Origin of the sequence: uncultured Faecalibaculum sp. (assembly GCF_910588395.1) — a bacterium.
In the GTDB taxonomy this organism is placed as follows: Bacteria; Bacillota_I; Bacilli_A; order Erysipelotrichales; family Erysipelotrichaceae; genus Faecalibaculum.
On the sequence record NZ_CAJUPA010000001.1, the window covers coordinates 1 to 57,671 of the forward strand.

General features: G+C 54.5%; 53 protein-coding genes, 2 tRNA genes and 1 other annotated feature (1 of these 56 running past the window's edge). Of the genes, 13 read left to right on the plus strand and 42 right to left on the minus strand.

The features are described 5' to 3' along the window. Nucleotides 1–128 precede the first annotated feature (128 nt). Nucleotides 129–1,037, minus strand: a complete 909-nt coding sequence (locus QZ305_RS00005) for a YitT family protein (RefSeq protein WP_294729402.1) — start codon at nt 1,035–1,037, stop codon at nt 129–131. An 80-nt stretch (nt 1,038–1,117) separates the two neighbouring features. Between QZ305_RS00005 and QZ305_RS00010 the strand changes: the two genes are divergently transcribed. From QZ305_RS00010 to QZ305_RS00030, 5 genes are all read left to right on the plus strand, one after another. Further along, nucleotides 1,118–2,332, plus strand: a complete 1,215-nt coding sequence (locus QZ305_RS00010; RefSeq protein ID WP_294729404.1) for a CapA family protein — start codon at nt 1,118–1,120, stop codon at nt 2,330–2,332. A gap of 223 nt (nt 2,333–2,555) precedes the next feature. Beyond that, entirely contained in the window at nt 2,556–3,311 is a 756-nt protein-coding gene (locus QZ305_RS00015; protein WP_294729405.1) for an alpha/beta hydrolase-fold protein, read from the plus strand. Between the two features lie 138 nt (nt 3,312–3,449). Continuing rightward, nucleotides 3,450–3,524: transfer RNA gene (locus QZ305_RS00020), tRNA-Cys, on the plus strand. 3 nt (nt 3,525–3,527) lie between these two features. After that, nucleotides 3,528–3,614: transfer RNA gene (locus tag QZ305_RS00025), tRNA-Leu, on the plus strand. A 65-nt stretch (nt 3,615–3,679) separates the two neighbouring features. Then, complete coding sequence (locus QZ305_RS00030; protein WP_294729406.1) at nt 3,680–4,315, plus strand: HAD-IA family hydrolase; 636 nt, start codon at nt 3,680–3,682, stop codon at nt 4,313–4,315. 263 nt (nt 4,316–4,578) lie between these two features. Here the strand turns inward: QZ305_RS00030 and QZ305_RS00035 are convergent, their stop codons facing one another. The 9 genes from QZ305_RS00035 to QZ305_RS00075 all read right to left on the minus strand — a co-directional run bounded on the left by QZ305_RS00035 (nt 4,579) and on the right by QZ305_RS00075 (nt 14,751). Further along, on the minus strand, nt 4,579–5,271 hold the full coding sequence (locus tag QZ305_RS00035; RefSeq protein WP_294729407.1) for a Bax inhibitor-1/YccA family protein: 693 nt from the start codon (nt 5,269–5,271) through the stop codon (nt 4,579–4,581). A 31-nt stretch (nt 5,272–5,302) separates the two neighbouring features. Further along, complete coding sequence (locus tag QZ305_RS00040) at nt 5,303–7,000, minus strand: hypothetical protein (protein WP_294729409.1); 1,698 nt, start codon at nt 6,998–7,000, stop codon at nt 5,303–5,305. A gap of 116 nt (nt 7,001–7,116) precedes the next feature. Then, nucleotides 7,117–8,808, minus strand: a complete 1,692-nt coding sequence (locus QZ305_RS00045; RefSeq protein ID WP_294729410.1) for a proline--tRNA ligase — start codon at nt 8,806–8,808, stop codon at nt 7,117–7,119. A gap of 99 nt (nt 8,809–8,907) precedes the next feature. Beyond that, nucleotides 8,908–10,128, minus strand: a complete 1,221-nt coding sequence (locus QZ305_RS00050) for a U32 family peptidase (protein ID WP_294729412.1) — start codon at nt 10,126–10,128, stop codon at nt 8,908–8,910. Next, entirely contained in the window at nt 10,125–10,997 is an 873-nt protein-coding gene (locus tag QZ305_RS00055) for a U32 family peptidase (RefSeq protein ID WP_294729414.1), read from the minus strand. Before QZ305_RS00055 ends, QZ305_RS00050 begins: the two co-directional genes overlap by 4 nt. After that, on the minus strand, nt 10,994–12,967 hold the full coding sequence (locus QZ305_RS00060; RefSeq protein ID WP_294729416.1) for a TIM-barrel domain-containing protein: 1,974 nt from the start codon (nt 12,965–12,967) through the stop codon (nt 10,994–10,996). Before QZ305_RS00060 ends, QZ305_RS00055 begins: the two co-directional genes overlap by 4 nt. After that, nucleotides 12,967–13,800, minus strand: a complete 834-nt coding sequence (locus tag QZ305_RS00065; RefSeq protein WP_294729418.1) for a DegV family protein — start codon at nt 13,798–13,800, stop codon at nt 12,967–12,969. The genes QZ305_RS00060 and QZ305_RS00065 overlap by 1 nt, the downstream gene beginning before the upstream one ends. Beyond that, nucleotides 13,793–14,473, minus strand: a complete 681-nt coding sequence (locus QZ305_RS00070; RefSeq protein ID WP_294729419.1) for an HAD family hydrolase — start codon at nt 14,471–14,473, stop codon at nt 13,793–13,795. Before QZ305_RS00070 ends, QZ305_RS00065 begins: the two co-directional genes overlap by 8 nt. Then, nucleotides 14,470–14,751 carry a hypothetical protein gene (locus QZ305_RS00075; RefSeq protein WP_294729420.1) on the minus strand — a complete coding sequence of 94 codons (282 nt, stop codon included), beginning with the start codon at nt 14,749–14,751 and terminating at the stop codon, nt 14,470–14,472. Before QZ305_RS00075 ends, QZ305_RS00070 begins: the two co-directional genes overlap by 4 nt. 70 nt (nt 14,752–14,821) lie before the next feature. On the opposite strand from QZ305_RS00075, the gene QZ305_RS00080 reads away from it, so the two are divergent. Next, on the plus strand, nt 14,822–16,099 hold the full coding sequence (locus tag QZ305_RS00080; protein WP_294729422.1) for a hypothetical protein: 1,278 nt from the start codon (nt 14,822–14,824) through the stop codon (nt 16,097–16,099). A 105-nt stretch (nt 16,100–16,204) separates the two neighbouring features. Here QZ305_RS00080 and QZ305_RS00085 read toward each other — a convergent pair whose 3' ends face one another. From QZ305_RS00085 to QZ305_RS00120, 8 genes are all read right to left on the minus strand, one after another. After that, on the minus strand, nt 16,205–16,939 hold the full coding sequence (locus QZ305_RS00085) for a carboxymuconolactone decarboxylase family protein (protein ID WP_294729423.1): 735 nt from the start codon (nt 16,937–16,939) through the stop codon (nt 16,205–16,207). Between the two features lie 160 nt (nt 16,940–17,099). Then, a complete protein-coding gene (gene bsh, locus QZ305_RS00090) occupies nt 17,100–18,086 on the minus strand; it encodes a choloylglycine hydrolase (protein WP_294729425.1) in 987 nt (328 codons plus the stop codon). 174 nt (nt 18,087–18,260) lie between these two features. Continuing rightward, complete coding sequence (gene nifJ / locus QZ305_RS00095) at nt 18,261–21,785, minus strand: pyruvate:ferredoxin (flavodoxin) oxidoreductase (protein ID WP_294729427.1); 3,525 nt, start codon at nt 21,783–21,785, stop codon at nt 18,261–18,263. A gap of 139 nt (nt 21,786–21,924) precedes the next feature. Continuing rightward, nucleotides 21,925–22,716, minus strand: coding sequence for a radical SAM protein (locus QZ305_RS00100; RefSeq protein ID WP_294729429.1), 792 nt, complete (start codon nt 22,714–22,716; stop codon nt 21,925–21,927). After that, nucleotides 22,713–25,109: a formate C-acetyltransferase/glycerol dehydratase family glycyl radical enzyme gene (locus tag QZ305_RS00105; RefSeq protein ID WP_294729430.1), complete on the minus strand. Its 2,397-nt coding sequence runs from the start codon at nt 25,107–25,109 to the stop codon at nt 22,713–22,715. Before QZ305_RS00105 ends, QZ305_RS00100 begins: the two co-directional genes overlap by 4 nt. Nucleotides 25,110–25,250: 141 nt before the next feature. Further along, nucleotides 25,251–25,964, minus strand: coding sequence for a deoxyribose-phosphate aldolase (gene deoC, locus QZ305_RS00110; protein ID WP_294729431.1), 714 nt, complete (start codon nt 25,962–25,964; stop codon nt 25,251–25,253). A 323-nt stretch (nt 25,965–26,287) separates the two neighbouring features. Continuing rightward, on the minus strand, nt 26,288–27,484 hold the full coding sequence (locus QZ305_RS00115; protein ID WP_294729433.1) for a mechanosensitive ion channel: 1,197 nt from the start codon (nt 27,482–27,484) through the stop codon (nt 26,288–26,290). Nucleotides 27,485–27,788: 304 nt separating this feature from the next. Next, nucleotides 27,789–29,060: a glucose-6-phosphate isomerase gene (locus QZ305_RS00120; RefSeq protein WP_294729434.1), complete on the minus strand. Its 1,272-nt coding sequence runs from the start codon at nt 29,058–29,060 to the stop codon at nt 27,789–27,791. Nucleotides 29,061–29,207: 147 nt separating this feature from the next. Between QZ305_RS00120 and QZ305_RS00125 the strand changes: the two genes are divergently transcribed. Next, nucleotides 29,208–29,672, plus strand: a complete 465-nt coding sequence (locus QZ305_RS00125; RefSeq protein WP_294729437.1) for a divergent PAP2 family protein — start codon at nt 29,208–29,210, stop codon at nt 29,670–29,672. Nucleotides 29,673–29,746: 74 nt separating this feature from the next. Continuing rightward, nucleotides 29,747–30,127, plus strand: a complete 381-nt coding sequence (locus QZ305_RS00130) for a NifU family protein (protein ID WP_294729438.1) — start codon at nt 29,747–29,749, stop codon at nt 30,125–30,127. A gap of 461 nt (nt 30,128–30,588) precedes the next feature. On the opposite strand, the gene QZ305_RS00135 is transcribed toward QZ305_RS00130, so the two are convergent. After that, nucleotides 30,589–31,332 carry an esterase family protein gene (locus QZ305_RS00135; protein WP_294729439.1) on the minus strand — a complete coding sequence of 248 codons (744 nt, stop codon included), beginning with the start codon at nt 31,330–31,332 and terminating at the stop codon, nt 30,589–30,591. Nucleotides 31,333–31,435: 103 nt separating this feature from the next. Here QZ305_RS00135 and typA point away from each other — a divergent pair, with 103 nt between their 5' ends. Beyond that, nucleotides 31,436–33,274: a translational GTPase TypA gene (gene typA / locus QZ305_RS00140; RefSeq protein WP_294729441.1), complete on the plus strand. Its 1,839-nt coding sequence runs from the start codon at nt 31,436–31,438 to the stop codon at nt 33,272–33,274. 234 nt (nt 33,275–33,508) lie between these two features. Here typA and QZ305_RS00145 read toward each other — a convergent pair whose 3' ends face one another. The 5 genes from QZ305_RS00145 to QZ305_RS00165 all read right to left on the minus strand — a co-directional run bounded on the left by QZ305_RS00145 (nt 33,509) and on the right by QZ305_RS00165 (nt 38,373). Further along, complete coding sequence (locus QZ305_RS00145) at nt 33,509–33,748, minus strand: hypothetical protein (protein ID WP_294729442.1); 240 nt, start codon at nt 33,746–33,748, stop codon at nt 33,509–33,511. After that, entirely contained in the window at nt 33,729–34,184 is a 456-nt protein-coding gene (locus QZ305_RS00150; RefSeq protein ID WP_367268813.1) for a MarR family winged helix-turn-helix transcriptional regulator, read from the minus strand. Before QZ305_RS00150 ends, QZ305_RS00145 begins: the two co-directional genes overlap by 20 nt. Nucleotides 34,185–34,295: 111 nt before the next feature. Beyond that, a complete protein-coding gene (locus QZ305_RS00155) occupies nt 34,296–36,908 on the minus strand; it encodes a valine--tRNA ligase (RefSeq protein WP_294729443.1) in 2,613 nt (870 codons plus the stop codon). A 60-nt stretch (nt 36,909–36,968) separates the two neighbouring features. After that, nucleotides 36,969–37,185 (minus strand) — a binding site (T-box leader). A gap of 397 nt (nt 37,186–37,582) precedes the next feature. Further along, entirely contained in the window at nt 37,583–38,182 is a 600-nt protein-coding gene (locus tag QZ305_RS00160) for an HAD-IA family hydrolase (RefSeq protein WP_294729445.1), read from the minus strand. Next, the gene (locus QZ305_RS00165) at nt 38,179–38,373 is read right to left on the minus strand and encodes a hypothetical protein (protein WP_294729447.1); all 195 of its coding nucleotides are present in this window, start codon (nt 38,371–38,373) and stop codon (nt 38,179–38,181) included. Before QZ305_RS00165 ends, QZ305_RS00160 begins: the two co-directional genes overlap by 4 nt. A gap of 128 nt (nt 38,374–38,501) precedes the next feature. On the opposite strand from QZ305_RS00165, the gene QZ305_RS00170 reads away from it, so the two are divergent. From QZ305_RS00170 to QZ305_RS00180, 3 genes are all read left to right on the plus strand, one after another. Beyond that, complete coding sequence (locus QZ305_RS00170; RefSeq protein ID WP_294729448.1) at nt 38,502–38,816, plus strand: cupin domain-containing protein; 315 nt, start codon at nt 38,502–38,504, stop codon at nt 38,814–38,816. Between the two features lie 221 nt (nt 38,817–39,037). Further along, the gene (locus tag QZ305_RS00175) at nt 39,038–39,364 is read left to right on the plus strand and encodes a PadR family transcriptional regulator (RefSeq protein ID WP_294729450.1); all 327 of its coding nucleotides are present in this window, start codon (nt 39,038–39,040) and stop codon (nt 39,362–39,364) included. Further along, nucleotides 39,351–40,031 carry a DUF2812 domain-containing protein gene (locus QZ305_RS00180; protein WP_294729451.1) on the plus strand — a complete coding sequence of 227 codons (681 nt, stop codon included), beginning with the start codon at nt 39,351–39,353 and terminating at the stop codon, nt 40,029–40,031. The genes QZ305_RS00175 and QZ305_RS00180 overlap by 14 nt, the downstream gene beginning before the upstream one ends. A gap of 340 nt (nt 40,032–40,371) precedes the next feature. Here QZ305_RS00180 and ptsP read toward each other — a convergent pair whose 3' ends face one another. The 7 genes from ptsP to QZ305_RS00215 all read right to left on the minus strand — a co-directional run bounded on the left by ptsP (nt 40,372) and on the right by QZ305_RS00215 (nt 48,758). Beyond that, nucleotides 40,372–42,075 carry a phosphoenolpyruvate--protein phosphotransferase gene (gene ptsP, locus QZ305_RS00185; RefSeq protein ID WP_294729452.1) on the minus strand — a complete coding sequence of 568 codons (1,704 nt, stop codon included), beginning with the start codon at nt 42,073–42,075 and terminating at the stop codon, nt 40,372–40,374. Nucleotides 42,076–42,320: 245 nt separating this feature from the next. After that, nucleotides 42,321–42,947 carry an ECF transporter S component gene (locus tag QZ305_RS00190; protein ID WP_294729454.1) on the minus strand — a complete coding sequence of 209 codons (627 nt, stop codon included), beginning with the start codon at nt 42,945–42,947 and terminating at the stop codon, nt 42,321–42,323. Nucleotides 42,948–43,111: 164 nt separating this feature from the next. Further along, nucleotides 43,112–43,789 (minus strand): GNAT family N-acetyltransferase, encoded by a 678-nt coding sequence (locus QZ305_RS00195; protein ID WP_294729455.1) that lies wholly within the window; start codon nt 43,787–43,789, stop codon nt 43,112–43,114. 40 nt (nt 43,790–43,829) lie between these two features. Then, the gene (locus QZ305_RS00200; RefSeq protein ID WP_294729456.1) at nt 43,830–44,681 is read right to left on the minus strand and encodes a DUF6977 family protein; all 852 of its coding nucleotides are present in this window, start codon (nt 44,679–44,681) and stop codon (nt 43,830–43,832) included. Nucleotides 44,682–44,860: 179 nt separating this feature from the next. Beyond that, nucleotides 44,861–46,924: an elongation factor G gene (fusA, locus tag QZ305_RS00205; protein ID WP_294729457.1), complete on the minus strand. Its 2,064-nt coding sequence runs from the start codon at nt 46,922–46,924 to the stop codon at nt 44,861–44,863. A 22-nt stretch (nt 46,925–46,946) separates the two neighbouring features. Continuing rightward, a complete protein-coding gene (locus QZ305_RS00210) occupies nt 46,947–47,618 on the minus strand; it encodes an ankyrin repeat domain-containing protein (RefSeq protein ID WP_294729458.1) in 672 nt (223 codons plus the stop codon). 414 nt (nt 47,619–48,032) lie between these two features. Then, the gene (locus QZ305_RS00215; protein ID WP_294729459.1) at nt 48,033–48,758 is read right to left on the minus strand and encodes an SDR family NAD(P)-dependent oxidoreductase; all 726 of its coding nucleotides are present in this window, start codon (nt 48,756–48,758) and stop codon (nt 48,033–48,035) included. 206 nt (nt 48,759–48,964) lie between these two features. Between QZ305_RS00215 and QZ305_RS00220 the strand changes: the two genes are divergently transcribed. Then, the gene (locus QZ305_RS00220; RefSeq protein ID WP_294729461.1) at nt 48,965–49,759 is read left to right on the plus strand and encodes an HAD family hydrolase; all 795 of its coding nucleotides are present in this window, start codon (nt 48,965–48,967) and stop codon (nt 49,757–49,759) included. 140 nt (nt 49,760–49,899) lie between these two features. On the opposite strand, the gene gpmA is transcribed toward QZ305_RS00220, so the two are convergent. From gpmA to cysS, 11 genes are all read right to left on the minus strand, one after another. Then, nucleotides 49,900–50,646 (minus strand): 2,3-diphosphoglycerate-dependent phosphoglycerate mutase, encoded by a 747-nt coding sequence (gene gpmA / locus QZ305_RS00225; protein ID WP_294729463.1) that lies wholly within the window; start codon nt 50,644–50,646, stop codon nt 49,900–49,902. A 240-nt stretch (nt 50,647–50,886) separates the two neighbouring features. Next, nucleotides 50,887–52,941, minus strand: a complete 2,055-nt coding sequence (gene rnr, locus QZ305_RS00230; RefSeq protein ID WP_294729464.1) for a ribonuclease R — start codon at nt 52,939–52,941, stop codon at nt 50,887–50,889. Nucleotides 52,942–52,975: 34 nt separating this feature from the next. Further along, on the minus strand, nt 52,976–53,206 hold the full coding sequence (gene secG / locus QZ305_RS00235; protein WP_294729465.1) for a preprotein translocase subunit SecG: 231 nt from the start codon (nt 53,204–53,206) through the stop codon (nt 52,976–52,978). A 33-nt stretch (nt 53,207–53,239) separates the two neighbouring features. After that, on the minus strand, nt 53,240–54,028 hold the full coding sequence (locus QZ305_RS00240; RefSeq protein WP_294729467.1) for an HAD-IIA family hydrolase: 789 nt from the start codon (nt 54,026–54,028) through the stop codon (nt 53,240–53,242). Next, nucleotides 54,025–54,576, minus strand: a complete 552-nt coding sequence (gene nusG / locus QZ305_RS00245) for a transcription termination/antitermination protein NusG (protein WP_294729468.1) — start codon at nt 54,574–54,576, stop codon at nt 54,025–54,027. Before nusG ends, QZ305_RS00240 begins: the two co-directional genes overlap by 4 nt. Nucleotides 54,577–54,730: 154 nt before the next feature. Further along, entirely contained in the window at nt 54,731–54,934 is a 204-nt protein-coding gene (gene secE / locus QZ305_RS00250; protein ID WP_294729470.1) for a preprotein translocase subunit SecE, read from the minus strand. Nucleotides 54,935–54,942: 8 nt separating this feature from the next. Next, nucleotides 54,943–55,092 carry a 50S ribosomal protein L33 gene (gene rpmG, locus QZ305_RS00255; protein ID WP_067557026.1) on the minus strand — a complete coding sequence of 50 codons (150 nt, stop codon included), beginning with the start codon at nt 55,090–55,092 and terminating at the stop codon, nt 54,943–54,945. A 60-nt stretch (nt 55,093–55,152) separates the two neighbouring features. Next, a complete protein-coding gene (locus QZ305_RS00260) occupies nt 55,153–55,731 on the minus strand; it encodes a sigma-70 family RNA polymerase sigma factor (protein ID WP_294729473.1) in 579 nt (192 codons plus the stop codon). A 37-nt stretch (nt 55,732–55,768) separates the two neighbouring features. Beyond that, complete coding sequence (gene rlmB, locus QZ305_RS00265; protein WP_294729475.1) at nt 55,769–56,485, minus strand: 23S rRNA (guanosine(2251)-2'-O)-methyltransferase RlmB; 717 nt, start codon at nt 56,483–56,485, stop codon at nt 55,769–55,771. Further along, the gene (locus QZ305_RS00270) at nt 56,482–56,871 is read right to left on the minus strand and encodes a Mini-ribonuclease 3 (RefSeq protein ID WP_294729476.1); all 390 of its coding nucleotides are present in this window, start codon (nt 56,869–56,871) and stop codon (nt 56,482–56,484) included. Before QZ305_RS00270 ends, rlmB begins: the two co-directional genes overlap by 4 nt. Further along, nucleotides 56,871–57,671, minus strand: the 3' portion of a protein-coding gene (gene cysS, locus QZ305_RS00275) for a cysteine--tRNA ligase (protein ID WP_294729478.1). The gene runs 534 nt beyond the window's last position; 801 of the gene's 1,335 nt are visible here — the last part of the coding sequence; the start codon falls outside the window, past its right edge; its stop codon occupies nt 56,871–56,873. Before cysS ends, QZ305_RS00270 begins: the two co-directional genes overlap by 1 nt.

A 57,671-nucleotide genomic window follows, 5' to 3' on the forward strand; every position in this document is an offset into this window, starting at 1 on the left:
CAGTGCCGAACGGCACGCTGGGTGGTGTGAGAGGGACCTAGTCTCTACTCGATTCGTGACATGTATCTGTTATCGTCGTTCGGACTGACTGCCCTGTCTTCATGGCGCAGCCATGCATCGGCGCGGGCTCATTCAATGGGCTGCTGGTAGAAAGACCCGTAGAAGCTGCTGGTGTTGAAGGTATTCACCAGGACTTTGGGATCGACTTTCCGCACGTTGGCGATCACGTCCGGGAGTTCGTAGGAAGAAATCACGGCCTGGCAGATGTAATACTTCCGTCCGGAGTAGGCACCGGTGGCGTCAATGATGGACATGCCGTGGCGGCAGACGGTGAAAAACGCATCGGCGACCTGGTCGGGGTCGGTGGTGGTGAACTGCACGGTGACCTGGGAGTAGCGCTGGTAGAGGGAGGATATCGCTTTGGTGGAGAGGAACTGGAAGAGGATGGAATATCCGGCGGCGAGCCAGCCGAAGGAGAATCCATAGAGCACGTACATGACACAGTTGGCGTAGAAGACATACTCGAATATGCTCTTGTGCAGTTTCGTGCTGACGTACTGGGCGATGAAGTCTGTTCCGCCGGTGCTTCCCCCGGCGCGCAATGCCAGGGCAATGGTGAAGCCCCAGCCGATGCCGCCGAAGAGGATGTTCAGCACTTTGTCTTCCACCAGGGGGGTGAATGTGAAGATTTCCAGGAAGACGGAGACCAGGGTGAACTGCATGGCGGTGAGCATGACGAAGCGCTTGGAGATGCGTTTGTAGGCCCAGAGGGCGGCGGGGACGTTCAGAAGCAGAATGCCCAGAGAGGTGGAGAACGGAATGCCGATTCTGGCCAGGACTTTCTGCATGAACAGCGCGATGCCGGTGAAACCGCCGGAGATCAGGTTGCAGGGTTCCATGAAGACCTGCATGACGAATGTCTGTCCCAGGGCGCTGAGGATGATCATGAGGATGGAGATGCACAGATGGATGTGTTTGTTCTGTTTATCGAGTTCCCGGATGCTGGGAAGCTGTTTCAGTGGATTTCTGGGTTTCATTTTTACACCTTCTGGAGCTATCATAGCGGATTTTACGGAATAACCAACAGCAATTGAATTCAAAATGATAAACTTTATTCATGATGAGAAAAAGAACAAGGAAGCCCGGGTACAGTCTGGTCTGCGCTGCGCTGTGTCTGGGTCTGGCAGGCTGCACCGGAAGCGGGACCGGTTCTGCGCCGGTTCCCGGCGAGGCTGCGGATCAGGGAGAACAGACTGCGCATACTGCGTCGTTCACGTTTACGGGCGTGGGGGACAATCTGCTGCATGATACGCTGTTTGTGTATCATGAACAGGATACCGGAAACCGGGATTATTCCGGGATGTATTCGGAAGTGACGCCGTATTTTCAGAAGTCCGATCTGTCGTACATCAACTTCGAGACACCCTGTGCCGGGGATGCATTCGGTCTGAGCGGCTATCCGTCTTTCAATGGACCGCTGGAGATGATTGATACGCTGGCGGGGATGGGACTGAACTGGTTCTCCACCAGTTCCAATCACTCCATGGATGCCGGAGCGGATGGTCTGCTGGCGGAGATGGCGTATGTGAATGAGAAGTATCCGGAGATTTTCTATACAGGCACCTATCCAGATGCCCAGAGTCAGAATATCCCGGCGGTGATGGAGATCAACGGAATCCGGGTGGGATTGGCGAGTTTCACGTACGGACTGAATGGCTATGTGCTGCCGGAGGACAAGCCCTGGCTGGTGAATGTCTTTGTGAAGAACGAGGAGACCGGAGAAGTGGACTACGATCTGATGGACCGGATTCTGGATCCGCTGATTGCCCAGAGCGATGTGCAGATCGTGTCGATGCACTGGGGTGTGGAGTACCAGAACCAGCCCAATGACATGCAGAAGGCAGTGGCACAGTATCTCCATGACAAAGGGGTGGAGGCGGTGATCGGTTCGCATCCCCATGTGATACAGCCGGCGGAGATCATCAAAAGCGCGGATCAGGAAACGCTGGTGTACTATTCCCTGGGAAATTTCATTTCCGGACAGGACCAGAATTACACGATGGTGGGCGGTATGGCGCAGTTTACGATGAATTACGACTTTGATGCGAAAATAGCCACGATCACCGACCCGAGTTTCACGCCGACAGTGACGTGGATATCGTCGGATCTGCGCCGCTACAATACGCAGCTGCTGCAGGACTATACCGATGATGAGGCAGCGAGTCAGTATGTGACGCTGGTGCAGGGTCAGAACTGCAGCCGGCGATATGTGAAGGAATACGTGGAACAGGTCATGGGTCAGCCGGAGGGGATCAGAATCGTGACGGAGTGAGTCTGGCGCAGTACTGGCCGGAGGGTCGCTGTTTGCGTTTCCCTGCCAATGGTAGCGTCAGTCAAAGACAGCTGTCAGCGAATGGTGATTGTCAAATTGGAATCCATGATAGCGAAGGCGTGTCTGCCTTCGCTTTTTTGGCTGCAGGCAATCGTTCACCCATTCGCTGTCTGGCTGATGCACCTCACAGGTGGCGGCAATGAAACCGGTCTATGATGCCTGTATGACGCATACATGTGAACAGCAGTTTAAGCTGCAGGATCTGAATGTCCATGTTTTCCCTTCTCTGTCGCCGCATGCACCGGTGGTGTATCTTCATGGTCTGGATGGATACAGCCGGAATGTGCTGCCTTTGCTGGAGAAGGAAGATCTCCCTGATTTTTCCCTGGTGACAGTCACGGTTCCTTATGACCGATGGAGTGTCATTCTGGCTCCCTGGTCAACGCCCGCGGGCTGGCCGCAGTATGTCGCCTGTCAGAAGGGAGCGCCAGACTATCTGCCTGTGTTTCTGCAGGAGATTGTGCCGGAGGCGGAGCGGCGTTTGAGGGAGCCTGGCCCGCGGATTCTTGCAGGGTATTCCCTGGCGGGTCTCTTTGCCTTGTGGGTCATGTGTCGTACACCGGATTTCAGCCGGGTTGCGGCAGCGTCCCCTTCCCTGTGGTTTCCCGGCTTTCAAAACTGGTTTCTGCAGCAGTCTGTTCCTGCATTGCCGGAAAGCATCTTCCTGTCCTGCTCCGAAGAGGAATACAACACGGATAACGAGTATCTTGCTCCGGAGAAGCCCGCACTGGAAGCTGTTGAGCGCTGGTGCAGAGAGCACGCTATTCAAGCCGTCTTCCAGCTGGATCCCGGCAACCATTATCAGGATGTGCTGCAGCGGACAGCCACAGCGATTGCCTGGGTACTGATGCATCCTGCAGCGAACAGATCAGCTGCCCGCAAGCTGCCTGAGATCTCCGGTAGCCGCCTCCCGGCATGATTTGATCATCCGTCTTTTACAATACCCCGCTTCTGTTTTGTTCCCCGGTTTCGCCTTCTTGGTTTTGCCGTAATGAAAATAAAAAAATGCTTGCGCCAATTCCGTATTCACGGTATTATAAACAGGCGCAAGCGACATGGTTCCGTAGCCAAGAGGCTAAGGCAATAGACTGCAACTCTGTGACCGCCAGTTCGAATCTGGCCGGAACCTCCATTTGGGGATATGGCGAAATCGGCAGACGCAACGGACTTAAAATCCGTTGAGAGCAATCTCGTGCGGGTTCAAGTCCCGCTGTCCCCACCAACGGACATAAAAACTGGGGCCACATGGTCCTTTTTTTATCATTATTATGGAAAGGAGTTCCCTGTATGGCAGATCTCATTCTCTTTGATCTGGACGGTACACTCACCGATCCGGAAGAAGGCATCACCAATTCAGTGGTATATGCTCTGAAAACCTACGGCATTGAAGAAACCAACGCCAACTGCAGGCGATTCATCGGACCTCCTCTGGGACCGGAGCTGCAGAAAGTCTATGGAGTGGATCCACGGGAATCCGTGCTCCGTTTCCGGGAATACTTCGAGGACAAAGGCATATACGAAAACAAGCTGTATCCGGACACCATCCAGGTTCTGGAAACCCTGAAAAAAGCCGGAAAAACCCTCGCTGTGGCGACTTCCAAACCGGAAGTGTCTGCAGAAATCGTTTTGAAACACTTCGGCATCCGCCAGTACTTCGATGGTGTCTTCGGGGCTTCTCTGGACGAATCCAAAGTCCACAAGGCCGACATCATCCAGGAGGCGCTGGATGCCTTTCCCGGGCAGTCTGCCATCATGATCGGCGACCGGGAGCATGACATTCTGGGAGCCAAAGCCCATGGACTTCCCTCCATCGGTCTGCTCTCCGGTTTCGGATCCCGCCAGGAACTGGAAGATGCCGGAGCGGATATCATTGTGAATTCGCTGGCAGACACCCTTCCCTGCCTGCTGGATGAGAAATCCTGATTCTTCCTGATATGCATAACAGAGCCGGAACAGCTTTTGTCAGCTGCCCCGGCTCTTTTTTGTTCCGGCGGTTTCGATCAGTTCCTGTTGCAGTTCGGCCATTGCGGATGAGTCCGCTGCAGCTTTTCAATCCGATAGTCAGTTATCTTGCTGCTGCCTTCAGCCATACACCGGTCTCTGTCGGTTCCGCCTCTGACTGCAGTATAGCAGGCAATCAGCGAGGAAAAAGAAAACTGGCAGAAGCTGCCAGTTTTCCGGAATGATCAGTTGTTGCTGGAGCGGCTGCCCAGAAGACGAAGGATGTACAGGAAAATGTTGATGAAATCCAGATACAGTTCCAGCGCCATGAAAATGGCCATTTTGCCTTCCATCATCGTGCCTTCGGTCTGCGCCAGCAGAGCCGGCAGCCGCTGAATGTCCCAGATCGTGAGGCCGGTGAAGACAATCAGTCCCAGGATGGCGATGAGTCTCATCATCATCGGTACCCGGAAGATCAGCATCACCAGCTGTGTGATCACCAGCGCCAGCAGCGCACAGAAGCAGATCGTGCCGATTTTGGTCATATCCCGCTTTGTGGTCAGTCCAACGGCCACCATGCAGAGGAAATAGACCGCACTGACCAGAAATGCCAGGGCAATCGTGCCCAGATCATAGACATAGGCAAGACTGGTCAGGGAGATGCCCATGGTGGCTGCGTACAGGATGTACAGCGCCTTCATGGTGGATTCCCTCATGCGGTACAGGCCGGCACTGATGGCTATGGTCAGAACGATCTGAACCAGAGCCAGGATCAGACTCAGCGCGGGCATGTTTATCAGGAGATTGAGAAACGTACCGCTGGAATACAGCAGCGCGGAAACAGCGAAGGTAATCACCAGCCCGCCGGCCATCCATCCATAGCTTTCCAGCATGGCTTTCCGGATGCGGTCAGGGGAATACACAGAATAGAGATTCATGCGTCAATTCACTTTCTAATCGGTCTGATTGTTATTCCTCGGTGATGAAGGACAGCAGCTGGTTGGCCGCATCATTGATTCCATCCCGGTTTTCCTTGTCGAATCCCAGGTGGGTGTAAATCTCACCGAGATAGGTGCCGTTCTTCTTCAGTGCGGTGAAAACCTCGTCAATGATGGGTTCGCAGACTTCCTGTTTCTGCATCGGTCCGAAGGGGTTCGCGAAATAGGTGGTGGAAATGCCCACTTCCTGAGTTGTGCCCAGTGCCATCCGCTTGCCCATCTTGCAGGTTTCCTTGGCTTCTTCCACAGACAGTTCGGTCATGCCCAGTTTGTCCGTATAGTTGTTGGCGTAGCAGAACAGATCGATGGGATGGTTGTGCACCACAACGCGGTAGGGAGCCGCCGGAGAAACCATCCGGGCGTTCTTGTTTTCGGGACCCATGAAAATGGACCGGTCCATATCCCGGTAAGCTGTGCCCGGATCCAGGTCATCCAGCCGGACAAAAGCGCCGATTTCCGTTCCCTGTCCGTAGGGAACACCGTTTTCCAGGTGAATGGTGCCCATATCATCAAAGACAACTTCGATGTCCTTGATCTTGTCCTTGCCCGCTGCCTTCAGAGCTTCAATGGACTCAGATTTCCCTGCGCCGGAATCGCCCATGAGCATGATGCCCTTCTTGCGGCCATCCTTCAGGGTGATGTTCACGAAGGCGCCGTGAATGGGCAGCCAGCCTTTTTCCATCATGGCCAGGTTGTGCAGCGTCAGGGACATTTTCTTCAGATATCCGAAGTATTCGATCCGGGGGTGATCGGAAATGCAGCCAACCCAGATGTCGTTGTCGGTATCGTGATAGAACTCAGTGGCGTTTTTGCCGTCTTCGTTGCCGAAAATCACCACCAGGTCCGGTTTGGCACTGGTTTCTTCCTTCGTGGCAATTTCAAACAGGTTTGCCAGAGACAGGGCACTGGCGGTGTATTTTGCATTGAAATACACATAGCACAGCAGACCGCCCACCTTCATGGGGAAGCAGAACCATTCCTCGGGGTTCAGGTTCAGGTAGTTCATCGGGTTGACATCCGTTTCCGTGAACATGCCGGTCCGCTTGCTGGATTTCGGATGCAGGATCATGGGTGTGCGCAGCATGACGGTGTCAATGACCGGAATCTCAGCCAGTTTCTCGTAACCTTCTGCGAAAGGCGCCTCCTGGTGGTGAACCGAGAAGCAGGCATTGGTGCCAGCCTGCACCTGACGGTAGACCAGGTTGGGGCGGCCTTTGAGTTTTTCCTCAAACAGACGGTAGGTCCGCAGGATCAGGTCATTGAGATGGGAATCTTTGTACACCAGGGTATTGATCCCGAAATCCGGTGCATTGTCGGAAGTCATGAAGCCAAAACGCTGGAGGCTTCGCCATTCGTGATAGGCGTCTTCGATGATCTCCAGGAGAAGATCCACGTCTTTCAGATACGGGCTCTCGATTTCATCCAGCTGGAAGACAGCGAGTTCTCTCAGAAAATGAACGACTTTGACCGCTGCTTCGGCGGTGGAATACTTTCCGTCCTGGCGCAGATAGTCATACATCTCGGGGTTTGCTTCTTTCTGCTGTCCGATGAAGTAAGTCACGAACTTCAGAAAAGCGGGAGAAGCCAGCAGGGTTTCCCGGTTCTTGGGGTAGGACTGGGAATAGTTCAGAAGTACCTGCCGGTTGCCGATGTGGATGTTTTTGTTCATGGGGTTGCTCCTTCCTTGGGAATTCCAGGCCAGTCTCCGGCTCAATAGGAGGCTGGAGTTGCTTGAAACAAACTATACTCTACCATATGAACACCTGTATTTCAATGAAATACAGTTCAGTGAAGCAGGCTTAAAATGCGTTCCCGGACCAGATCGGCGGGAATCTCTTCTTTGATACCGCTTTCCCGTTCTGTCCATTCCACCATGCTATTGTCAATGCCCCGGCCGATCGTCACCCGGTACGGAATGCCAATGAGTTCCATGTCCTTGAACTTCACGCCGGCCCGTTCCGGACGGTCATCCAGCAGCACCTTTACGCCGGCTTTCTTCAGTTCTTCATACAGCTCCTGTGCAGCCTTGGCCTGGGCTTCGTTCTTCATGGATACAGGCACAATGGCAACCTGGAAGGGTGCAATTTCCAGAGGCCAGATCAGACCCGCGTCGTCATGATGCTGGTCTGCCACAGCTGCCATGCACCGTTCCAGACCGATGCCGTAGCTGCCCATCCATACCGGTTTGAGCTGATTGTTTTCGTCCAGATACTTCAGATCCATGCTTTCGGCGTATTTGGTTCCCAGCTTGAACAGGTTGCCCACTTCGATGCCGTGTTCAAACAGCAGCGGTTTGCCGCAGTTCGGACAGATGTCCCCTTCCTGCACCTGCGCGATGTCCGCTGTCATGGCCGGTTCGAAATCCCGCAGATTCACATTCAGGAAGTGGTGATCTGTTTCATTGGCACCCACGATGAAGTTTTTCTTCTTCAGCACCTGGCGGTCCAGAATCACGGGAATGTCCAGACCCACCGGACCTGCAAAGCCGACAGCAGCCCCGGTGGCTTTCTGCACCTGTTCCGGAGTGGCCAGGTTCAGCTCCAGCGCTCCAAGCAGCTTGCCGGCTTTGGTTTCGTTCAGTTCCCTGTCTCCGGGCAGACAGAAGGCATACAGTTTGCCATCTGCGTCATAGATCAGCGTCTTGACAAAATCGGACGGTTCCCGCTCCAGGAATGCGGAAATCTCTTCAATGGTGCCCGCATTGGGCGTGTGCCGCTTTTCCATCTCCAGAAGCTCTGCCTCTTCGGTTTCCGCCACATCCGGCACTTCGGTGATCTCCAGATTGGAAGAGAAGCCGCATTCCGGACAGTGCACCACCGTATCCTCGCCAATGGAGGACAGTGCCTGGAACTCCTCTGAAAGCAGGCCGCCCATCACACCGGTATCCGCCTTGACAATGCGGTAGTCCAGACCCAGCCGGTCAAAGATCCGGCAGTAGGCGTCATACATTTTCCGATAGCCTTCGTCCAGTCCTTCTTCATTGATATCAAAGGTATAGGCATCTTTCATGATGAATTCCCGCACACGGATCAGACCGAATCTGGGCCGGGGTTCATCCCGGTATTTGTGCTGGATCTGATACAGGTTGTAGGGAAAATCCTTGTAGCTGCGACCGTCCATGGCAGCTGCCACGGTGAACAGTTCTTCATGGGTGGGACCCAGAGAGTAGGATTTGCCATAGCGGTCCTTCAGGGTGAACATGTTGGCGCCGAAGGCTTCCCGGCGGCCGGACTTGATGTATACCTCCTCCGGAATGATGGCTGGCATCAGCAGTTCCTGGGCACCCTTGGCGTCCATTTCCTCCCGGACTACTTCTTCAATGTTCTTCAGCACTTTCTTGCCCATGGGCATGATCATGTAGATGCCGTTGGAGACTTTTTTGATCATTCCCGCACGCACCAGCAGGTTGCTGGAGATGCTGTCTTCATCGCGGGCATTTTCCCGCAGCGTATAAAAAAAGCTTTCACTCAGTTTCATGGAAGTCATTCTCACTTTCGTACCCATAATTATAATCCCAATATATGGTTGGTGTCATCCGGTGACGCAGCCTCTGCGGGATGAAGAAAAGGGAACCGTTCAATTCCCGGTTCCCTTCAGGGTTTTGCGGATCATGGCGCCAGCCTGCACCAGTCCGTCCCAGCGGACTCTGACCTCCTGCATCGGCTTGTTCAGAATGGCAGGATGCTGTCCTTCATCATCCAGCACATCCTGAAAATGAATGATCTGCGGCAGAATATCCGGTCCGAAGATCTCCAGCTCCTGCCCGGGATCCAGCCGGTTCCGGACCTGAATCCGGATCCAGCCCTCCTCATCCCGCTCAGAGAGAACCAGAGCGGTGAACTCCTGGGTCACCAGTTCCGCATGTTCCCGGTACAGCTGCATATGGCTGTCCGGAATCCCTTCCAGAAATCCCGGTCCGGTGGGGCGGTTCTCCGCTTTGTCCAGCTGCTGTTCCAGTTCTTCAAGGAACTCCTCTGTGATGGACTCACCCGCATTGACTGCATCGATCAGACGGCGGTAGGTGCTGACCACCGTGGCCAGATAATAGGCGGATTTCATGCGGCCTTCGATTTTCAGGGAGGCGACCCCGGCTTCCATCAGCACAGGGATTTCCCGCAGCCCCCGCAGGTCTTTGCTGGACATGGAAAAGAGTTTGTTTTCCGCTGTCAGCTCTTCTTTCCCGGGACCGGATTCAAAAATCCGGTATTTCCAGCGGCAGGACTGGGCACAGCCACCCCGGTTGGCATCCCGGTTGGTCAGATGATTGCTCAGGACACACCGCCCGGAATAAGATACGCACATCCCGCCGTGAATGAAGGCTTCTATGGCGATGTCGGAATGTTCGCAGATCTGCCGGATCTGTTCCATCGTGCATTCCCGTCCCAGGACCACCCGGTCCATGCCCTGATTCTGCCAGAATTTCACAGTGGCGGAATTCACGGAGGAATGCTGAGTGGAAACATGGCGTTCAAACCGGCAGCCAAGCCGGCGGGCCCGGTCAAGAATCCAGGGGCTGGCGGCAATGATCGCATCCACATGAGCATCATCCAGGGCTTTCAGCCAGTCATCCAGCCCCTCCAGGTCTTCTTCATGGGGAATCATGTTCACGGTCACATGCACCGCCGCGTTCCGGGCGTGGGCATAGTCTGTCAGTTCCCGGATCTGTTCAATGCTGAAATTGGACGCCCGGGAGCGCAGGGAAAATGCCTGGCCGCCAATGTAGACTGCATCTGCCCCGTAGTCAATGGCTGTTTTGGCTTTTTCCAGATTGCCAGCCGGTGCCAGCAGTTCAATCACAGTGACTCCCCCTTTGTCTTGACGCTCTGACGGTGCCAGATGGCATCACTGCCGATACAGTCATCCTCTGCCGCTTTGCCCTGCAGAACTGCCTGACAGAGTGCAACTGTCCGGTCTCTCTGTTCCGGTGTCAGAAACCGGCTGTCAATGCGCATTCGGTCAATTCCGGCTGCCTGCAGCTGTGGCAGCTGTTTCAGACTGCTGACAGCTTCCGGAGAGAACAGAACCGTGCCGGCTTCCTGTTCCAGGACCGTGATCCGGCTGCTGCGGGTGCTTTCCTGCAGTTCGAATACGCCTGGCCCAATCCGTGGATTGCCCGTTTCCTGACCATAGGCGCTCAAAAGCCGGCGGCGGGAGGTCAGAACAGGATAATATCCCTGGATCTGAATCTCCAGCCCGCCGGTTTTCCCGGCGATCTGCAGCACTTCCTCCAGAGACAGTTCATGAGCCAGGGAAACCACATCCGCGCCCATGCGCTGCAGGGTCTTCACATCCGCACTGCTGCAGACCAGCGTATCCGGCTGAAAGATCAGCAGGCCTTCATACCCCGCTGCCTTTGCAGCCATGTACACTGCTTCATCTCCATAATAAATGCCATCCGCATCCAGCAGCTGCTGCAACAGTGAATCCAGTGCCGGCAGCTGTTCCTCCATGATGAATCCCGGCAGCATGGCATAGAGTTTCTGTCCGCTGTTTCGGGTTGTCTGGCGCAGTGCAGGCCACTCCTCTGCCTGGAAAGGCGCTGGATAGCCCTGGGCAAAGGGCGCGATGGGCACTGCCAGGCTCACGTCCCTGCGCAGGGGATCGGGCCGATTGAGCACCAGAATCAGTTCCGGTGATCCGTTCTGTTCCATGGATTTGCTGTTCATGTTGTTGCCTCCATCGTCCGGATGCTCACAGCCGCATTCTGATGAATGCCGTCATCCGTCCACAGTTCATAGCTTCCCTGCCCCGCCAGTTTGAGGTGATCCCGGTCCAGTGTGACCGTGCTGTTTGCCGGTGCTGCCAGAGGAATGGATTTTCCCTGCCGCAGGAAAAAGATACCTGCATCCATGGGCATATCCACCCAGTGCCAGCCGGCTTCCATGGGGGTCATATGGCAGTCTGTTTCCGTGAGTTCCACTTTTGTCATGGCCTCCGGCAGCCACACCATCCGGCCGGTGCTGTTCTGTTTCGTGACCGGCGCAATCATTACCTCCTGCCCGAAAAGCAGCTGATCTTCACACTGCCGGCTGATTTCATCATCCCAGACAAAAGCCAGCGGTGAAAACATCACAGAATCCTGTTCCCTGGCTTTGAGCAGTTCGCTGTAGATATAGGGAATCAGACGGTAGCGCACTTTCAGCAGAGTACGGAAAGCGTCCAGGTTTTTGAACTGCCAGGGTTCCTGCCGCCGGGTTCCCAGGGCAGAATGATTCCGGAACAGCGGTGTGAACAGACTGGCCTGCATGAACCGCAGGACCAGATCTTCCGTGGTGTTCTGACCGAAACCGCCCAGATCGCAGCCCACATACAGGAATCCCGCCATATTCAGCGCAGGCAGCTGTGCCAGCAGCAGACTGATGTGGCTCCACCAGCTGCAGTTGTCGCCGGTCCAGATTCCGCCATACCGGTGGGCACCGATATGACTGGCCCGGGAATACAGTAGCGTCCGTTCTTCTCTTGCCTGAGAGAAATACCGGGAAGCCGCTTCCGTCATTTTGCCGCCATAGAGGTTGTGCACATCTTCGTGGCAGATCCGCCCCTGTCCGGTATTGTGGAAAAACCGGGCATAATCCTCCGGATCGTTTTTGAGACCGGAGACTGCGGATTCAAAGGACAGGAAGCCGGATTTGTCCTTCTGGAACTGATCCCAGATCCGGTTGAGTTTGTCCAGTCCCGGACGGGAGAAGAACAGAGCCGGTTCATTCATGTCATTCCAGAATCCCTCAATGCCCAGATCCAGCAGACCCTGATACTGCCGGCCGAACCAGGCAGCGGCTTCCGGATTCAGAAAATCCGGAAAGACAGAAAAACCGGGCCAGACAGCACCCACGAAGGGCTCTCCGTTTTCCATGGTGCAGAAATATCCCTTCTCCAGCCCTTCCCGGTAGACACCGTAGTCCGGGTCTTCCTTGATGCCGGCGTCGATGATGGGGATCAGGCGGATGCCATCCTGCTTCAGATCCGCACTCAGCTGTTTCAGATTTCCGAATTCCGTCTGGTTCAGCGTAAAGTCACGGAATCCATCCATGTAATCGATGTCCATGCAGATCATGTCCAGCGGCAGATCCAGCTGGCGGTACCCGCTGGCGATTTCCCGGAATTCTGTTTCTGTCCGGTATCCCCACCGGCTCTGGGCTGCCCCCAGGGCGAAAAGCGGCGGCAGCCAGGATTTGGCTGCAAGCCGCCGGAATTCCTGCACAGCTTCCAGAGGTGTGGCAGCCTGCAGGTGATAGATGGTCAGATTCGGGCTGGCTGCATCCACAAAGAGTCTGTCAGGATCTGTGGCTGCCACATCAAAGGTGATCCGGCCGGGTGTGTCAAAAAACCAGATCTCCGGACTGGGCCGGTCAATCAGCAGCATATTGTGACTGCCGTAGAGCGAGCGTTTGTCTTCGGTATGACTGAAATCATCCGAGTTCCAGGACTCATAGATATGCCCCCGCTTGTTCTGTCCCCGGACAGCCTCTCCCAGTCCCAGCACCAGGGCACCGGGTTCCAGGGACAGCGTAAAATGGAAACCCGAATCGTCCAGGGAGACTTGCGCCCGGTCAAATCCTTCTGTATCCGGTACATCGCCGATCACGACAGCGCCGGTATCCAGGGGTGTGCCGATGGTGAGTTTTTCCGCAGTCATCAGCTGTTCTTCTTCTCAAACCAGGCAGCGGCAATGGCTCCTGGACCTGTATGGGTTCCAATGGCGCAGCCGACATTGACTGTTTCGGCTTCATGCCCCTGGAGCAGATCACCGTTTTCCGCCAGATACGCCTGCAGCGTGGCATCATCCGTACCGGTGTAGCCAAGGGCAACAGGTCTGGTGAAATCAATGCCGGAAGCGGAAATCGCATCCGTGAGGTAAGCCCGGCCTTTTTTCGCACCTCTGGCTTTTCCCTTGACGACAACCTCGCCGTTTTCCACTGCCACGACCGGTTTGATTTTCAGCAGGGTACCCGCCATGGCAGCCACACTGGATACCCGGCCGCCTTTCTGCAGATACTCCAGCGTATCCAGCAGCGCCAGCAGCCGGATCTGTTTCTTCTCTTCCTCCAGAATTCGGACGGCTTCCTCCAGGGACAGCCCCTGGTTCTGCAGCTCCGTCGCCCGTCTGACCAGAATCATTTCGCCGATCGTCACGGATTCACTGTCCAGAACCGATACATTGCCTTCGCAGAGGGAAGCACCCAGGCAGGCGCTCTGGTATGTGCCGGAGAGTCTGGAGGACAGGCAGATCACCAGAACATCCTTTCCGTTTTCCTGCGCTTTCCGGATGGCTTCTTCATAGACACCCGGTGCGATCTGACTGGTCTTGGGCAGGACATCGCTGTCCTCCAGCTTCCGGTAAAACTCCTGACGGGACAGGGTTTCTCCATCCAGCCAGGTTTGCCCGTCAATGGTGACATTCAGAGGCAGGACAGTTAGTCCAGGTGCACTCTGCAGATCGCATCCAGAATCTGTGATGATTTCAAACATGTTTTTCTCCTTCCAGCTGCCGCAGCAGAGCGGTCAGCTCACTTTCTGTATAAACAGCATAATCAGCTGCCGGCCCTGATTCCTGGTGCCGGCGGTTGAAATGAATGGTATGCCAGCCCAGAGCTTTGGCTCCTTCCATGTCATTGACGTAATTGTCGCCAATGTACCAGAAATCCTCCGGCTGGTCCGTGACGGCTTCGAAAGCCCGGCGATCGGGTTTGGCATATCCGATCTGCCCGCTGGTGAAAGTGTGATTCTCCGGGAAGAACCGTTTCGTATCCAGCGCGGCAAATTTCCGTCGCTGGTGCTCATCCGGTCCATTGGACAGAATCCACAACCCGGAACAGGTCCCGGACAGCCATGTTTCCAGCACCGGATCCATCCGGATGTCGTTCTGTGCCTGCCGGTATGCCTGCTGAAACGCCTGTGCCTGTTCTGGAGAGATGGGCTGGCCAAGACGCCGGCAGCCTTCCTGTATCCGCCAGGCACCGGACTCGTCCACGGTCATGGCACCTTCCTGAACCAGATGAAACACTTCATCGGACAGCTGTCTGGTCATGACGTAAAATTCTTCCGGGTCCGCCCTGAGATCCGGAAGAATTGCCAGGCAGGCTGCATCAAAGGGCTGCCGCATATCATACAGCGTATCGTCGCAGTCAAAGCAGAAGTTCATGAGTCCTCTCCTTCCCCGGTCTGTGCCGGCGTGTTCTGCAGCAGATGATCTCTGCCGGCGTCCGGATTCACAAAATCATCCCGGGTCCCGAACAGAACATACACCCGGTCGGATGTCATCTGCAGTTTCATCAGCCGGTCCATGAGCTCCGGATCAGCCTGCACCCCATCCTGCATCACCGCCAGCAGCAGCGGCTGCTCCGGTTCGCAGGATTCCAGCCGGGTCAGCAGTTCAGCTGCGGCGGCTTTGTTTTGCAAAGTCAGTGTTTTTGTTTTCACGGACTTGATTATAGCATGCAGCAACAGTCCTGCCACCATACCCGGTCAGGCTGTCTGTTACAATGGGAGCATGAAAAAAATACAAATCATTGAACTCGGAGCAGCTGTGCTCTTTCTGGCTGCGGGTGCGGGACTGCTTGTATGGCCGGGGCTCTCCGGCAGACTGCTGTACTGGATCATGACCGGTTTTCTGGCTGTCACCACGCTGGTGCTCTTCATCCGCCGCTTCACTACCGGCAGCCGGGTCAATTACATTCTGGCTGCTGCCGCCCTGGCGCTGCTGCTCCTGGTCGCTTTCATGCCCGGTGTGCTGGCCAGTGTGGCATTTGGAATCTACATGCTGTTCTGCGCCATCTGCTATTTTCTCCAGGCGTATGCAGATGGCATGTCCAACTGGAAGGATCCATCTTCCCTGCTGTTTGGCTGCGCCTACCTGGCGCTGGCGCTCTTTCTGTTTCTGGCCCGTCACCATGACAGCCGGATGCTGCAGGTCGTGGTGGGCTGGTATCTGGTGTTTCAGGGACTGGAACTGCTGCTGGTGCATTCTGTCTCCCGACGCAGAAGATCTTTGGGGTACCGGGTCCTGAACCACATGACATCTCTGCCGGTGGCATTCGTCACCTTTCTTCCCTTCATGGTGCTGGAAACCATGGAAAAACGCATCCGGACAGATGGGAGCATCAGCTATGACCGGAAGAAAACCGATGCCGAACCGGATCTGACGGTCTATATCCACACCGGCACAGAAGGGGTGCACGCTGTGGGGCATATGACATTCTGTTTTGAAGGTCTCATGTATTCCTACGGCAATTATGCAAAAAAGGAAGAGAAGCTGGCAGGCACACTGGGACCGGCAGTGTTCTTCACCGTTTTGCCGGAGGTGTACATCAACAATTCCTGCATTTATGAAGGAACGACGCTGTATGGATTCGGACTGATCCTGACAGACAGACAGAAAGACACGCTGCGAAACACCCTCAGAGATATGATGAATTCCATGGTCCGCTGGGCCTGTCCTCTGCAGCAGGATCCCCAGGGCTGGCAGCACCCGGAACAATGGTTCACCGACTACGCCAGCCGGCTGTTCTGGCGCACCGGCTGCAAATTCTGGCAGTTTACCAGAGGACAGTGGAAGACCTACTGGGTCATGGGCACCAACTGCTCTCTGTTTGCCGAGACCATCCTGACAGCCGCCGGCTGCCGGATTCCCCGGAAAAAAGGCATTGTGTCTCCCGGCGAATACTTTCAGTATTTCCAGGAACTCTTTGCTGATCCGGACAGTCAGGTCATCAGCCGGCAGTGGCATACAGCCAGTGTTCCTGCCACACTGTACAGAACCTGGGCCTGATCCAAAGGCAGTCAGGAGAGAAAAACCCGGAACCTGCTGGCAAACAGCCTGCAGATTCCGGGTTGTTTTGTTCTGTCAGACAGCTGTTTCAGAACGCTGTCGTTTCTATTTCAGGGAGTTGTAGAAGTCAGGATCCACCGGTTCTTCCCAGATGGTGGAAGTCTCTTTTCCGGGAATGCCCATAGCCAGGTGGGCAAACCAGGAATCCGGAGCCGCCCCATGCCAGTGTTTTACATTGGCGGGAATCTCAATGGAATCTCCCGGATTCATCTCCACCGGGTCCTTTCCCCATTCCTGATAATACCCGCGGCCGCCAACACAGATAATGAGCTGTCCGCCGCCTTCTTCGGCTCTGTGAATGTGCCAGTGATTGCGGCATCCTGGTTCAAAGGTCACATTGGAGATGCCGCCGCCAATGGGTGCCAGATAGCTCTGCCCGTCAAAATACTGCGCATAGGCATCATTGGGTTCACCAATCGGGAACAGAATGGTTTCCTGGAAATCCGCTTTGGGGTCATCTTCGGTCCAGATATCTTTCGCCAGCCGGAACGCAGCCCAGGCTTTGGGCCAGCCGGCATAGAAAGCCGCATGGGTGATCAGCTCTGCAATCTCCGTTTTTGTCACACCGTTGTTCTTCGCCGTCTGCAGGTGATGCACAAAGGAAGAGTCCGTGAGTCCCTGTGCCAGCAGCGCGGTCACGGTGATGATGGACCGCTGCTTCAAAGAGAGCCTGTCTGTCCGGTTCCAGACTTCTCCGAACAGAATGTCGTCGTTCAGATGAGCAAATTCCGGGGCAAAATCCCCAAGCTGTTTCCGTCCTGCTGTCTGTTTTACTGTCATGGGTATCCTCCTGTTGTTGAACGTGGTTTCTGTCTGTATTGTAAAATGCCGATGCAGATTGCCAAAATACCGGTTTAGCAACTCGCTTTATGCCTGTCAGGCATAATAAAAACCCGCATATGCGGGTTTTTATTACAGATTGTGTTCGGCCGGGTCAGCCTCAGTTCAGGAAATTGACGCCCTGTTTTTCGGAGACCGGATAGATGATCAGCTTGTCGCCATCCAGGTTCAGATCCTGTACATGCAGTCCGTTGATCTGCTGGTTGCCATAGGTCGTCCAGTAGAAGTCCTGCGTGGCCAGGTTGCAGCCGGATGTGTAATGCGTGACTTCCCACAGATTGCCGGGTTCTTCGTTTGTACCCCGGGCCATGGCCACACTCTGCATGATGTGGAAGAACTGCGTCAGTGTATCTTCGTCGGTTTCCTTTGCCACAGAATTGTTCAGCGTGAAGCCCACGCGGACAAACCGGGACATGGAGTCTACGCCACCGGGCAGACCGCTGGATCCCAGACCGGAGCAGTAGATATCCAGATCCACATCCGGGGTGATCCGGTTGACCGGATACTTGCCCGTCAGATTCTGATACTTGCAGAAGTTATAGTACTGAGCCGGATACTCCGGAACATTTGTCAGACAGTTCAGCGTATCATCGTGAACCACAAGACCTTCTTCCAGGGGTTCCACCACAATGGAAGAATCCTTGTCCGCCATCAGCCAGTGCAGCGGAGAAGCCTGATACTGTGCGGAAAAGCTGGTATCCAGAACCGTGATTTTCGCCAGTTCCTTCTTCAGGTCAGCCACAGATTTGCAGGTGCACAGAAGATAGGGGATGAGTTCGAAAGATGCCAGTCCGATGGACTTTCCTTCCTCGATTTCCTTTTTATAGACTGCCAGTTTCGGGAAGTTCAGCCCGGCAATGCCGACGCCATATTCGTTCATTGCCTCAAAATACAGAGGATATTCACCATCCGGGGCCAGCGCCATGCCCACCATCGCAGGGTGTTCCTTGAATTCCATGCCATTGCGAAATTTCAGCGGAAGATTCCGGGGGGTGACCATGACCTGGTTGCCCATGGCATACTGAAGATCCAGGTTCCGTCCAAAATATGAGTAGGAACCGTTTTTATACAATACTGAAGTACACATTAGTCCAATGCCTCCTAACCAATTTGATTATAGGATCTTCAATACAATTACTCTTTCCAGACGCCCAGAACAGCTTATGTCCCGCAAGCCCAGAACCGCTTTTATCCCATAAATAGAAGAAACCCAAAAAAGGAGGGAACACGTCCCTCCTTCTGATCATCCTGAACCGGATGATTACATGTTGTTGTCGCGGATTGCTTCCAGACGGGCGTGACGGCGTTTTGCGTCAGCTTCTGCCTTGGCGAACATCTTCTCTGCGAATTCAGGGCCTTTCAGCTTCACGAGCTGCGCATAGCGTGCTTCCTTCAGCATGAAGTCCTTCATCTTGGAGTAGTCAGCCGGCTTCTTCGTATCGATGGTCAGCGGCTGTTCCTTCCGCGGATCGTAGCGGTACAGATCAACGTAACCGCATTCCACCGCATCACGCTGAACCTGCTGGTGGTTGCCCAGACCGCCCTTGATGCCGTGTTCGGCACAGGGAGCATAGGCAATGATCAGGGACGGTCCGTCATAGGATTCGGCTTCCTGGAATGCCTTCAGAGTCTGCATCTTGTCGGCGCCCATGCATACGGATGCAACATATACGTGTCCGTAAGCCATGGCGATCTGACCCAGATCCTTCTTGGCTGTGCTCTTGCCGCCTGCGGCGAACTTGGCAACAGAAGCCCGGGGTGTGGACTTGGAAGACTGACCGCCGGTGTTGGAGTACACTTCGGTATCCAGAACCAGAACGTTGATGTTCACGTCGTTGGCCAGTACGTGGTCCAGACCACCGTAACCGATGTCATAAGCCCAGCCGTCGCCGCCTACGATCCAGTTGCTCTTGGCTACCAGGTCGCCCTGCAGCAGTGTCTTGACATCTTCATCCACATCAGCTTCGGCAACCAGTTCCTTGATTTTCGGAGCCAGCTCGCGCTGTTTGTCCTTGTCGTTGCCTGCATCCAGGTACTGCTGGAACAGATCCTTCAGTTCCGGCTGAACCTTGTCCAGACTTTCTTCCATGGCCTTGTAGATCTTGGACTGGCTGTAGTTGTTGGCCAGAGCCATGCCGTATCCGAATTCAGCGTTGTCTTCGAACAGGGAGTTGGCCCATGCAACACCATTGCCGTTCTTGTCTTTGACAAAGGGGCTGGAGGGGTTGGCACCGCAGTAGATCGAGGAGCAGCCGGTTGCGTTGGCAATCTGCATATCCTGACCGAACAGCTGGGAAGCCAGACGGTAGTACGGAGTTTCACCGCATCCAGGGCAGGATCCGGGCACTTCGAAGTACGGCATCAGCATCTGGGAACCCTTGATGGTGCCCTTCGGGAACAGATCGTTCTTGTATTCGGTTTCCTTGAACAGGTAGTCAGCCAGAGGATCGAGGTACAGCTGAGAGTTGACATCGACCATCTTCAGGGCCTTTTCACCCTTCTTGCCCGGACACTCGTTGGCACACAGACCGCAGCCTACACAGTTGGAGGGGGAAACCTGTACACGCCAGCGCAGGTCGGTATCCTTCTTGCCCATCAGCGGCAGAGTGGCAAAGCCTTCGAATTCCTTCGGAGCGTTTGCGATTTCTTCCGGTGTCAGTGCGAAGGTACGGATCGTGGCGTGGGGGCATACGAAGGAGCAGAAACCGCACTGAATGCAGTTGTCCGGGTTCCATTCCGGTACCATTGTGGCAATGGTCCGCTTTTCCTTGAATGCGATGTTGTTCTGCATCGTACCATCCAGAACACCGTTTTTGGTGAAGGAGGATACGGGCATGTCATAGCCTTCCAGGCCATTGATGCGTGCAGCATATTCATCCCAGTAGGGGTCACCGGTTTCTTCACGCAGGGAGGAAACAGGCAGGTTCTTCCATTCCGGATCAACCGCAACTTCAACCAGACCGTCCTTGCCGGCGTCAATGGCTTTGTAGTTCAGTTCAACAACGGCATCGCCTTTTTTGCCATAGGACTTCTTGGCAGCAGCCTTCATCAGTTCCACAGCCTTGTCCAGCGGCATGATCTGCGGGTTCAGCGCGAAGAAGGCAGACTGCAGGATCGTGTTGGTCCGGCGGCCCATGCCGATGTTCTGCGCAATTTCCGTAGCATCGATGATGTAGAACTTGGCATCCTTGTCAGCCAGTTCCTTCTTCAGACGGTTGGGCATGTGCTTCACGATCTCATCCTTGTCGAATGTGGTATTCAGCAGGAATGTGCCGCCTTTTTTCAGGTTGCGGGCCAGATCGTACTTGAACATGTAGCTGTCCAGGGATACGGAGATGAAGTCCGCGTTGTTGATGTAGTAGGTGGAGTGGATCGGGCTGTTGCCGAAGCGCAGGTGAGAACGGGTTACGCCGCCTGCCTTCTTGGAGTCGTATGCATAGTAGCCCTGTGCATACATATCCGTGTTGTCGCCGATGATTTTGATGGAGGACTTGTTGGCGGAAACAGTACCGTCGGAACCCAGACCCCAGAACAGACACTCGGTGGCGTCGCTGTCGATGATGTAGTCCTTGTCAACCGGCAGGGATGTGAAGGTCACATCGTCTTCGATGCCCACAGTGAAGCCGTTCTTGGGCTCATCCTTTTTCAGCTCATCGAATACAGCCTTGATCTGGTTCGGAGCAGTATCGTGGGAACCAAGACCGTAGCGGCCGCCGATGATTTCGATGTCCTTGTCCTTCAGGGAAGCCAGAACATCCAGGTACAGAGGTTCGCCTGTGGCGCCGCCTTCCTTGGTGCGGTCCAGAACAGCGATCTTCTTTGTGGTTTCCGGCAGGGCTTCCAGCAGGTACTTCGTGGAGAACGGACGGAACAGGTGAACTTTGACCAGACCGATCTTCTCGCCTTTGGCAACCAGATCGTTGACCACTTCTTCCGCTGTTTCGTTCACGGAACCCATGGCGATGATCACACGCTCTGCGTCAGGGGCACCCACATAGTTGAAGGGGTGGTATTCGCGGCCTGTGATCTCGGAAATCTTGTCCATGTATTTGGCTACCACATCAGGCACGTTTTCGTAGTGCTTGTTGCGGGCTTCCACACCCTGGAAGAAGATGTCATCGTTTTCGTTGGCACCGCGGGTCACAGGGTTGGTGTGAGGCTGCATGGCGTTCTTGCGGAACTCTTCCAGAGCTTCGTAGTTGATCAGTTCCTTGTATTTGTCTGTGTCGAAGACTTCGATCTTGTCCACTTCGTGGGAAGTACGGAAACCATCGTGGAAGTGCAGGAACGGTGTGTGCGCTTCAATGGCAACCAGGTGGGCGATGCCGGCCAGATCCATGACTTCCTGAACGGAGCCGGAGCTCAGCATCGGGATACCTGTCTGACGGACTGCATATACGTCCTCGTGGTCACCGAAGATGTTCAGGGAACGGCTTGCCAGAGAACGGGCAGCCACATGCAGAACAACCGGCAGGTTTTCACCGACCCACTTGTAGATGTTCGGGATCATCAGCAGCAGACCCTGAGAAGCGGTGAAGGTTACCGGGAGAACACCCGCCTGAGCCGCACCGTGAACAGCGCCGGAAGCGCCTCCCTCAGACTGCAGTTCAGCGATTTTCAGCACTTCGTCGAAGGCGTTCTTACGTCCCTGTGTCGCCCAGACATCCATCACTTCCGCCATCGGGCTGGAAGGCGTGATCGGATAGATGCAGCTCATTTCGGAAAGAGCATAGGCGTTATGGGCGGCAGCTGTGTTGCCGTCCATGGACTGGAATGTTTTCGCCATTTGTATATAATCCTCCTTCTTGTTTACATACAATACCCATTATAAAGAAAACCCCTTCACTTTGAAAGGGGTTATGCATGATGGAAGAGGCGACACATGCCGGATTATGACAGTTTCTGATCCAGTGTCAGCCTCACTGTCATCTGTATCTGTCCAAAGAGAGTCCCAGACGCCGGCATTCACTCCGGATCCAGTTCTTCAGTCCCGGATCGAAGGGCGGTACAGACATCAGTGGATACGCTCTGCCCAGGGCTTTGTACTTCCCCCTGCCCAGTTCGTGATACAGCAGCACATCCACTTCCATGGGTGCATTTTGCTGGGCAGCTGCCAGTTCCAGACGTTTTCGGATATCATCCCGGCTGTCATTGCAGCCGGGTACCAGAACCAGCCGCAGCCGCCAGGGAACCCTGCTTTGCCCCAGCAGTGCGAGATTCGCCAGTATTGCCGCATTGCCCAGCCCAGTCAGTTCTTCATGCAGAGCAGGATCCGCCGCTTTCAGATCATAGAGAACGAGATCTGTCTGTTGCAGCAGCCGGGAAAAATCAGCGGACTTCACGCATCCGCTGGTATCCAGACAGACATGCACACCTTCCTGGTGCAGCAGCGTCATGCACTGACAGACAAATTCCGTCTGCATCCCCGCTTCACCCCCGGAAAATGTGACCCCTCCCCCGCTTTCTTCGTAAAACACCTTGTCCCGCAGCAGACTGGCAGTCAGCTCTTCCGGACTCATCCACCGTCCTGCAGTCCGGATTTTTCCGGAGAAATTCAGCTGCACCGGTTCGGGTTTCAGAAACTCGGGATTCGAGCACCAGCGGCAGCGCAGGGGACAGCCCATCAGAAACACTGTGGTCCGGATTCCGGGACCATCCTCCGTGGAGTATCCCTGAATTTCCCCCACCAGACCCCGGCACAGGGATATCGGTCTCACAGCCGGTTTTCTGTCCGTTCAATGATCGCCAGCTGAGTTTCCGGCATCAGCGACACATACTGGGCGCAATACCCGGCAACCCGGACAATCAGATCCCGGTAGGCTTCCGGTTCCTCCATCGCCCTGTGCAGCGTTGCAGAATCCACCACATTGAACTGATTGTGATAGATCCCCATGCGGCGGCTGGCTTTCAGGAAACCGGTGAAGCGGTTCAGATTCTCATCTCCCTTCAGGGATGCAGGAGAAAACCGCATATTCAGCAGCTGTCCGGCTGCCACTTTGTCGTTGGGCAGTTTGGCCACCGAACGGATCACCGCCGTGGGACCGCAGACATCCGTTCCCTGGGTGGGAGAGCAGCCTTCATTCAACGGACTGCCCGCCATGCGGCCATCCGGTGTGGCTCCCACATCTCTGCCATTGGGGACATAGCTGGTGATGTTGGAGGTGCTCATGGCATAGGCTGATACCGCCGGTCCCCTTCCCTTGCGGATGGTTTCATACCGGGGCAGCAGCTGCAGATAGGACTGGAATACATCTGCCACCATCCCATCTGCTTCGTCATCATCGTTGCCAAACTTCGGCACAGCCAGACAGAGACGCCGTATTGCAGCGGAATCCGGGCTCTGCCAGTTGTCCTTCATGGCTGCTTTCAGCTGTTTCAGCGTAACAATGCGGTCTTCAAACACCAGCTTTTTCAGCACAAGCAGCGAATTGCCCACCACAGAGGGACCGATGTTGCTCTGACTCACCACATCATAGACACAGCCGCCTTCCTTGGCGGTCCTGCCTTTCTCCAGGCAGCCCTGAATGAACACCGAAGCGAAAGGAGACGCATCAAACTGCTCCAGGGAGCGGTCACATACTTTGTCGCATTCCACAGCAATGTCGGTATAGAATTTCAGCAGATCATTCCAGCTCTTCCACAAAGCATCCCAGCTGTCAAACACTTCCAGCACCGGATACAGGCAGATGCCGGAATCCGGATCAGTGCCCCCGTTCAGCAGCAGTTCCAGAATCTTTCCCCAGTTCACGTACGTCATTCCTGTCGCCCGGTGACCGTATTTGCCCGGAACGCCTGTTTCCACACAGCCGATGGCACAGTAGTCATTGGCATCCGGCCAGGGGATCCCCAGATCGTGAATGGCTCTGGCGGCTGTATCGTCATTGAACATGGAGGGCATGCCGCAGCCGGTGGCAATGAGTTTTGCCGCCAGACGAAGCAGATCATCCGGCGTATCTCCGTTGTAGCGCATGGAAAAATTCGGTTCTGCCATGGCAGTGAGATTCATGGCTTCCACGCAGAGATACGACAGCGGACAGGTCCCGTCTGTGCCATCCGGCCGCCGTCCGCCGATCATCAGATTGGAATACAGAGGATAGCCCTGAGAAAACCGTGTGTGACCGTACGGGCGGACTTTGTTGCAGGAAGAATTCATGAGAAACATATGTGTCAGCAGCTCCAGGGCTTTTTCCCGGGAAAGGCGGCCGGCAGCCAGATCCCTTTCGTAATAAGGATCCATGTACTGGTCGAAGCGGCCATAGCAGAAGCTGTGTCCGTTGGATTCAATCATCTGCAGGACGTGAACCAGAAAAACTGTCTGCAGGGCTTCTTCAAAGGTTTCAGCCGGATGTTCCATGAGATGGGAGGCCAGTTCCTGCATATGCAGCAGTTCCTGTCTGCGCTGCTGGCGGGTTTCTTTCTCTGCCAGCTGACCGGCAAGTCGGGAAAACCGCTTGATCCAGTCCAGGCTGGCTTCCAGGCAGATGGCGGCGGCTTCATAAAATGCCCGCTGATGCCCATCAACTGCCGCTGCCATCTGTTCTCTGCATTCATCAGCCAGAGAGCGGAATCCGCGGTTCAGCAGCATTTCATGATCCGGCACGATATGTCCGTCTCCGGACATGGAAATTCCGCCGCGGTGGATGACTTTCTGCTGTTCCGCCAGCCGTACAGATTCCGGTGTGGTGGCTTTTACCACATCTTCGTGGGTCTGTCCATGCCAGTAAGGCTGAATGGCCCGGAGGGAAGCAGCCGTATCCGGATCCACCTGAAAAACGTCTCCGTCCCGCCGGGCAAATTCGTCCAGCTCATCGATCACCCAGTCTATGGAATACTCGGGAAAGACAGGGGCCGCGAAACTGCGGCTTGCCTGGCAGCCGAAAATCAGTGAATCTTCCCCGATCCAGATGGTCATTTCCTTCAGCGTGGCTGCAAATGCCCTGGCCTTCCGCAGCAGCCAGTCCTGCCCCTCTGTTTCCTGAAACGAGCGGGTATAGATCTCTGCACGTTCACTGCAGAGACTGGCTTTCCGGTTCTGCATGACCGAACGGAACCGGTGGATCCGCTCCAGATCCAGATCGCTGTTTTCAGGTACGAATTCCAGAAACTCCATACAACTTTCCTTTCTGTTCGGTATCTGTTCTGTAACTGCAGCATGCTCTGCCGCGTGGCTTGCCGGCAGGCGGCAGACAGCCGGTTTACAGGCCAGATGGACCGCAGGTTCGCTGCGGTCCATCTGTCACAGTCACGTTATTCAGTCCTGGATTCCCAGCACCACAGGCACGCTTCTGTAGCCCACACCCATGCGGTCGATCCCCATGTCAATCAGTTTCAGGAAATGATCCCGGGTGCGGATGCAGCCCGATCCCTTCACTTTCATCTCCGGACTCACTTCTTCCATCATCATGGCAATGACCTCCGGAGCCGCGCCTCTGGCTTCATGCCCTGTCAGGAATCCGGTGCTGGTCTTGACGAAATCCGCGCCGGACTGTTCCACGATCCGGCTTGCCTTCCGGATCTGCTCTCCGTTCAGGGCATCGGTTTCCAGAATGACTTTCAGCACCTTTCCCGCTTCATGGGCTGCGGCGGCGCACTGTTTCAGATCTTCCAGAACTTTGTCGTATTCTCCGCTGCGGATCAGACCGAAATTGGCCACGATATCAATATCCGATACTTCCGGGCTTCTGGCTGCATCTCTGATCTGCTGAATTCTGGATTCCGTGCTGGAGGTTCCAAAGGGAAAATCCGCCACCGGGGCCAGCGTTGTGGCACTGCCCTTTACATACGGCTCGCAGAGTTCGATGTACTTCGGGTTGATGCAGATGGTCGCACACTTTTTGGCAACTCCGTCCTTTGTCAGTTCGATGATCTCCTCCTGTGTGAACTCCGGTTTCAGTACCGAGTAGTCGATGTAGGAAGCCAGTTCCTCCATGGTCATGTTTTCTGCTTTTTTGTCAGGTTTTTTCATATGGTTCCCTTCTTTCTGATCCTATCTTACCAAGTGATGAATGTTTTTGTATGAATAGTTTCGTTAATTTACGTATGCAAACCAAATACGGTTTGAAACGGAAGATTCAGACCGGGAAATACTTTTGAACCGTAAAAATCCGGCCGGTTTGCTCATCAGACAGGCAGAAATATCCGGACTGTCCAGTGCAGACAGAATCCTGTTATAATCTGAACCCTGTCGAAACCGCTTTCTTTCCGGTTTCAGTGTAACCCGGATTGCAGAAAAAAACCGGAATTCTCCGGTTTCTTTCAGCGAATATACCTGACCGTGGATACAGCTGGTTACTTGTCTTCCTGTCCGATATGGAATTTCTTCTGAACATCCGCCAGGACATTTTTTGCAAATTCCCGGCCGCCAATGCCGAAGCTGATGGCAAACGCCACGGCCAGCGCTGCAATGACCAGAATGAATGTGGAATCCACCAGTGTTCGCGCAATACCCAGCTGATTGAGGATCATGAAAGCCGCAATGACATAAATGGCATATTTCACAACCAGGCCCAGAGACCCATGACCGTTCTTTTTCAGCGTGTTGTCTGCAACGGCTCCCAGGAAGAAGGCAATGGCCAGAATGATGACAGCCGTCAGCAGATACGGCATATAGGCAATCACAGCTGTACCGATATGCGTCAGAACGCCCAGGTGCAGCGTGGAGAAACTCTCTACCACAAAGAAGATAATCATAACCACTTCCACTGTCTTGCCGGCTACGGAAGAAAGCACGAAGGGAGAATCATCTCTGGCACCTGCAAGAGCAGCCAGTCTGGCATCCAGACCGGAAGCCGCAATGATTCTGGTCACAATGTTGCCGCAGAACTTCGCCAGTACCCAGCCGATGGCAATGATGACCAGGGCAGCCAGAAGACTGGGGATATAGGAGAAGATGATGCTCAGCATGGCGATTGCCGGATCGGAAATGGCTTTGATGTCCAGTACGTACAGCGCCGAAATGATGACTGGAATCAGGATCAGCACATAGACGATGTAGGCAATGGTGTTGGAGAGTCTGCCCTCGTCCCGGACTTCAATGCCGGCGATTTTCTGCAGTCTGTTGACCTCCAGCTTGTTGAGAACCGGCACAAGCAGCTCTCTGACCAGCTTTGCCACATAGAATCCAATCCAGAGAATGATGACGCAGAACAGAATGTTCGGGACATAGCCCCAGACTGTGTTGAGCAGTGTCAGAATCGGAGCGGACACCTGTGTCATGCCGAGAATTTCAAAAATCCCCGGTACAAACAGCAGGAAGACCACCAGCTGAACGAGTTTGCCAATGAGATCAATTGTTTTCGGTCCCTGGTTTTCACCGCCGTCACCGGTTCCTTTCATGGTGGAAAGCTTCGTTTTTGACAGCAGTTTGATGATCAGAGATTTGGCAATCGCAGCCACGATGAATGCCAGCACCAGCAGCAGCACTGCCTTGATGGCGGTGCCAAGACCGGTGTTGAAGAAATCAGTAAACCATCTGAAATCTCTCATGGTGTATCCTTTCATGCACCTTCGGTGCTTTACCTATGGTGATTTACCTTTGGTAATTTCAACATAGCATATCAGTCATTTCAAACAGGCCGAGATGACCGCACGAACCGGAAATTCCAGATGTTTATTTAAATGTCATGTCAAAGGAAGATTACTTTGGTAAACATTCTGCCTGTTTCCCCGGGAAAACCCTGGTTCTGCCTTTTCACTTTCGTTCTTCAGTTCTTCGGCTTCGACGGCTGATTGCCGCATCAGCCTTCGGATTATCAAAAAAACCGCCGGAAACCGGCGGTATGCATGTGGATTACTCTTTGCCCAGCAGTCTGAACATGTTTTTCTTGTAGACTTCCACACCAGGCTGGTTGAAGGGGTTGGAGCCGTTCAGTAGCGTGGTCATGGCAATGGCCTTGAAGAAGAACATGCACATGTTGCCAAAGTCGTAGGCAGACATGGAAGGCATGGTGATGATGATGTTGGGAACACCACCGGTTTCTTCGTGAGCCATCAGTGTGCCTTTGGCAGCCATCTTGTTGGCCCAGTCCACGGACTTGCCGGCCAGATAGTTCATCTTGTCGGCATTCTTGTCGTCTCCGGGGAACGTGAGATCGATCATCGGCTGCTCCACATACAGGTTGGTCTCGAACAGAACCTTCTTGCCGTCCTGCACGAACTGTCCCAGAGAATGCAGATCGGTGGAATAGTTGACAGAATCCGGGAGAATGCCCAGTCCGTCCTTGCCTTCGGATTCACCGAACAGCTGTTTCCACCATTCGGAGACCATGGCCATCTGCGGTTCATAGTTCACGAACAGTTCCACATCATAGCCCTGGTGCTGCAGAATGCGGCGGGCAACAGCATAGCGGTATGCCGGGTTCTTGTCCAGATCCGCATCACCGTATTCGCCCATGCCGTCGTGAAGCCCCTGCATCAGCGCATCAATGTCAATGCCGGCTGCAGCAATGGGCAGCAGTCCGACGGGTGTAATGACGGAGAAACGGCCGCCGATGTCATCGGGAATGACAAATGTCTCGTAGCCTTCTTCATCCGCCATAGGTTTCAGAGCACCTCTTGCCTTGTCGGTGGTGGCGTAAATGCGGCTGGCAGCCTGATCGCCATACTTGTCTTCCATGAACTGTTTCAGGATCCGGAAAGCCAGGGCCGTCTCTGTGGTGGTGCCGGATTTGGAGATGACGTTGACAGACACTTCCTTGTCCTTCAGATACTCCATCACCTGCGCAATGTAGGAGCTGGAGAATGTGTTGCCCATGTAGATCACTTCGATCTGTTTTTCAGGATACAGACCGTTGATCATTTCAATGGCTGCACGGGCCCCCAGATAGGAACCGCCAATACCGCAGACAACGAGCACATCCGATTCTTTCTGAATTTTGGCGGCAGCTGTCTTGATGCGGGCAAATTCTTCTTTGTCGTAATCGTCAGCCCAGGTCATCCAGCCGGTGAAATCGTTGCCTTTGCAGGTCTTGTTGCGCAGGGATTCGTCGAGTCTGGCGACTTCTTCCCGGTAATCGTGAAAGTCTTCCTTCAGGAATGCATGGCTGAGATCTAATGTAAGCATGTCAGTTTTCTCCCTTCTGCCATCTGAAAAATTATATGCCATATTCCGCACTTCGTCCATTGCCTTAGCATTCGTGAAGCAGGCCCACAGCCCTGTCAGAGAGGAATCAGACCGGTTTGTGATAAGCTGAATGCAAGAGGTGATTTCATGATCCCGAATTCCCTGTTTCCGCTGGTCTGTGCGCTTCTGGCCAATGTGACAGCGCAGGTGGCGAAACTGTTTACGTATTATTACCGCACCGGTGAATGGAACCTCCGGTGGGTGCTCATGAGCGGCGGATTTCCCAGCTCGCATTCCTCCACGGTAACGGCTCTGTCCATGACCGTGGGGATGGAAGAAGGATTTTCTTCCACATTATTTGCTGTGACGGCTGTGTTTTCTGCTATCGTAATGTACGATGCCTGCCACGTGCGGTATTACAGCGGCAAAAACATCGAACTGACACAGCAGCTGATCAAGGATCTGCGGGACATGACCGGCCTCACCTTCAGCGATCCGATTTACCAGGAAAAGCTGAAAACCATTCTTGGTCACAAAGTGGTGGAGGTGATTGGCGGCTTTGTTCTGGGACTGCTGATTCCCCTGCTGCTGTCACCGCTGTTCCTCATCTGACAGGCTCAGAAGAACCCGCCCGCACAGGAGGCGGATTCTGCACAGCTGCATGATATGCAATCGGAGGCATTGATATGGATATGGATACACACGAAACTGATATGAATTCAGAAAAAGAAACACTGGAAAAAGACCCGGCTGCCGTCCGCCAGGAAGAACAGCTGGCTGCACAGGCAGGTCTGAATCCCGAAGCAGCCCCTTCCGCCAGCGACCCGCTTTCCACAGAAGCCCTGGAAGAAAAGGTGGAAGAAGTACTGGAAAAAATCCGGCCTTACATTCAGCATGACGGCGGTGACATCGAACTGCTGGGTGTGGATGAAAACAGCATCGTGTATGTGAGCTTCATCGGCGCCTGCGCCGGATGTGCCATGGCCGGAGATGATTTCTCCGGCGGGGTCAAGCTCCTGCTGCTGGATGAGATTCCGGAAATCAAGGACGTTGTCCTGATTGGCTGATCTGCTCTCCTGCGCGCCGCGGCGCGCTTTTTTTCTGCGCACTGCCGGCAGAAGAGAAAAAACGGTTCTGCCGGAGAAGGAAGAATCGTCTGTCTGTGCAGCTGAAAATGGCATCCGGTTTCCCCGCCGGATGCCCTGAACTTTCGCTTGTACTTGGATGTCGGGAAAGCCGTAGCTTTCTGCAGCAGAAGCTGTATCAGCCGGGGATGCTGCTGCCGGGAATTCGGATCCGCTGGGAGACTGCAGGGCAGTCAGTCAGATGAATACGCTCCCATGATCCGCTGATCTGCTCAGGGTTGCAGTCCCATACCTCTCATATATCATTCCCTTTCTGTCCGTTTCCATTCCATTATATCGGAAAAAAGCGACAAAACAGGAAAAATCTCAGTGTGAAATCGTGTGATTTGAGTAAATGAAAGCCTCTTCAGACTGCAGAAGAGGCTTTGCGTTTCCATTTCCTGTCAGACCATCCGGGGAAGGTATTCCTGCAGCTGGCGTTCCCAGCTGGGCCAGTCATGGGGTGTGTCAAATCCCCAGAAGTAGGTGTCGATTCCGATTCCCTTGCGCCAGAACAGATCTGCCAGTTTCCGGGTGTCTTCCAGACACTCATTCTCCCAGGCTCCCTGACCAATGACGATCCGGGCATCCGAAGCATTGTACCGGGTGATGCAACCATTGTCCGGCGCCAGTTCCTCCAGATAGGCCAGAGGATTGTTAATGTGAAACTCATGGGTATAGTTGCCGTCATATATATACCGACTCATGTCATACAGTCCGGACAGAGCCAGCAGCCGGCTGAACCGGTGAGGATACCGGCAGAACAGATTCACCGCATGATATGCACCCATACTGGCGCCCATCACCATCATCTGTTCATCCTGCGGTTTGCCGGCTTTCCAGAGCGCGGAAGGAATGAGTTCATCCATCACATACCGGTTCCAGGCTTCCAGCCGGTGCATTCTCGGCTCGGTGGGACCATAGCTGCTCCAGGTCTCGGCATCCACCGAATCCACGGTTACAAACTGGATCCGTCCGGCGTCCACCAGTCCGGAAACGAGGTCAAACATCTTTCTGTCTTCCCATTCGAAAAAACGTCCGTCCTGACAGGGAATCACCAGACACAGCACCCCGGCATGACCGTACATCTTGAACTCCATGTCCCGGTCAAGATTCGCGCTGTACTCCTTGAAATATCTCACTTGCATGCAAATTCTCCTGACTTCTCAAGGTTTGATTATAGCCAGATTTGTACTTTACCGCAAGAATGCATATAATAGGACCGGATTTATTCAAGAAAGCGAGCAAGCAATGGCAGAATATGAAAAGATACTGAATATTGCCGTCATCGCTCATGTTGACGCCGGCAAAAGCACCCTGGTGGATGCCTTCCTCCGTCAGAGCGATGTGTTCAGGTCCAACGAGGAAGTCGTGGACTGTGTCATGGATTCCAACGACCTGGAACGGGAACGGGGAATCACCATCTATTCCAAGAACTGCTCCGTCATTCACGACGGTGTGAAGATCAATATCGTGGATACCCCGGGTCACGCGGATTTCTCCAGCGAGGTGGAACGCATCATCCGTACAGTGGATACTGTCATTCTGCTGGTGGATGCCAGTGAAGGCCCGATGCCCCAGACCCGGTTTGTGCTGAGCAAGGCACTGGAAACCGGTCTGAAGCCGATTCTTCTCATCAACAAGATCGACAAGAAAGACCAGCGGGCGGAAGAAGTCGTGGATGAAGTCTACGATCTGTTTCTCGACCTCAACGCAACAGATGAACAGCTGGACTTCCCCATTCTGTACGGTGTGGCCAAGGAAGGCCGGGTGCAGTATGATCTGGAGACACCTTCCGACAACATCGATCCGCTGTTCAAGACCATTCTGAAACACTGCGAAGTGTATCCCGATCTCAACGAGGAACCTGTCCGGATGCAGGTTTCTGCCCTGGCCTATGATGAATACATCGGCCGGCTGGGCATTGGACGGATTTATCAGGGGACACTGAAAGCCGGCGGCAAATATGTGCGTACCAATGCAGATGGGACACTGAAAAACGAGACGCTGTCCAATCTCTTTGTGTACAAAGGGCTGTCCCGGACACCGGTTCAGGAAGCGCATTCCGGCGATATTGTGGTGATTGCCGGAATGCCGGATATTTCCATCGGCGATACGATCTGCCCGGTGGATGATCCGGAACCCATGGATTCGATTCCCATCGAGGAACCGACGCTGTCCATGAACTTTCATGTAAATACGTCTCCTTTCGCAGGCAAAAGCGGCAAATATGTGACATCCCGGAATATCCGTGAACGGCTGGCCAAGGAACTGGAGGTCAACGTCGGTCTCAAGGTGGAGGAAACAGATTCTCCGGATACCTTCAAAGTGTCCGGCCGCGGTGAACTGCATATTTCCATTCTGATCGAGAACATGCGCCGGGAAGGGTATGAACTGGCGGTGTCCAAGCCGGAGGTCATCCTGCATGTGGATGAGCAAGGCCGCAAGGTGGAGCCTGTGGAAGAAGTTGTGTGCATTGCCCCGGCTGAATATCAGGGCACGATCATCAACAAGCTGAATCTGCGCAAGGGGATCATGGTCGATATGGAAGAAGAAAACGACTACGTCCGGATCACCTACACGGCGCCCACCCGGGGGCTTCTGGGTTTCAGAACGGAGTTCATCAACGATACCCATGGCGAAGGAACTCTGGTCCGGCGGCTCTGCGGCTATGAACCTTACAAAGGAGAAATCGCACAGCGGATGCAGGGTGCGATGATTTCCACAGAGACCGGAGCTGCCATGACCTATGCCCTGTGGAATCTTCAGGAGCGCGGATCGCTGTTCATCGGTCCCCAGACCGAGGTCTACACGGGTATGATCATCGGCGAGTCCGCCAAGAACATCGACCTGGATGTCAACCCGCTGAAGAACAAGAAACTGACCGCGATCCGTTCCAGCGGACGTGATGAAGCGATGCTTCTGACCCCACCCCAGGTATTCTCGCTGGAGGAAGCACTGGAATGGATCAACGATGATGAACTGGTGGAAGTGACACCGGATGCGATCCGGATCCGGAAAAAGGGACTGACACCGCAGGAACGGCGTCAGCTGTACCGGGAAAAGATGTCTGCAAAAGAGCAGGCCTGATTCTGCCGGAAGAGAATGTCTTCCTGTCATTCGAAGATATACAGCCAGAAAGCCGGGGCCGGGATTGGGTCCTGGCTTTTTCTGGTGCTCAATGGTGATGAAACCACCAGCAGACTGCCGATGAAATGGCCTGCAGGCAGGGCTGCTTCCATCCAGCGGATGCTGACTGCATGAAAAAACTGCAGCTGGCCCGGTTGTCGGGAGCTGCAGTTTTTTCATGAGGATACAGGGACTTCACCTGTCCCAGATCACATAGACATAGTCTGATTTCTGCTGAATGGCTTCCAGGACATCCTGCACTTCCCTGCTCAGGCAGCCGCGGCCACCGGCTTCGAAAATGACAGGTTCCCGGATCTTCAGCATCTGATGCTCGAACTCCTGTGCATTTTCACAGACAGGAATGCCGAACAGAGAAGCCAGCGCAATCCAGGGATTGCCGCTGGACAGAGATGGATTATTCCGCAGCCGCTTCATTGGCCCGGGCGGAATCCCATTCCAGCGTCCGGGTCAGGATCCGTTCCAGGGCTTCGCTGTCTTCAGGACCAAGATAGTCCAGGAGAGCGGCGGTTCTGGTGTTCAGATCCTCCATCTTGTCTTCGATCTTCTTCAGAAGCGTGGGGTGGATCTGAACGAAGTTTGCCCGGCGGTCCTCAGTGGAACGGACACGCTGTGCGATTTCCTGCATCTCATAGGAGTTGATGAGCTGGCTGGTGGCAGCCGGGGAGACTTCCATGAACTGTGTCAGATCGGACATCCGGACAGAGTGTTCAGGGTTTGCTGTCCAGATATACTCCAGAACCTGAAAATCTTTCTGTCGCAGAGGCGGCAGATCCCGCATTTCGTTCTTGAGTTCCTTCCTGAACAGATCCAAAAGTCTGCCCATCTGATTTAATACATTTTTTGAATCCATAACACACCTGCTTTCAATAAAATGTTAATTAACTGGGAATGATATGTCAATTGCTTTTCGCCAAAAAAGCGCATACAAATACATTTTTCCTGGCGATTTCGGGCGATTTATTTACTTTTTTGATTGAATTTTGTCAATATCGTTAAGTTGTTTATTTACTAACGCAAATTCAGTTTGATATTTAACAAGCTTCTCCTTTTCGGCTTCCACTTTGCTGGCCGGGGCTTTTCCGGTGAATCCGGGATTCGACAGCATTTTCTCCCCCCGGAGGATTTCCTTCTGCAGCCGGGTCAGTTCTTTTTCCAGACGGGCTTTTTCCTCTTCCACATTCACCAGATCGGACAGGGCTGCCGACAGCACAGAGGTTCCCAGGGTCCGGCTGACGCTTTCCCCTTCCGGCTTGCGGTCTGCAAGCTGTGCGTGGCACAGTCCTTCCAGGGCAGTGGCGGCTTTTTGGGAGAGAGTCACCGGTTCTCCGGTTTCATCGGTGACTGTGATCACAATGGGCGCCGAAGGCTTCATGCGGTATTCACTCTTCAGTTCCCGGACTGCCTGGACGATCTGAATGACCAGATCCATTTCCTTCTCCAGCTGCGGATCGGAAACAAAGTCGAAGGGTTCAGGCCACTGAGCCACATTGATGGAGCCTTCCGTGGACGGCAGGGCTTCCCAGATCGTGTCTGTGACAAAGGGCATGTAGGGGCTCAGCAGGAGCAGGGATTTTTTCAGCACTTCCAGAAGAACCGCACTGGTGTTCCGGGATTTGTCGGTCTTGGACAGTTCGATATACCAGGAACAGAAATCATTCCACACAAAATCCTGCACCGCATTGCCTGCAATGCCGAATTCGAAGCTGTCCATGTTCTTTTCCACTTCCGCCAGAACCCGGTTGAAACGGTCCATGATCCACTGGTCGGAGGCAGACAGACTGGCGGGATCAATTGCATACTCCGTTTCCGGTTCCAGCTGCATCAGAACATACCGGGAAGCATTCCAGATCTTGTTGATGAAGTTCCAGGCTGCATCCACCTTGGTTTCGTCATACCGGAGATCCATCCCCGGTGCGCTGTTGGTGGTCAGGAAGAACCGCAGGGCATCCGCGCCTTTTTCCGCGATCACATCCATGGGATCCACGCCGTTGCCCAGGGACTTGGACATTTTTCTGCCCTGTTTGTCCCGGATGAGTCCGTGAATCAGCACGTCCCGGAAGGGCCGGTTGTCTGTGCAGTACCGGGCCTGGAACGCCATTCTGGCCACCCAGAAGAAAATGATGTCATACCCGGTGACCAGGGTATCTGTGGGATAGTAGCGCGCCAGATCGGCTGTCATATCCGGCCAGCCAAAGGTGCTGAAGGGCCAGAGAGCGCTGGAGAACCAGGTGTCCAGAACGTCTTCATCCTGCTTCCAGTCACTGCCTTCCGGGGCAGAAGTGCCCACATACAGCTCTCCGGTTTTTTCATTGGTCCATGCAGGGATCCGGTGTCCCCACCACAGCTGACGGGAAATGCACCAGTCCTCGATGTTCTCCAGCCACTGTGTGAAGGTATGCTCGAACCGTTCGGGCACAAAGCTGATTTTCTGATCCGGAATCTGCTGGTTTTTCAGAACCGCCTGAGCCAGAGGCTTCATCTTCACGAACCACTGTTTGGACAGATAGGGTTCCACGATGACACCGGTGCGTTCGGAGTGTCCCACCTGATGCAGGTGCTCATCGATGTGATCCACCACACCGGCTGCCTCAAAGTCCCGGACAAGTTCTTTCCGGCATTCAAACCGGTCCATGCCGGCATACTTGCCGCACATTTCATTCATGGTTCCATCGTCGTTCATGCAGATGGGCATATCCAGACCGTATTTTTTGGCCAGTGCAAAGTCGTTGGGATCATGCGCGGGGGTGCACTTCATGACCGCCGTACCGAAGGACATGTCAATGTAGTCATCTGCCATGATCGGCAGTGCCTGTCCATTGGCGGGATTGATTGCATGCAGCCCCACGATGTCCTTGTACCGCTCATCATCCGGGTGCACAAAGATGGCCTGGTCCGCAAACATGGTTTCCGGTCTGGTGGTGGCAATCACCAGTTCCTGCCCGGTTTCCTGCACCTTGTACCGGAAATAGTACATATGGCCCATGATCTCCTTGTGTTCCACTTCAATGTTGGACAGGGCTGTTCTGGCTTCCGGATCCCAGTTGATGATCCGCTCTCCCTGATAGATCAGACCGTCATTGTACAGGTCCACGAATACTTTGTTGACTGCCTGAGAGAGCCCGTAGTCCATGGTGAAGCGTTCCCGGGAGTAATCCAGGGACAAGCCCAGTTTGGCCCACTGTTTGCGGATGGTACCGGCATATTCTTCCTTCCACTCCCAGGCACGGTCCAGAAACTTCTCCCGGCCGATGTCGTACCGGGAAATTCCCTCTTCCTTCAGACGGGCGTCCACCTTCGCCTGAGTGGCAATGCCTGCGTGATCCATGCCCGGCACCCAGCAGACATCATAGCCCCGCATGCGTTTGTACCGGCAGAGAATGTCCTGCAGCGTCGTATCCCAGGCATGGCCCAGATGGAGCTTGCCTGTGACATTGGGCGGGGGGATCACCAGCGAATATGGTTTTTTCGACGTATCTCCCGCTGTGAAATAGCCCTCCTCTTTCCAGTTGTCATACCGGTCTGCTTCCGTGATGATGCTGGCATATTTTGGTGCCAGGCGATGTTCAAGTCCCATGTTGATTCCTCCTGTATCCTGTTCGATCATCCGGCTTGAGGCAAAGAAAAAAGCGCTGCATGACAGGACGCAGCGCGTGGTACCACCTGAGTTCATCCGGAAACCTGGAAGGACTCCGGATCTTGAAGGCCTTAACGCGGCCGACGGACCAACCTACTGATGATTTCGGAAAGTCTGCTCCCGGACTACCTTCCCGCGCTGTTCCTGCTTTCTTTCACCGGACGAAAGCTCTCTTCAAGGGACAGGATGCGGTACTCCTTCCGTTCTTTGCCATTGACGATAAAGTGATAGTAACACTGAACTTTGGAAGCGGTCAATTGAAAAATACGATCTCCTGTCTCAGCCTGCCTTCCTGTCTGCCGGTGACGGGAAGAAAGGCTGGGATAAGGTGCATCCGGGACATCTCTTCGTATTCTCTCCTGCCGTGATTTCAGACTGAATGAAAATGCCATCAGGCTCTTTACGATTAAAAAGCTGGTACTTTTTCGGTACTTTCCTGTTATCTCTCTGCATTAAAGCATGTTTAAGCAACTATCTCCTTTATATAAAGCACTTGCATAAAAAAATGCCAGCTCCAAATGGAACTGGCTGGGTCTTGGCCGGACTTGTGGTCCAGCCGGGTGTCCTTTTAAGGAAAGGGACTGAACCATCAGCAGGTTTCCCTGTCGACAAGGTTATCTTACTCTTTCCTTTTCGGTACCGGCAGTGATTTGCTCAAGAAGTGCCGGCAGCTGTGACATGTCCCTCAGCTGATGGCTTTCCATCCCGAGTCTGGCTGCTGCCTCCACATTCTCTTTCCGGTCATCAATGAACACGCAATCCTCCGGTTTCAGATCAAAGGTTTCCATCAGCTGCAGATAAATCGCCGGATCCGGCTTGATGAGCCGCTCACGCCAGCTGCAGATGGCACCGTCGAAGGCATCGAACAGACCTCTGGCTTTCAGACTCTCTTCACAGTCCTGCGGAATGTTGGACAGGATATACCGGCTGTCTGCATACCGTTTCGCAGCCTCCAGGCTGGCATCGCAGATGACAACGGAATCAGTCCATTCCCGCATCATGGATGCCAGCGGCCGGGCATAATCCGGAAAGACTGTGCACAGCGCCTGTATCATATCCTCCGTGGAAACCAGTCCCTGATCATACCGGTTCCAGAGATCAGGAAACAGGAACGCTTCAACTGCGTCGGCAATATCCGGTACATACCGGCGGATGAAGGCGGAGCCGTTGAAAGATGCCAGTACATTGCCGATGTCAAACACAAAATGCCTCATTCCCGGTTGGCCTCCTTCAGATAGGTCAGGATCCGTTCATGGAGATCCATATCCGTCACTTCTCTTCCCTGCTGCCGGAACTGCATCTGTCCGGTCCTGGCATTGAGCCAGATTTCCACCGGAGATTCTTCAAAGGTGATGCAGCCGGTTTTGCGGAAGGGATCTCTGGTTTTTCTGTCTTTTCGCTTCATGACTTCATCATACTACATCCTGGTTCCTGACAGCCGCCTCATTCCGGGGATTCGTTCCAGCTGTCCGGTCAAAGCCCTGTATACGGAATGCGCACCTTTCTACAATGGAACCACCAGGAGGTATGAATATGTTTAATACAATTGCAGCCGGGACTGAATTCAGTCTCAGAGAACAGGTAAAATATGAAAAGGACAAGGCAGTCAAACAGCCTTTCATCGATCAGAACGGTGTAAAAATGTTGCTGGTGGCCATTGACCACGCCGAACTTCCCGATCATCCCGCACCGGCGGATGCGCTGTTCATTGTCATGGAGGGAGATGGCGAGCTGACCTATGAAGGAAAAACCGTGAAGGTCAAACACGGAACATCCGTGAAATTTGCCAAAGGCGCCATTCATTCCGTAAAAGCCGACAAACTGAAATTCATGCTGCTGTTTGCATAGACAGCCGCAGACAGGATCCTGCTTCTGGCGGGATCTTTTTTTTGCCGCAGTCAGCTTTTGTTCTGCCGGTGGAAGCTCGCATCAGGGAGCGTCCACTGCATGCGTGCAGAAATCATGATGCAGCCTGTTCCCTCCTGTCACGATATATCATTGCGCGATACATCCGATGGTGATATAGTGTGTTCAGTAATATATCGGAACACGATATAACGGAGGGAGATATGTATGAAAAAGAACTGCCGCTGACAGAATCCATGTTCTTCATTCTGCTGGCATTGCGGCACCCCAACCACGGATACGGCGTCACGCAGGAAGTGGAGGCTTTGACCGGTGGCAGAGTTGTTCTGGGCGCCGGCACACTGTACGGAGCACTGAAAACCATGCAGAAAAAAGACTGGATCAGGCTGCTGGATACAGCCCGGGATCCCCGGGGGAAAAAAGAATATCAGATCACGGAAACAGGACGGAACCTGCTGGAAGCGGAAACCGCCCGGATGAAAGAAGCAGTGCAGACTGCGGAAAGGGTTATGCATCATGAAGAAATATAGGCTGCTCTGGGACAAAACCGAAGAAATGAACTGGCTTAACGACCTGGCAAAGCAGGGGTGGAATCTCACCAGTTTCGGACTTGGACTCTATTCCTTTGAACGATGTCAGCCTGGAGAATACGTGTATGAAGCGGATCTGAAAGACAAAGGCATCCGGATCTCCAGGGCATACAGGGAGATTCTGGAGAGTCAGAACATCGAAATCATCCCCACAGTGGGTTACTGGTTCCTGGTCCGGCGCAAAGCGGCACTGGGGCCCCTGGAGCTCTACAGCGACACCCCCAGCCGGATCAGTCAGTACAGACGAATCCGGCGGATGTTCGGGGCTGTGGCTGCACTGGAGCTGCTGTTTTCGGCCTTCGTTCTCTGTATCGCCATACACGCCGGCAGTGGATGGATGGTGCTGGAGGCATCTGTTCTGGCACTCCTGGGCATTGTGCTCCTGAATGCCTTCTGTCAGACAGACCGCAAGATCAGGTCGCTGGAAGACGCACCGCAGTCTGCGGATCCCGTCCGGAAGCTGCTGGCAGCAGGTGGTGTGCTTCTGGGCTGCAGCGTTCTCCTTCGCCCTGCCCTGCCCGCTTGCCTCCTGTGGTCCATGGCCTTTCTCGGCATGATTCTCGGCGGATTCGGTCTGTATGTCACCTGGAAACGGAAAACAGTCTGAACCCGGTGCCTGGAGGGAGGAAAACCAAATGATTCACGAATTTCTGAGTGCTTCCTGCCCCTGGATCCTGCTGGCACTGTTTGTCGCTGTCAGCTGTTCTCTCATGTCCCGCAGACATCGTTAGCCTTTGCTGTGTTCAGCAACTCACATGGACACAGCCCGATGCCGCAAATCCGGTCCGTGTTTCACCTGTTCTGCAGCCGCTCATCACGAAAACCCCCGGCAGCCTGAGACAGGCTCCGGGGGTTTCATGTCTGTATATCAGCTGATGATCAGCAGGCTGCAGGCAATCCCCTGCACGCTGCTGTCATCTGAGTTTTCACTGATCCGGTCAGGGGTGTTATGCCTTGACCTCGGACTGAACATAGTCCAGCACTTCCTGGGCGGAATCCATGTTCAGGCACTTGTCTGCCAGTTTCTGCATATCGGCATAGGACAGACCCGTTACCACCTTGCGGGCTTTCAGGATCTGTGTGGCGGACATGGAGAATTCATCCAGACCCAGTCCCAGTAGAATGGGAACCGCATAGGGCTCGCCGGCCATGGCACCGCACATGCCAACCCATTTGCCGTTCTTGTGCGCGCCCTTGATCGTCATGCTGACCAGACGCAGGATGGACGGGTTGTAGGGCTGATACAGATAGGAGACATTCTCGCTCATGCGGTCAGCAGCCATGGAGTACTGAATCAGGTCGTTGGTGCCAATGGAGAAGAAATCCGCATACTTGGAGAATTCATCCGCCAGAACCGCAGCGGCAGGAATTTCCACCATCATGCCCACCTGGATGTCATCCGCAACGGCAACGCCTTCTGCCAGCAGTTCGGCTTTCACATCCTCGAAGATGCCCTTTGCCTGACGGAATTCGTCAATGGTGGCGATCATCGGGAACATGATGCACAGCTTGCCGTATACGGAAGCACGGCACAGAGCACGCAGCTGTGTCCGGAAAATGTCCTGTTCCTTCAGGCACAGCCGGATGGCCCGGTAGCCCAGGAAGGGGTTCATTTCTTCCGGGAATGTATAGTAGGACAGCTTCTTGTCGCCGCCGATATCCAGTGTGCGGACAACCACCTTGCGGCCGCCCATGCCTTCCAGTACAGCCTTGTAGGCTTCAAACTGCTCTTCTTCCGTGGGGAAGTGATCGTTGTCCATGTACAGGAATTCCGTCCGGAACAGACCGACGCCTTCACCGCCGTTTTTCAGAACGCCTTCCACGTCCTTGAAACCGCCGATGTTGCCCGCCAGTTCCACTTCGTGACCGTCGGTGGTGATGGACTTCGCGTTCACCATCATCTTCAGGGCTTCCTTTTCTTCCGCAAAAGCAGCCGCCTTTGCTTCCAGCATCTTCACGGTCTCTTCATCCGGGTTCACATAGACAAAGCCGTCCAGAGCATCCAGACCGATCACGTCACCGGTCTTCACATTCTCCAGAATGCCTTTGGTTCCCACAACAGCCGGAATCTCCAGGGAGTTGGCCATGATGGCAGAGTGACTGGTTTTGCCGCCAATGGCTGTGGCAAAGCCCTTGACAAATTCATTCAGCTGGGCTGTATCGGAAGGAGTCAGGTCATGAGCCACGATGATGGACGGTTCGTCAATGGCTGTCAGATCGGGGATCTGCAGACCCAGCAGGTTGCACTTCAGACGGAACGTCACGTCCTTGATGTCTGCAGCCCGTTCGCGGAAATAATCGTTGTCCATGGCTTCAAACATCGCAACCATCTGCGAAGCCACAGTGTCCGCCGCATATTCTGCGTTGACTTTGTCGTTTTCGATCATCGCCTTGATCTGAGAAGCGAATTCGGGGTCTTCCGCCATCATCAGGTGCGCGTCGAATACAGCCAGCTCTTCCTCGGACAGCCGTTTGGCAGCCCGTTCCTTGACACCCTGGATATCCTTGACGGTTTTGGCCAGAGCATCGTCGAACTTCTTCAGTTCAACGGCGGGGTCGCCTTCTTTTTTCTCGATGACAACTTCGGGCTGTTCCAGCTTGTAGGCCTTCGCGACATTCACGCCGGCACTAGCAGCAATTCCTTTGAGCATGTTTTCTCCTCCTGTTCGAAAAAGCGGATTCTGTACCGCTTTCAATCCATTAAATTTTAGCACCCTTTCCGCCACCGCTCAATCCTGCATTGCCGCAGAATCCGCTGCCCGCAGCCGCTTTTTACTGGAACCGCTTTCCTGTCACGAACTGAATCTTCAACAAAAAGAAAGCCCGTGACAGGCTTTCATTCCAGAATATCGCACATCATTCCAGACCGGCACCGGTCCGGTTCCGTCATCCGGTCTCAGGCTCTGGCGGTCCGGGCAGCCGGCAGGCGGATGGCCTTGACCAGAGCCGCCATGGCCACTGCCGCCACCGCGGTCTCCGGCAGCGAATTGGTCAGAACCGTTGTGGCAAACAGACCCATCAGCAGGTTTTTTGCCGACCCCAGCACCGCTGCGTACGGTTCTCCGAAGAACACCCAGATGCCCCCCAGTACCAGCGCCGTGTGCAGCAGCGTAGCCATACCGGCAGCGATTCCCGCAGCCAGTGAACTGTTCATGCCTTTTTTGCGGAACACATCGTACAGTGCCCCGGGAACATACCCGATCAGGACTCTGGGTACCAGTGCAATCAGCAGGCTGGACCAGTTGCCGCTGATCCCGCCAATGGTTACAAACGGCGAGAACACAAAGCTTGTGATACCCGGCGCCATCGTTGCCTTGATCATGGAGCACAGACCGAAGACCAGGCCCAGCGCCATGCCTTCTTTCACCCCCAGCAGAATCGAAGCAGCAATCACGGGAACGTGCATCAGCGTGATGGCCAGAGGTCCGATCTGCAGAAAACCGAAAGGCGTGCAGAACAGCATGATCTCAATGGCAAGAAACAATGCGAAAAGCGTCATTCGTCTGGTGTTTTGATTTTTCATGATTCCTCCTACTTTCGCTCCTTTACAGAATGCGATGTATCAAATAAAAACGCCGATACAGCATCAGCCCTGACTGTCCGAAGATCAGCCGGTACTGCATCCGCGCCATTATAAACCCGTTATTCAGCATCTGCAAACAGAAGATGACGATCAAGCCGCCGGCATCACTGCTCATCCAGTTCCATCCAGGCAATGTATCCCGGACAGACATCCATCCCCGCCCGCCGCTGCAGACCCAGTGCAGCCCGGTCACCGGCAGATACATGTCCATAGGGAATCAGTCCCTGAGCCAGGATCCGGGCAATCAGCGCCTGTTCCAGCTGGCTGCCCCAGCCGTGCTTCCTGCAGTCCGCAAACACATACAGAAATTCCACGCTGCCCCGGCAGCCGCTGGCACCATAGCCGATGCATCTGCCCCGCAGATACCCGGTGTACAGCCGCCCGGTTTCCATCATCCTCAGCAGCTCTTCCTCTGGCAGCCCCGACTCCTCCAGCAGGATCTGAACATCCGACAGTGTTGCCGGCATCAGCTCTATTTCCGTCTCCGGACAGCACTCCCGGCTCCAGACCACCTGCAGGGCACAGTCTGTCATGCGCCATCCAGGCGACCGGCACAGAGACCGCCAGCAGCTCTCCTGAAACACCATCACTTTCATTTCAGGACAGTGATGCCGCTTCAGCCAGCAGCGGGCCAGCCAGGGATCCGCCACATCCAGCATGTAGGTTCCCGCATCCAGATCCTTCAGAAACAGACCACCCTCGCTTTCCTCCAGAATCCGGCAGTGTCCCTGATTCATCGCCGCAAACAGCGGCGCCTGCAGTCCGCAGGGAGACAGTTTCATAATCCTGCCCTCCTGTGCCGCCGATCCACCCTTGCAGCCGCTAAATCCGCGTGCATTTGCTCTCCACAATATCCCGCCGCAGCGTTCTGGGACCGGATACCCGGAACAGGATCGTATACTCCCGGGCCGTCCGTTTCATCACCTGCCCCTGCCCGATCGCCGGATGCAGCAGCCAGTCTCCCACACTGAACACCGTTTTCGGACCAGCCGGACGGGTGCTGAAATTCTTCTTCGGTGTCAGCTTCACTTCATCCAGCGGCGACACCAGAAACAGCCTGCTGAACTCCTCAAAGGACATATTCCGCTTCAGCTTCGAATCCCGCAGCAGTGAAGCCGTGATTGCGCAGGCTCTGGCCTGACAGTTGCCGTCGCTGCCCGCAAATTCGATATCCGTGAACGCATCCGTCTCCAGCAGTGTCTTCTGCAGGTTGTTCTCCAGCACCGCCATGGCATAGATCCAGGTATAGAACAGGAAATCCGGACTAGCGGGATACAGCTCGCCCTCCAGAGAATACGCCTCTGTCTTCCCCTGCACACGGGAATCCTGCTTCGCCGACAAAGGATCGGTCCCCAGCAGGTCATAGTACGGACCGCCTTCCGCCATGACCCGGCTGCCCTGAATGATGTTCTCCACCGGAAACTCCTTCTTCAGACCCGGAAGCAGCTTCGTCAGATGAAACGGCGACAGTTGCCTGCCTGTCTCCTCGTCGCTTTTCGTGGAAACCTCCAGCACCCGCGTATCCGGGTGATCCGCCAGCCAGGCATCATGCAGCGCCTTGACATTTTTCTTTTTCTGCAGCACAGCCTGACCGGGATGAAATTCAAATTCCACAGGAACCTTCCGGTAAAACGGTTTGTGTTCGCTGGGAACAAATACTGTTCTTGTCGTCATGCCTCCATTGTACCCGTCCCGCACTTTACACCAGCGCCTTATGCCTTCTGGTGCCGATGCCAGGCGCCTGCAGGCACGATCCGGGTATGGCCTGCAGCGCCTGGAAGCCGGGGCATGGATCGGCAGACGTGAAAAAGGCACCTGCCGAATGGTGGCGGACAGGTGCCTGTAAGTCAGATTCAGGCTGCTTCGATGATGCGCTTCGAGAGGTTTTCCGGAACAGGATCATAGCGGTCCATGGACAGGCTGTACTTGCCAAGTCCCTGGGTCATGCTGCGCAGATCCACGGAATACTTCGCCAGTTCCGCCATGGGCACCTGGGCTTCGATGATCTGCAGATCGTCTTCCGGGGTCATGGACAGAATCGCGCCGCGGCGTTTGTTCAGGTCACCGAGAACCGTGCCGGTGTACTCATCCGGGACAGTGACGGTGACGTTCATGATGGGTTCCAGCAGAATGGGGGCACATTTGCTCATGGCGTCTTTGTAGGCCAGACGGGCGGCCATCTTGAATGCCATTTCCGAGGAATCCACGTCGTGGTACTTGCCGTCCAGCAGCGTGGTTTTCACGTTGACCATCTTGTATTTCGCCAGGGGGCCCTCCTGCACGCATTCCCGCAGGCCGGTTTCCACAGCCGGGAAATACTGACGGGGTACAGCTCCGCCGAAGACTTTTTCCGCGAATTCCATCTCTTCCTGGTCTTCGTTGGGCGTGAACTCCACAAATACGTGCCCGAACTGACCATGACCTCCGGACTGCTTCTTGTGCCGTCCTTCGCCAACAGCGGATTTGGTGATGGTTTCCCGGTAGGTGATTTTCGGGTTCTGGAGCGTGACGCCGGTTTTGAACTTGGACTGGAGTTTGTTGACAATGACTTCCAGATGCTGGTCACCGATGCCGTAGATCACAGTTTCCCTGGTTTCCGGGTTCACGGCAACTTTGAAGGTCGGATCTTCTTCCTGGATCCGGGCCAGGGCACCGGAGAGCTTGTCCTCGTCGTTTTTCGTTTTTGCATTGACAGCCTGGCCATAGAGCGGTTCCTCAAAGACAATGGGATCGGCCATGAGCAGTTTGCCTTTGGCGCAGAGGGTGTCATTGGTACGGGTTTCCTGCAGTTTGGTCACTGCGCCGATATCACCGGTGAAGAGCTTGCCCGCAGCGGTCTGGTGCTTGCCTTTGATGGTGTAGATTGTGCTGATCTTCTCCGGTTTGCCGTTATTGGCGTTGACCATGGTGGAGTCCGAGCTCAGCGTGCCGGAGAGCACTTTGATGTAGGAAATCCGGCCGACGAAGGGATCCACGATGGTTTTGAACACCTGGGCTGTGGGAACTTCTTCCTCGGTGGTCAGCAGGTCCACCTTGACACCGTTGGGTGTGGTGGCTGTGAAAATGCCCTTTTCGGAATATGTGGGGAAATAGGTGGCGATCAGATCCATGAGGCGGCCAATGCCCCGGGATTCGATGGCAGCACCGGAGAATACCGGGATGATTTCACCGGAGCGGACACCGATACGCACACCTCTGGTGAGTTCCGCGTCCGTGAAGGGTTCCCCGGAGAAGAATTTTTCCATGAGTTCATCGTCGCCCATGGCCACGGCTTCCGCAATCTGATCTTTGTACATCGCGATTTCATCCGCCATTTCTTCCGGAACGGGCTGGGCGACGGAATCGCTGGCTTTGGATCCATGGTGATACCAGGCTTTGTTGCGCAGGATGTTTACAGTGCCCACATAGACTCCGTTTTCAATGATGGGAACTTCAAAGGGGATGACGGATTTGCCGAAGGCTTCGTGCAGCCGTGTGTAGGCATCTTCGAAACTGGTGTGCTCTTCATCCAGCTTGTTGATGAAGAAAATCGCCGGTTTCTTCGCCTGCTGCGCTTCCTTGAAGGCAATCCTGGTTCCGGGCTGGAGCGGATCCTTGGCGTCCACCACGATCAGCACGGAATCGCCCACCGCCATGCCGGCCTGCTTTTCACCGGTGAAATCCAGATACCCGGGTGTGTCGATGAAATTGATCTTGCTGTCGTCCCATTCAATGGGGACGATGGAGGTGTATACCGACAGTCCCCGGCGGATTTCCTCAGCGTCAAAGTCGATCAGGCTGGATCCGTCGCTGGTGTGACCGAAACGGTCGGTGGCGTCAGTATAGTAGAGCATGGCTTCCAGAACCGATGTTTTACCGGCTCCCGAGTGTCCGGCAACTGTGACGTTGCGCACTTCGCTGCTTTTGTAGTCTCTCATTCCTTTTCTCCTGTCTTCTTCATTATTTGAGGATGGGTTCCAGCTGGGCGCGGCAGTGTTCACGCACATAATCCAGCGCCACGTTGCCCTGCTTGTCTTCCATGTCCTTGTCGGCACCGAAAGCCAGGAGTTTTTCCACCAGAGAAGGATAGCCGCCGTAGGCTGCGCGCATCAGCGCGGTGCATCCGTTGTTGTCAAAGAGATTCACATCCGCATTTCGCTCCAGCAGCAGGGCAATGGTGTCCCGCTTGAAGGCAATGCAGGCTTCCATCAGCGCGGTGCGGCCTGCTTCGTCCTGTGCATTGATGTCGGCGCCGGCGTCCAGCAGAACTTCCACACACCGGTCCTGACCCAGCAGGGCTGCACGCATCAGCGCGGTACGGCCGTTGTCATCTTTGGCATTCACATCGGCTCCTGCGTCCAGCAGCGCCTTGCAGATGGTTTTGTTGCCTTTTTTCGCCGCAGCCATCAGCGCGGTCTTGCCTTTGTTGTCCGTTGCATTGACTTCGGCACCGTTGTCCAGCAGCACCTGCACCACGTCTTTCCTGTCACGTTTGGCAGAACGCATCAGTGCTGTGCGGCCTTCGCCGTTTGCGTAGTTGACATCGGCTCCGGTGCGGATCTGGCTGCATACCATCGGGAAATCACCGTTGGCTGCGGCATCCCAGAAAACTTTGTTGAAATTCTGATCCATATTCTTGTCCTCCCTGTTTGCTGGATTCACTGTCAGTAAGAAAAACTGAGATGTCTGGACACCTCAGTTCAAAGAACCGTCGGAAGACGGCGGTCATCGGTTTTTGTTTCACAAACGAGAATGCTTTTCTGCATGTTCACCGCCCCCTTCCTGAGCTGGTTCCATCATAGCCGCCGTAAGGGCTTTCATCAAATCAAGGGCGAAGTTGGACAGATTGGCTGCCAAAATGGACACTGTCACACCGGTGCATAAGCTGTTATCCGGATTTTTGTAAGCGGATACGGTCATTTTTCATGACTTTTTCATTCGGATTCATCAGAAATCCGGGCATTCATCTGAAAAAAAGCAGGATTCCGGAGAATCTCTGCTTTCTGGCTGATGTGCTGCTGTCCGGTTTTGCAGGCTCTGACCGGCCTAGACCTGCGTGGCACCGTCCACAGGCAGAATGGCCCCGGTGATGTATCCGGCGTCTTCGGATGCCAGAAACAGGAACGCTCTGGCGATATCCGCCGGCTCTCCCACCCGCTTCAGCGGAATGCCCTGGGAGATCCGGGTCACCATTTCCTCCGGGAGCGCTCTGACCATATCTGTGGCGGTGACACCCGGCGCGACGGCGTTGACCCGGATGTTGTATGGTCCCAGTTCCCGGGCCAGGGACCTGGTCATTCCGTTGATGGCCCACTTGGATGTGGGATAGGCGACTCCGGCGGGCTGTCCGTAGGTGCCGACCATGGAACTGGTGTTCAGGATGACGCCATGGCCCTGATCCTTCATGATCGCAGCCGCAGCCTGGGAGCAGACATAGGGAGCGGTGACGTTGAGCCGCATGATTTTTTCGAACCGGTCCAGATCATACTCCAGAAATGGCTGCCGGTCCGAAATGCCGGCGTTGTTGATCAGAACATCCAGCGAGCCGGTTTCAGCCCGGATTTCATCAAAATCTGCCCGGATGGCTGCTTCGTCTGTCAGACTCGTCCACTTTCCCCGGACATCGAATCCCTGCAGCTGCTCCAGCGCCTTGTCCACGGTTTCTTTCCGGGATCCGTAAAACACGACATGATAGCCGTTTTCCGCAAACAGGCGAACGGTCTCCAGCCCGATGCCTCTGGTGCCGCCTGTAATGACTGCTGTTTTGGACATAATCAGATTGTCCTCCTTTTTAATCGCTTACATAATAACAGGTTCAGGTTTTCCAGAAAACCTTGCCCTGCCGTGAATTTGGTTTCGGAAAGGAAAACACAGGTTTTTTTCGTTTTTTCCAAAGACGGTCCTTTTTTCCGGTTTTCCCTCTCAATTGATATGTCATTTTTTCAGCGACACTCTATAATCAATGCGGTGATGCAAAGATGAACATTCAGAAAGAAACGGGACAGCCGGTGAGAATCGCTTTTTTTGACATTGACGGAACCCTGATCCCCTTCCGCCAGACTGCACTGAGTCCCCGGCAGGAAGCGGCGCTTCGGGCGCTGCAGGAGCAGGGCATCCTGGTGGTGGCAGCTTCAGGCCGTCCTCCGTATATCATTCCGGATTTCGGGTTCGATGCCAGAATCGGCTTCAACGGCGCCCTGGCCGTGAACAGAGACGGAACTGTCATCCATGAATCCGCAATCCAGCCGGATCTGCTGCAGCGGTGCTGTGAATTTCTGCAGAAACACGGTGTCGGCATGATCCTGGCCGGTGAAGCGGATATGGGCGCAGACTGGGTGGATCCCCGGCTGCAGGAATACCTGAGTCTTGCCAGTCAGAAGGTGACGGCCGATCCGGACTTTGCCAGCCGGCTGAAGAAACCCTGTCTGCAGGTCATTGCCGCTGTTCCCGAAGACCTGCGCCCTGCCCTGCTGCAGGAGATCCCGGAACTGGCTGTCTTTGGCTGGAATCCGCTTGGCGTGGATATTACTGCCTGGAATGTATCCAAGGGGGAAGCCCTGAAGGCGGTCTGCGCCTGGTATGGCATACCCGTGGAACAGTCCATTGCCTTCGGCGATGCCATGAATGACAAGGAACTGCTGGAAGATGCAGGGATTGCCGTAGCCATGGGCAATGCCCAGGAAGGATTGAAGGAACTGGCTGACACTGTCACGGATCCGGTGGAGGAAGACGGGGTCTGGACAGAACTGGTACGCCGGGATCTGGCTGGCTGATCCGGCATCCGGTTTCGGATTCTCCTGCTCTTTGGACTGGTGGAATGCAATACGAAGAAAAGGACGGCTGCCTTCTGTCTGTCAAACCACAGACAGTCCGGCTGCCGCCCTTTTTGCATGTTTTCCGCAGAATCTCCGGCTTATTTCGCCTTGCCCTGATCTCTGACTGCCTGTTCCCTGGCTTTGATGGCTTCCTGATCACCCAGGTAATAATGCCCGACCGGATTCATATCCTCGTCCAGCTCATAGACCAGGGGAACACCGGTGGGGATATCCAGACTGGAAATTTCTTCATCGCTGATGCTGTCCAGAAACTTCACCAGTGCCCGCAGCGAATTGCCGTGCGCTGCGATCAGGACATGTTTCCCGGCTTTGATTTCCGGTACGATTTCCTCTTCAAAGTACGGAACCACTCTGGCCACTGTATCCTTCAGCGATTCTCCCAGAGGCAGTTCATTGGCCGGCACATCGCTGTACAGAGGATCCCGAGCCGGATTCCGGTCGTCTTCCGGTTTCAGCAGCGGCGGGCGCACATCCCAGCTCCGGCGCCAGATGTGCACCTGCTCATCGCCGTACCTGGCGGCGGTTTCCGTTTTGTTCAGCCCCTGCAGAGCCCCATAATGCCGCTCATTGAGCTTCCAGTCCTTCACCACCGGAATCTGTTCTTCTCCCAGCTCCTTCAGGACATGATCCAGCGTGTGATTGGCCCGTTTCAGGACGGACGTCCAGGCCTTGTCAAAGGAATAGCCTTCCTCTTTCAGGATCCGGCCGGCCTGTGCAGCCTCCTGGCGTCCTTTGTCGCTGAGTTCCACATCAGTCCAGCCGGTAAAGCGGTTTTCTCTGTTCCATTCAGATTCGCCATGGCGGATCAGTACGAGTTTGTTCATGAAGGGTACCTCCCTGTTTCTGTTCAAACCAGTGTCTGCAAAAATGCCTTCACCGGTTAGCTTAGTCTAACTATAAATGAATGATACCGCAGATCTTCCATCCCCGTCAACCTGGACGCTGTTCCTGCCCGGTGCTGCAGGCCGGGTCTGAGGTTTGGTGGCTGCTGCACAAAAACGGCGGACTCTCAGGGATATCCGCCGTTTTGCTGCCACAGCTGTCAGAAAGCTGCAGTCTGTCTGTTATTCCAGTCCGAAGGTGATCTTGCCGCGGGGAACGTCCACATCCGTGCAGACCACATTCACCTTCTGTCCCATATGGAATTTCCGGTGATTGTTTTCTCCTTCCAGCGTCATGGTGCCATCATCGTACCGGTAGAAATCATCTGTCAGAGAATGACAGGGTACAAGACCTTCCACAGTGTTATCCAGCTCCACAAAGAAGCCGAAATTGGCTACGCCGACCACGGTTCCCTGATAGTGCTGCCCGATTTTCTTCTCCATGAACCGGGCGGCTTCATAATCATTGACTAGCCGCTCCATGGTAATGGCCTCCCGCTCCTTCGTGGAAATGTGTTCTGCTTCTTTCTGAATCTTCCGGCGTTCCGAAGCGATTTTGCTGCGGTCGGCATTCTTGTCGAAGAAGTATTTCCGGAGCATTCGGTGGACCACCAGGTCACTGTACCGGCGGATGGGGCTGGTGAAGTGGGTATAGTCTTCCAGCGCCAGACCGAAATGGCCGATGTCTTCGGAATCGTATCTGGCTTTCTGCATGGAGCGCAGGGCAATCATGCTGAGAACATCCCGGTTTGTTTCGTCTTCAATGTTGTCCAGGAATTTCTGAATGTCTTTGGCATTGACATCATCCGGATAAAAATCCGCGGGTACATTCAGGGCTTTGGCCATGTTCAGCACTGTGACGATCTTTTCCGGATCCGGTGTTTCATGCACCCGGAAAATGCCCGGAATCTTCTTTTCGTCCAGGAACTTCGCCACAGCCACATTCGCCATGATCATGGCTTCTTCGATCATCTGCTCGGAAAATCCCCGCTCAGCCACATAAATGTTCACAGGACGGCCTTTGTCATCCAGCTCAATCGTCGGTTCCTTGGTGGAGAAACTGATGTAGCCCCGGTCCTTGCTGCGGGCCTGCAGCTTGTGCGTCAGTTCCTCGAAGTTCTGCAGCATTTCCCTGACATCCTTGTATTCTTCCTGGACCGAAGGATCCCCCGCCAGCAGCTTGTTCACATTGCTGTAGGTGCATCGCTTGTCGGAGTGGATTACGGATTCCACCACATCGGTATCCACCAGATTGCCATCCTTGTCCAGATCCATCACAGCCGTCAGTGTCAGCCGGTCCACATCCGGGTTCAGACTGCAGATGCCGTTGGAGAGCTCAAAGGGCAGCATGGGAACCACCCGGTCCACCACATACACGGAGTTGCCGCGCAGCAGCGCTTCCTTGTCCAGAGGCGAATCCTCGCCGACATAGTGGGATACATCGGCAATGTGCACATACAGCCGGTAGCCTTTGTCCGTTTTCTCCAGGGAAATGGCATCGTCAAAGTCCTTGGAGTGATCTCCGTCAATGGTGACAGTCAGAAGATCCCGGAAATCCGTCCGTCCTTCCAGCTCTTTGTCACTGACCACGGAAGGCACCTGACTGGTCTGCGTGATCACTTCCTCCGGAAACTCCATCCGGACGTTGTTCTCATACAGCATCGCTTCGATGTCCACGCCTTTCTGGCTGGCAGGACCCAGGAGCCGGATGATTTTCACTCCCAGAGGCCGGCTGTAGTCCACCACTCTGACAACAGCTTTGGTGTTGCTGGCCAGGGAGAAATCCCGGGCGTTGGTCAGCCGGAATGTCGTGTGCAGATCCACATCGCTGCGGAACCGCCAGCCATCCCGGGTCTTCATGATCACGCCGGTGATGTTTTCGATTCCCCGCTTGAAGATGTGTATGATGCGGTTGCCCCCGGGAGCCTTGCGCACCAGAACTTCGTCCCGGTCGAAGGCATCCATGCCGTTGGACTTGCGGACGTAGACTTTCTGGTCTCCGTTGACCACGATGAATTCAAACTTGGAGATGTCCTTGACCCGGCCGACGAAATAATCCTCGCCGATCCAGCGCCAGAGATCGCCGTCTTTCCAGACCAGCCGGTCCTCTTGCATCTGTTCCAGAGTGTCCTTCAGGTCCTCTCTTTGTTCCTCGTTTTCTATGTGCAGCTGCTGCTCCAGTGAAGACAGCGTACGTTCTGGTGATTCCTTAAACAGGAGGATCAGCCGATCTTTCATGGGTACTCCTTTCAAAAAAAAGGCCATCCGGCCTTTAGACAATCTGCAGCGCAAGAACCAGTGCGAAGAAGATGATGCCGAAGATCAGCGTCATGCGGCTGATCACCTTCTCAGGTCCCCGCTCTTTCTGTACCGCAAACAGGTTCAAGTCTCCGCTGCCGGTGAATGCGGCGGACAGACCGTCGGATTTACCGCTCTGCAGCAAAGTCAGGATGATGATGATACCGGATACGATCATCAGGCAGATATTCAGTGTCTGTTCCATTGTGTGTTCTCGCTTCCTAAGTGTTCAGTTTGATCAGAGACGTGCAAAGCTGCCGTCTTCGATCATGGCAGTCAGCTCATCCAGTGAACCGATCACCTGGTCGGGAATCACACCAAGACGGTCAATGTCCTCCCGGGTGTGAACGCCGGATTCCACCAGGACCGTCTTTACGTGATTATTGTATCCCAACGCAATATCTGTTTCCAAATTGTCGCCCACAAGAATGACATCCTGCCGGGACAGTCCGTGTTTCTGCAGCATCAGATCCAGAATCGGTGCATAGGGTTTGGCTATATCCGGACTTTTCTGTCCGCTGGCATACTCGAAGAGTGCCACCACCGATCCGTTGCCGACTTCAAATCCGCCGGGTTTGGCCAGAATCCGGTCCTTGTTGGTGCCAATCAGCGTGGCACCCTTGAGAAGGTGTCCCAGCGCCCGGCTGTAGCCGGCGTAGTCCATCGTTTTGTCCAGACCCACAAACAGAGCCTGGGGATCCTGGTCCGTGATTTCAATGCCTTCTTCTTCCAGAGCTTCCTTCATCCCCGCTTGGCCTATGAAGGCAGCCCGCTGCGTGTTCAGCTGCTGTCTTGCCCAGGCAGCGCTGGCCATGGCACTGTTGTAGAAGTGCTCCGGGCATACCCCTTCATATCCCATCCGCTGCATGTGCTCGGCATTCTGGGCAGGGGTGCGCATGGAATTGTTTGTCAGAAACAGGTACGGAACGCCATGACTGCGCATGGCTTTCACCAGACGAATGCCAGCCTCGATTGGCTCGGGTCCGCGGTACATGGTTCCATCCAGATCAAGGACCAGTGTTTTCATTCGCCTACCTTTTTCAGATCGCCGTAGGGAATCTCGGTGCTGGTTTCCCGTCCGAAGATGATCAGGGAAACAAGTGCTTCCTGCTTTTCGTCATCCATGGATTCCACCTTGCCGGTGCTGCCTTCGAAGGCTCCGCCGATGATGTCCACCTGATCGCCGGCTGCAAAATCCGCTTGTACAGGTGTGTTTTCGTGACCCAGACGGCGCAGTACGGAGTCGATTTCCTCCTGGCTCACCGGGAAGGGCTTGGCGCCTTTTCCGGAAGAACCGATGAATCCGGTCACCCCCGGGGTATTCCGTACAACATACCAGGCTTCATCGGTCATGATCATCTGCACGAGAACATAACCGGAGAACAGGTTGTGGGTTTTTTCCACCCGCTTGCCGTTCTTGTATTCAACTTCCTTCTCTTCTGCCACCACGATCTGAAACAGCGAATCTTCCAGCCCCATGGTTTTGATGCGTCGTTCCAGATTCTCCTTGACCCGGTTTTCCTGACCGGCATATGTGTTGACCACATACCACTGTTTTTTGAGTTCTTCTGCCATAAATTCGATTTCCTCCCGGTTGCAAACCGCTATTTTCAAATGATCCCGCTTTTCAAATTCCCGGCTGCCTGTTTTCTGTCAGCAGCCGCACCGGATTCCGGATGCGGCAGATCCCTGAACGGAAAACAGCACAGACCAGGTCTGTGCGTTGTGTCTACAGACTGACGATCCAGCTGACCAGGCTGGAAGCTGCCAGTTCGCAGATGAAAAAGTACAGTCCGAACAGCAGCGTAAAGCCGATGACCAGCCCCGAGGAAGACATCAGCTGCCCGAAACGGGGCCACTGAACTTTCTTCAGCTCTCTGAGGATGCCGGCAGGCGAATACACTGCTTCTTTTTTTTCTTTGTTCCTGCTCATGTGATTACCTACTTAGTCTCCCTGTGAAGTGTATGTTTCTTGCACCGGGGACAGTATTTTTTCAGTTCCAGACGTTCGGTGCTTTTTTTCTTGTTCTTCTCCGTAGAGTAGTTCCGGCTGAGGCACTCTGTGCACACCAAAGTGACTTTATCCGCCATAATTTCACTTCCTTACAATTGATAATGATACCTGCAGTTCCATGGTACTGTCAATTTACTTCAAATCTCCGCCAGACCGGAATGACTGCGTGTCAGTCCATCCAGCATGTACCGGACCTGCCCCATGGACAGCCCTGTTTTCTGGGCAATCTCCCGCATGGAATACTCCATGGACCGCAGCGACAGGATCCTGCGGGCTTCTTCTCCCTTTTTGCCGGTCAGTTTTCTGACCATTTCATCCAGCAGCAGTCTGGCATGAACCTGCCGGCTGACATTCATTCTGGGATCTTCGATTGCCTCGTGAACCGAATGGTCACTGTCCGACTGCATCTGATCCAGACTGAAGAACACAGTACCCGGATCCGGTTCTGTCCGGTGACGGTGCAGCCCGCTGATCTGATGCAGCAAAGCAGCGCGGTAATAGGTGGAAAAGGTCAGATGCAGATCCTGCCGGTACGTATTCAGGCACCGGACCAGGACCATGTTCGCAAACTGCATGAAATCTTCCCTTTCCATACCGGCAGCATGCTGCCGCCAGAATCTGGCTGCCAGCGGCTGATAGGTTTCCATCAGAAGCGGCAGCGCTTCCGGATCCTGCAGGTGATATAAATAAATCAGTTCGTTGATATTGGTTGTCATACGTCAGCCCTTCTGTCTTCTGCAGGCTGACACCGGTTCAGCTGATTCTTCTGCGGGCCTCCACTTCATACATCAGAATGGCGGCTGCCACGGAAGCGTTCAGGGATGTGACACTGCCGTGCATGGGCAGTGTGACCATGTAATCGCACTGCTTTTTTACCAGCGGGGAAATCCCCTTCCCTTCCGATCCGATCACCAGCACTGTGGGTTCTTCATACATTCCCTCGCGGTAATCCCTGGCGTCCTTCATGTCCGTACCGGCAATCCAGAACCCGTTGTCCTTGAGGGTTTTCAGTGCCTGGGACAGGTTGGTCACCTGTGCAACCGGTACAGTATAGGCTGCTCCTGTGCTGGCCTTTACAGCTGCGGGTGTCAGTGATGCAGAGTGATGTCTGGTGATGATCACGCCGTCTGCGCCGGCACAGTCCGCAGTTCTGAGAATGGCACCCAGATTGTGCGGATCCTGTATACCGTCCAGGGCGACATAAAACCCCTTGTCGTTTTTCTGCCGTTTCAGCAGCTCTTCCAGTGAATAGGTGGGAATATCCCGGACTCTGGCAGCCACACCGTTGTGTGCGGCGCCGTTTGTCAGTTTGTCCAGTCTGCTTCTGGGCACTTCCAGAACCGGCACATTCAGTTTTTCAGCCTCCTGCCGGAATTTTCTGTCTTTGAGCGTGGAAGATACATACAGTTCCTCCACCGCCGCCGGATCGTTTTCCAGCTGACTGATTACATTCTTCCCGTATACGATCAAAGGGAATCATCTCCAATCTGTGCAAGACGTGCAAGCAGCTGCTGCAGTCTGTCCGGGTGATGGTACAGATGCAGATAGCCGATCAGTGCCTCCAGGGCTGTGGCCTGGAGGTATTCCTGCACGTTTGCGTTCTTCGCTTTGGTATGAATTCGGGCTGCCTTGCCCCTTTTCAGTATAATCTTTTCATCCTCTGTAAAGAAACCATCTTCTTCAAGTTCTCTGAGCATGCGGCTCTGAGCCTTCGCGGAGAGATACCGGGTGCTTTTTTTCTGCAGGTCATCCACCCGGCGCCACCCCTGGCTCAGCAGATGCTCCCGAACATAGGTATTCATCAGAGCATCCCCGAGCCAGGCCAGTGTCACCGCATTTTCCGTGACGATTTCCATCAGAGAATGTCCCGGGCCTGAAGGGTGGCACGGCAGGTGTCTGCCGTCTCGAAATCCCGGGCTTTCACGGCATCCTTCCACTGATGCCACAGTGCTTTGTCTTGGTCGGACAGCCTGGGCAGGTCAAACCGGATTCCCAGCACATACAGCATATCCTCCAGGGTCTTTTCCAGATCCGCCAGCTGCTGCAGGTCCGGGGTTCTGGTGCGGGCAGCCTGGTTGAGTTTCTTCACTGTCTCAAACACCGCAGCCGTGGCATTGGGCGTATTCAGATCATCGTCCATGGCAGTCATGAATGCATCCCACAGTTCGGGCACACGCACCGCACTGCCGGTCCAGTCCGCCAGCTGGAGGGCTACGGAAGCCTGTTTCATGGCTGTCCGGATCTTTTCCAGCTCCCTGGCAGCTGCATCAAATGCCTCTTCATTCAGGTTCAGGGGTGCCCGGTAATGGGTGGTGATCATGACCCAGCGTACGACGTTTCCGCCAAACTTCTGAATCAGATCCTTTGCCCACCAGACATTTCCCAGGGATTTTGACATTTTCAGCCCGTCGATGTTGATCATGCCATTGTGGACCCACATATTCGCCAGCGGGGTGTCATGCAGGCTGCGGCACTGGGCAATTTCATTTTCGTGATGCGGGAATTTCAGATCCATGCCGCCTCCGTGAATGTCGATCAGGTTTTTGCCGAATACATTCTGGATCATGACCACACACTCTGTGTGCCAGCCTGGCCGTCCCTTGCTCCAGGGAGACTCCCACTGAATGCCCTGGGCGGTTTTTTTCCAGAGCGTGAA

Bases quoted from the DNA above. Each gene is read 5' to 3' on its own strand.
- QZ305_RS00005 (WP_294729402.1), bottom strand. From the start codon at position 1,037: ATGAAACCCAGAAATCCACTGAAACAGCTTCCCAGCATCCGGGAACTC.
- QZ305_RS00010 (WP_294729404.1), top strand. From the start codon at position 1,118: ATGATGAGAAAAAGAACAAGGAAGCCCGGGTACAGTCTGGTCTGCGCT.
- QZ305_RS00015 (WP_294729405.1), top strand. From the start codon at position 2,556: ATGACGCATACATGTGAACAGCAGTTTAAGCTGCAGGATCTGAATGTC.
- QZ305_RS00030 (WP_294729406.1), top strand. From the start codon at position 3,680: ATGGCAGATCTCATTCTCTTTGATCTGGACGGTACACTCACCGATCCG.
- QZ305_RS00035 (WP_294729407.1), bottom strand. From the start codon at position 5,271: ATGAATCTCTATTCTGTGTATTCCCCTGACCGCATCCGGAAAGCCATG.
- QZ305_RS00040 (WP_294729409.1), bottom strand. From the start codon at position 7,000: ATGAACAAAAACATCCACATCGGCAACCGGCAGGTACTTCTGAACTAT.
- QZ305_RS00045 (WP_294729410.1), bottom strand. From the start codon at position 8,808: ATGAAACTGAGTGAAAGCTTTTTTTATACGCTGCGGGAAAATGCCCGC.
- QZ305_RS00055 (WP_294729414.1), bottom strand. From the start codon at position 10,997: ATGAACAGCAAATCCATGGAACAGAACGGATCACCGGAACTGATTCTG.
- QZ305_RS00060 (WP_294729416.1), bottom strand. From the start codon at position 12,967: ATGACTGCGGAAAAACTCACCATCGGCACACCCCTGGATACCGGCGCT.
- QZ305_RS00065 (WP_294729418.1), bottom strand. From the start codon at position 13,800: ATGTTTGAAATCATCACAGATTCTGGATGCGATCTGCAGAGTGCACCT.
- QZ305_RS00070 (WP_294729419.1), bottom strand. From the start codon at position 14,473: ATGAACTTCTGCTTTGACTGCGACGATACGCTGTATGATATGCGGCAG.
- QZ305_RS00080 (WP_294729422.1), top strand. From the start codon at position 14,822: ATGAAAAAAATACAAATCATTGAACTCGGAGCAGCTGTGCTCTTTCTG.
- QZ305_RS00085 (WP_294729423.1), bottom strand. From the start codon at position 16,939: ATGACAGTAAAACAGACAGCAGGACGGAAACAGCTTGGGGATTTTGCC.
- bsh (WP_294729425.1), bottom strand. From the start codon at position 18,086: ATGTGTACTTCAGTATTGTATAAAAACGGTTCCTACTCATATTTTGGA.
- nifJ (WP_294729427.1), bottom strand. From the start codon at position 21,785: ATGGCGAAAACATTCCAGTCCATGGACGGCAACACAGCTGCCGCCCAT.
- QZ305_RS00105 (WP_294729430.1), bottom strand. From the start codon at position 25,109: ATGGAGTTTCTGGAATTCGTACCTGAAAACAGCGATCTGGATCTGGAG.
- deoC (WP_294729431.1), bottom strand. From the start codon at position 25,964: ATGAAAAAACCTGACAAAAAAGCAGAAAACATGACCATGGAGGAACTG.
- QZ305_RS00115 (WP_294729433.1), bottom strand. From the start codon at position 27,484: ATGAGAGATTTCAGATGGTTTACTGATTTCTTCAACACCGGTCTTGGC.
- QZ305_RS00120 (WP_294729434.1), bottom strand. From the start codon at position 29,060: ATGCTTACATTAGATCTCAGCCATGCATTCCTGAAGGAAGACTTTCAC.
- QZ305_RS00125 (WP_294729437.1), top strand. From the start codon at position 29,208: ATGATCCCGAATTCCCTGTTTCCGCTGGTCTGTGCGCTTCTGGCCAAT.
- QZ305_RS00130 (WP_294729438.1), top strand. From the start codon at position 29,747: ATGGATATGGATACACACGAAACTGATATGAATTCAGAAAAAGAAACA.
- QZ305_RS00135 (WP_294729439.1), bottom strand. From the start codon at position 31,332: ATGCAAGTGAGATATTTCAAGGAGTACAGCGCGAATCTTGACCGGGAC.
- typA (WP_294729441.1), top strand. From the start codon at position 31,436: ATGGCAGAATATGAAAAGATACTGAATATTGCCGTCATCGCTCATGTT.
- QZ305_RS00145 (WP_294729442.1), bottom strand. From the start codon at position 33,748: ATGAAGCGGCTGCGGAATAATCCATCTCTGTCCAGCGGCAATCCCTGG.
- QZ305_RS00150 (WP_367268813.1), bottom strand. From the start codon at position 34,184: ATGGATTCAAAAAATGTATTAAATCAGATGGGCAGACTTTTGGATCTG.
- QZ305_RS00155 (WP_294729443.1), bottom strand. From the start codon at position 36,908: ATGGGACTTGAACATCGCCTGGCACCAAAATATGCCAGCATCATCACG.
- QZ305_RS00160 (WP_294729445.1), bottom strand. From the start codon at position 38,182: ATGAGGCATTTTGTGTTTGACATCGGCAATGTACTGGCATCTTTCAAC.
- QZ305_RS00165 (WP_294729447.1), bottom strand. From the start codon at position 38,373: ATGAAGCGAAAAGACAGAAAAACCAGAGATCCCTTCCGCAAAACCGGC.
- QZ305_RS00170 (WP_294729448.1), top strand. From the start codon at position 38,502: ATGTTTAATACAATTGCAGCCGGGACTGAATTCAGTCTCAGAGAACAG.
- QZ305_RS00175 (WP_294729450.1), top strand. From the start codon at position 39,038: ATGTATGAAAAAGAACTGCCGCTGACAGAATCCATGTTCTTCATTCTG.
- QZ305_RS00180 (WP_294729451.1), top strand. From the start codon at position 39,351: ATGAAGAAATATAGGCTGCTCTGGGACAAAACCGAAGAAATGAACTGG.
- ptsP (WP_294729452.1), bottom strand. From the start codon at position 42,075: ATGCTCAAAGGAATTGCTGCTAGTGCCGGCGTGAATGTCGCGAAGGCC.
- QZ305_RS00190 (WP_294729454.1), bottom strand. From the start codon at position 42,947: ATGAAAAATCAAAACACCAGACGAATGACGCTTTTCGCATTGTTTCTT.
- QZ305_RS00195 (WP_294729455.1), bottom strand. From the start codon at position 43,789: ATGAAACTGTCTCCCTGCGGACTGCAGGCGCCGCTGTTTGCGGCGATG.
- QZ305_RS00200 (WP_294729456.1), bottom strand. From the start codon at position 44,681: ATGACGACAAGAACAGTATTTGTTCCCAGCGAACACAAACCGTTTTAC.
- fusA (WP_294729457.1), bottom strand. From the start codon at position 46,924: ATGAGAGACTACAAAAGCAGCGAAGTGCGCAACGTCACAGTTGCCGGA.
- QZ305_RS00210 (WP_294729458.1), bottom strand. From the start codon at position 47,618: ATGGATCAGAATTTCAACAAAGTTTTCTGGGATGCCGCAGCCAACGGT.
- QZ305_RS00215 (WP_294729459.1), bottom strand. From the start codon at position 48,758: ATGTCCAAAACAGCAGTCATTACAGGCGGCACCAGAGGCATCGGGCTG.
- QZ305_RS00220 (WP_294729461.1), top strand. From the start codon at position 48,965: ATGAACATTCAGAAAGAAACGGGACAGCCGGTGAGAATCGCTTTTTTT.
- gpmA (WP_294729463.1), bottom strand. From the start codon at position 50,646: ATGAACAAACTCGTACTGATCCGCCATGGCGAATCTGAATGGAACAGA.
- rnr (WP_294729464.1), bottom strand. From the start codon at position 52,941: ATGAAAGATCGGCTGATCCTCCTGTTTAAGGAATCACCAGAACGTACG.
- secG (WP_294729465.1), bottom strand. From the start codon at position 53,206: ATGGAACAGACACTGAATATCTGCCTGATGATCGTATCCGGTATCATC.
- QZ305_RS00240 (WP_294729467.1), bottom strand. From the start codon at position 54,028: ATGAAAACACTGGTCCTTGATCTGGATGGAACCATGTACCGCGGACCC.
- nusG (WP_294729468.1), bottom strand. From the start codon at position 54,576: ATGGCAGAAGAACTCAAAAAACAGTGGTATGTGGTCAACACATATGCC.
- secE (WP_294729470.1), bottom strand. From the start codon at position 54,934: ATGAGCAGGAACAAAGAAAAAAAAGAAGCAGTGTATTCGCCTGCCGGC.
- rpmG (WP_067557026.1), bottom strand. From the start codon at position 55,092: ATGGCGGATAAAGTCACTTTGGTGTGCACAGAGTGCCTCAGCCGGAAC.
- QZ305_RS00260 (WP_294729473.1), bottom strand. From the start codon at position 55,731: ATGACAACCAATATCAACGAACTGATTTATTTATATCACCTGCAGGAT.
- QZ305_RS00270 (WP_294729476.1), bottom strand. From the start codon at position 56,871: ATGGAAATCGTCACGGAAAATGCGGTGACACTGGCCTGGCTCGGGGAT.